General features: G+C 64.8%; 35 protein-coding genes, 4 tRNA genes, 2 rRNA genes and 1 riboswitch (2 of these 42 only partly in view). Of the genes, 29 read left to right on the top strand and 12 right to left on the bottom strand.

What is annotated here, in order from left to right; translation table 11 throughout:
* The 5 genes from AC1MH0_RS10565 to AC1MH0_RS10545 form a co-directional block, all read left to right on the top strand.
* Positions 1 to 32 (top strand) — tRNA-Ile (locus AC1MH0_RS10565); it begins 45 nt to the left of the window's first position.
* Positions 33 to 47: 15 nt separating this feature from the next.
* Positions 48 to 123 (top strand) — tRNA-Ala (locus tag AC1MH0_RS10560).
* A 460-nt stretch (positions 124 to 583) separates the two neighbouring features.
* Positions 584 to 3,379: ribosomal RNA gene (locus AC1MH0_RS10555) — 23S ribosomal RNA — on the top strand.
* A gap of 224 nt (positions 3,380 to 3,603) precedes the next feature.
* Positions 3,604 to 3,718 (top strand): 5S ribosomal RNA (rrf, locus tag AC1MH0_RS10550).
* Positions 3,719 to 3,841: 123 nt separating this feature from the next.
* Positions 3,842 to 3,918 (top strand) — tRNA-Met (locus AC1MH0_RS10545).
* A gap of 535 nt (positions 3,919 to 4,453) precedes the next feature.
* On the opposite strand, the gene AC1MH0_RS10540 is transcribed toward AC1MH0_RS10545, so the two are convergent.
* Complete coding sequence (locus AC1MH0_RS10540; protein ID WP_480962742.1) at positions 4,454 to 5,071, bottom strand: TetR/AcrR family transcriptional regulator; 618 nt, start codon at positions 5,069 to 5,071, stop codon at positions 4,454 to 4,456.
* A gap of 105 nt (positions 5,072 to 5,176) precedes the next feature.
* Between AC1MH0_RS10540 and AC1MH0_RS10535 the strand changes: the two genes are divergently transcribed.
* Complete coding sequence (locus AC1MH0_RS10535; protein ID WP_480962741.1) at positions 5,177 to 6,379, top strand: MFS transporter; 1,203 nt, start codon at positions 5,177 to 5,179, stop codon at positions 6,377 to 6,379.
* 38 nt (positions 6,380 to 6,417) lie between these two features.
* Positions 6,418 to 7,431 carry a zinc-dependent alcohol dehydrogenase family protein gene (locus tag AC1MH0_RS10530; RefSeq protein ID WP_480962740.1) on the top strand — a complete coding sequence of 338 codons (1,014 nt, stop codon included), beginning with the start codon at positions 6,418 to 6,420 and terminating at the stop codon, positions 7,429 to 7,431.
* Positions 7,432 to 7,786: 355 nt separating this feature from the next.
* Here AC1MH0_RS10530 and AC1MH0_RS10525 read toward each other — a convergent pair whose 3' ends face one another.
* The 3 genes from AC1MH0_RS10525 to AC1MH0_RS10515 form a co-directional block, all read right to left on the bottom strand.
* Positions 7,787 to 9,826, bottom strand: coding sequence for a TonB-dependent receptor (locus tag AC1MH0_RS10525; protein WP_480962739.1), 2,040 nt, complete (start codon positions 9,824 to 9,826; stop codon positions 7,787 to 7,789).
* 169 nt (positions 9,827 to 9,995) lie between these two features.
* Positions 9,996 to 10,232, bottom strand: a riboswitch (cobalamin riboswitch).
* Positions 10,233 to 10,357: 125 nt separating this feature from the next.
* Positions 10,358 to 10,750 (bottom strand): Arm DNA-binding domain-containing protein, encoded by a 393-nt coding sequence (locus AC1MH0_RS10520; RefSeq protein ID WP_480962738.1) that lies wholly within the window; start codon positions 10,748 to 10,750, stop codon positions 10,358 to 10,360.
* Positions 10,751 to 10,923: 173 nt separating this feature from the next.
* Positions 10,924 to 11,010 (bottom strand) — tRNA-Leu (locus AC1MH0_RS10515).
* 112 nt (positions 11,011 to 11,122) lie between these two features.
* Here AC1MH0_RS10515 and AC1MH0_RS10510 point away from each other — a divergent pair.
* From AC1MH0_RS10510 to AC1MH0_RS10485, 6 genes are all read left to right on the top strand, one after another.
* Positions 11,123 to 12,076, top strand: a complete 954-nt coding sequence (locus tag AC1MH0_RS10510) for a complex I NDUFA9 subunit family protein (RefSeq protein WP_480962737.1) — start codon at positions 11,123 to 11,125, stop codon at positions 12,074 to 12,076.
* Between the two features lie 58 nt (positions 12,077 to 12,134).
* A complete protein-coding gene (locus AC1MH0_RS10505; protein ID WP_133020223.1) occupies positions 12,135 to 12,944 on the top strand; it encodes an undecaprenyl-diphosphate phosphatase in 810 nt (269 codons plus the stop codon).
* Positions 12,945 to 13,095: 151 nt separating this feature from the next.
* The gene (locus AC1MH0_RS10500; protein ID WP_480962736.1) at positions 13,096 to 14,538 is read left to right on the top strand and encodes an NAD(P)-dependent oxidoreductase; all 1,443 of its coding nucleotides are present in this window, start codon (positions 13,096 to 13,098) and stop codon (positions 14,536 to 14,538) included.
* Positions 14,539 to 14,558: 20 nt separating this feature from the next.
* Entirely contained in the window at positions 14,559 to 19,061 is a 4,503-nt protein-coding gene (gene gltB, locus AC1MH0_RS10495; RefSeq protein WP_480965724.1) for a glutamate synthase large subunit, read from the top strand.
* 247 nt (positions 19,062 to 19,308) lie between these two features.
* Positions 19,309 to 19,983 (top strand): glutathione S-transferase family protein, encoded by a 675-nt coding sequence (locus tag AC1MH0_RS10490; protein ID WP_056054264.1) that lies wholly within the window; start codon positions 19,309 to 19,311, stop codon positions 19,981 to 19,983.
* A complete protein-coding gene (locus tag AC1MH0_RS10485) occupies positions 19,970 to 20,317 on the top strand; it encodes a tRNA-binding protein (protein ID WP_480962735.1) in 348 nt (115 codons plus the stop codon). Before AC1MH0_RS10490 ends, AC1MH0_RS10485 begins: the two co-directional genes overlap by 14 nt.
* Positions 20,318 to 20,465: 148 nt before the next feature.
* On the opposite strand, the gene AC1MH0_RS10480 is transcribed toward AC1MH0_RS10485, so the two are convergent.
* Complete coding sequence (locus tag AC1MH0_RS10480; protein WP_333923732.1) at positions 20,466 to 21,140, bottom strand: YiaD family glycine zipper/OmpA-like lipoprotein; 675 nt, start codon at positions 21,138 to 21,140, stop codon at positions 20,466 to 20,468.
* A gap of 195 nt (positions 21,141 to 21,335) precedes the next feature.
* Here AC1MH0_RS10480 and AC1MH0_RS10475 point away from each other — a divergent pair, with 195 nt between their 5' ends.
* On the top strand, positions 21,336 to 22,637 hold the full coding sequence (locus AC1MH0_RS10475) for a hemolysin family protein (RefSeq protein ID WP_056063992.1): 1,302 nt from the start codon (positions 21,336 to 21,338) through the stop codon (positions 22,635 to 22,637).
* 395 nt (positions 22,638 to 23,032) lie between these two features.
* On the opposite strand, the gene AC1MH0_RS10470 is transcribed toward AC1MH0_RS10475, so the two are convergent.
* From AC1MH0_RS10470 to purD, 3 genes are all read right to left on the bottom strand, one after another.
* Positions 23,033 to 24,136: an MlaA family lipoprotein gene (locus AC1MH0_RS10470; protein WP_480962734.1), complete on the bottom strand. Its 1,104-nt coding sequence runs from the start codon at positions 24,134 to 24,136 to the stop codon at positions 23,033 to 23,035.
* 169 nt (positions 24,137 to 24,305) lie between these two features.
* Positions 24,306 to 25,130, bottom strand: a complete 825-nt coding sequence (locus AC1MH0_RS10465; protein ID WP_480962733.1) for a hypothetical protein — start codon at positions 25,128 to 25,130, stop codon at positions 24,306 to 24,308.
* A 196-nt stretch (positions 25,131 to 25,326) separates the two neighbouring features.
* The gene (gene purD, locus AC1MH0_RS10460; RefSeq protein ID WP_480962732.1) at positions 25,327 to 26,589 is read right to left on the bottom strand and encodes a phosphoribosylamine--glycine ligase; all 1,263 of its coding nucleotides are present in this window, start codon (positions 26,587 to 26,589) and stop codon (positions 25,327 to 25,329) included.
* Here purD and xseA point away from each other — a divergent pair.
* From xseA to AC1MH0_RS10445, 3 genes are read left to right on the top strand one after another with little or no spacing between them, the layout of a single operon-like run.
* Complete coding sequence (xseA, locus tag AC1MH0_RS10455) at positions 26,588 to 28,024, top strand: exodeoxyribonuclease VII large subunit (protein ID WP_480962731.1); 1,437 nt, start codon at positions 26,588 to 26,590, stop codon at positions 28,022 to 28,024. The genes purD and xseA overlap by 2 nt on opposite strands.
* 12 nt (positions 28,025 to 28,036) lie before the next feature.
* The gene (locus AC1MH0_RS10450; RefSeq protein ID WP_055881745.1) at positions 28,037 to 28,237 is read left to right on the top strand and encodes a DUF2093 domain-containing protein; all 201 of its coding nucleotides are present in this window, start codon (positions 28,037 to 28,039) and stop codon (positions 28,235 to 28,237) included.
* Positions 28,234 to 29,121, top strand: a complete 888-nt coding sequence (locus tag AC1MH0_RS10445; protein ID WP_480962730.1) for a M23 family metallopeptidase — start codon at positions 28,234 to 28,236, stop codon at positions 29,119 to 29,121. The genes AC1MH0_RS10450 and AC1MH0_RS10445 overlap by 4 nt, the downstream gene beginning before the upstream one ends.
* A 21-nt stretch (positions 29,122 to 29,142) precedes the next feature.
* On the opposite strand, the gene AC1MH0_RS10440 is transcribed toward AC1MH0_RS10445, so the two are convergent.
* Positions 29,143 to 29,841 (bottom strand): hypothetical protein, encoded by a 699-nt coding sequence (locus AC1MH0_RS10440; RefSeq protein ID WP_480962729.1) that lies wholly within the window; start codon positions 29,839 to 29,841, stop codon positions 29,143 to 29,145.
* A 136-nt stretch (positions 29,842 to 29,977) separates the two neighbouring features.
* On the opposite strand from AC1MH0_RS10440, the gene AC1MH0_RS10435 reads away from it, so the two are divergent.
* A complete protein-coding gene (locus AC1MH0_RS10435) occupies positions 29,978 to 33,061 on the top strand; it encodes a TonB-dependent receptor domain-containing protein (RefSeq protein WP_480962728.1) in 3,084 nt (1,027 codons plus the stop codon).
* 72 nt (positions 33,062 to 33,133) lie between these two features.
* On the opposite strand, the gene clpB is transcribed toward AC1MH0_RS10435, so the two are convergent.
* On the bottom strand, positions 33,134 to 35,713 hold the full coding sequence (clpB, locus tag AC1MH0_RS10430; RefSeq protein WP_480962727.1) for an ATP-dependent chaperone ClpB: 2,580 nt from the start codon (positions 35,711 to 35,713) through the stop codon (positions 33,134 to 33,136).
* Positions 35,714 to 35,894: 181 nt separating this feature from the next.
* Here clpB and AC1MH0_RS10425 point away from each other — a divergent pair, with 181 nt between their 5' ends.
* Positions 35,895 to 36,308 (top strand): acyl-CoA thioesterase, encoded by a 414-nt coding sequence (locus tag AC1MH0_RS10425; RefSeq protein WP_107955557.1) that lies wholly within the window; start codon positions 35,895 to 35,897, stop codon positions 36,306 to 36,308.
* 21 nt (positions 36,309 to 36,329) lie between these two features.
* Here AC1MH0_RS10425 and AC1MH0_RS10420 read toward each other — a convergent pair whose 3' ends face one another.
* A complete protein-coding gene (locus tag AC1MH0_RS10420) occupies positions 36,330 to 36,488 on the bottom strand; it encodes a DUF1674 domain-containing protein (RefSeq protein WP_107963485.1) in 159 nt (52 codons plus the stop codon).
* Positions 36,489 to 36,594: 106 nt separating this feature from the next.
* On the opposite strand from AC1MH0_RS10420, the gene AC1MH0_RS10415 reads away from it, so the two are divergent.
* From AC1MH0_RS10415 to AC1MH0_RS10390, 6 genes are all read left to right on the top strand, one after another.
* A complete protein-coding gene (locus AC1MH0_RS10415; protein ID WP_480962726.1) occupies positions 36,595 to 37,872 on the top strand; it encodes an RsmB/NOP family class I SAM-dependent RNA methyltransferase in 1,278 nt (425 codons plus the stop codon).
* 144 nt (positions 37,873 to 38,016) lie between these two features.
* Complete coding sequence (gene rpe / locus AC1MH0_RS10410) at positions 38,017 to 38,673, top strand: ribulose-phosphate 3-epimerase (RefSeq protein WP_480962725.1); 657 nt, start codon at positions 38,017 to 38,019, stop codon at positions 38,671 to 38,673.
* Positions 38,670 to 40,406 (top strand): heparinase II/III family protein, encoded by a 1,737-nt coding sequence (locus tag AC1MH0_RS10405; protein WP_480962724.1) that lies wholly within the window; start codon positions 38,670 to 38,672, stop codon positions 40,404 to 40,406. Before rpe ends, AC1MH0_RS10405 begins: the two co-directional genes overlap by 4 nt.
* A gap of 204 nt (positions 40,407 to 40,610) precedes the next feature.
* The gene (purH, locus tag AC1MH0_RS10400; protein WP_480962723.1) at positions 40,611 to 42,173 is read left to right on the top strand and encodes a bifunctional phosphoribosylaminoimidazolecarboxamide formyltransferase/IMP cyclohydrolase; all 1,563 of its coding nucleotides are present in this window, start codon (positions 40,611 to 40,613) and stop codon (positions 42,171 to 42,173) included.
* A gap of 274 nt (positions 42,174 to 42,447) precedes the next feature.
* Positions 42,448 to 42,786: a P-II family nitrogen regulator gene (locus tag AC1MH0_RS10395; protein ID WP_056053652.1), complete on the top strand. Its 339-nt coding sequence runs from the start codon at positions 42,448 to 42,450 to the stop codon at positions 42,784 to 42,786.
* A gap of 11 nt (positions 42,787 to 42,797) precedes the next feature.
* Positions 42,798 to 44,162, top strand: a complete 1,365-nt coding sequence (locus AC1MH0_RS10390; RefSeq protein ID WP_480962722.1) for an ammonium transporter — start codon at positions 42,798 to 42,800, stop codon at positions 44,160 to 44,162.
* Between the two features lie 141 nt (positions 44,163 to 44,303).
* On the opposite strand, the gene AC1MH0_RS10385 is transcribed toward AC1MH0_RS10390, so the two are convergent.
* Positions 44,304 to 45,698 (bottom strand): helix-turn-helix domain-containing protein, encoded by a 1,395-nt coding sequence (locus AC1MH0_RS10385; protein WP_480962721.1) that lies wholly within the window; start codon positions 45,696 to 45,698, stop codon positions 44,304 to 44,306.
* A gap of 100 nt (positions 45,699 to 45,798) precedes the next feature.
* Between AC1MH0_RS10385 and AC1MH0_RS10380 the strand changes: the two genes are divergently transcribed.
* The 4 genes in view from AC1MH0_RS10380 to AC1MH0_RS10365 are tightly spaced (at most 57 nt apart) and all read left to right on the top strand, a layout consistent with a single transcriptional unit that may run on beyond the window.
* The gene (locus AC1MH0_RS10380; RefSeq protein WP_480962720.1) at positions 45,799 to 47,325 is read left to right on the top strand and encodes an acyl-CoA carboxylase subunit beta; all 1,527 of its coding nucleotides are present in this window, start codon (positions 45,799 to 45,801) and stop codon (positions 47,323 to 47,325) included.
* A 57-nt stretch (positions 47,326 to 47,382) separates the two neighbouring features.
* Positions 47,383 to 47,667: a hypothetical protein gene (locus tag AC1MH0_RS10375; RefSeq protein ID WP_093400483.1), complete on the top strand. Its 285-nt coding sequence runs from the start codon at positions 47,383 to 47,385 to the stop codon at positions 47,665 to 47,667.
* Positions 47,664 to 47,879 (top strand): hypothetical protein, encoded by a 216-nt coding sequence (locus AC1MH0_RS10370; RefSeq protein WP_056063944.1) that lies wholly within the window; start codon positions 47,664 to 47,666, stop codon positions 47,877 to 47,879. The genes AC1MH0_RS10375 and AC1MH0_RS10370 overlap by 4 nt, the downstream gene beginning before the upstream one ends.
* Positions 47,876 to 48,353, top strand: the 5' portion of a protein-coding gene (locus tag AC1MH0_RS10365; protein ID WP_480962719.1) for a hypothetical protein. 29 nt of this gene lie beyond the right edge of the window; the window shows 478 of its 507 coding nt (coding positions 1–478); its start codon is at positions 47,876 to 47,878; its stop codon lies off the right edge, out of view. The genes AC1MH0_RS10370 and AC1MH0_RS10365 overlap by 4 nt, the downstream gene beginning before the upstream one ends.

The following is a 48,353-nucleotide window of genomic DNA, read 5'->3' as shown; positions in this document are numbered from 1 at the left end:
GGTCGGTGGTTCGAATCCACCTAGGCCCACCACACACAAGTGCGTTTGGGGCCTTAGCTCAGCTGGGAGAGCGGTTGCTTTGCAAGCATCAGGTCATCGGTTCGATCCCGATAGGCTCCACCATTTCGCAGTCGAAGAGACGAGGCAGCAAAGCTGCCGCGCACTACGACAAGAACGGCCAGCGCCGCAAAGCGCGCCCACAGGGCGCGGCTTCGCCGCGACTGACGGGCTCGCGAGATACGCACCATCAGCCACAACCTAGAGATGAAGAGAAACGGTTCGCCGTGCGAGAGCACGGTGATTGGGTCGAGACGACCCGTATTTGACATTGTGAATGGGTTTTTTAAAATCGATGCCGTGAGGTGCTCGATTTTGGAGACGAGGATTGCTTCGGCGGTTCGCAAGGCACTTTTGTGCAAGGCGATCTGGACGAGCGGTTCGAGGCTCCAGATATCGACATCATCATACTAATAATCTGGCTGAGATTATAATCATCCGCACCTGACAAAGGCCAACGCGCACTGCTCTGCCGAGTTGGTGATCCGAAAGGACACCCAGTGATGTCGTTGGTGGTGTGGACTCTCAAGCGTGAGGTAAGGGCAATTCGTGGATGCCTTGGCACATACAGGCGATGAAGGACGTGGCACGCTGCGATAAGCGTCGGTGAGCTGTGAGCAAGCTTTGACCCGACGATTTCCGAATGGGGAAACCCACCTATCCCGATTAATTCTACCTGCGCGGTAACGCACAGGTCGAGTTAATTAGGTTAGGTATCACTTAGCTGAATACATAGGCTTCGTGAAGCGAACCCGGCGAACTGAAACATCTCAGTAGCTGGAGGAAAAGACATCAACCGAGATTCCGTTAGTAGTGGCGAGCGAACGCGGACCAGGCCAGTGCCTGAATTTCAACTAGTAGAAGCTTCTGGAAAGTAGCGCCATAGCGGGTGACAGCCCCGTATACGAAAGTGAGAATTCAGGACTCGAGTAGGGCGGAACACGTGAAATTCTGTCTGAACATGGGGGGACCACCCTCCAAGCCTAAATACTCGTATGTGACCGATAGCGAACTAGTACCGTGAGGGAAAGGTGAAAAGCACCCCGATGAGGGGAGTGAAACAGTACCTGAAACGGATTGCCTACAAGCAGTTGGAGGGCTTTTATGGCCTGACAGCGTACCTCTTGCATAATGGGTCTGTGACTTAATGTATCAAGCAAGCTTAAGCCGATAGGTGTAGGCGCAGCGAAAGCGAGTCTGAATAGGGCGCCAGAGTTTGATGTATTAGACCCGAAACCCGGCGATCTAGGCATGACCAGGATGAAGGTGCAGTAACATGCACTGGAGGTCCGAACCGATTAACGTTGAAAAGTTACCGGATGAGTTGTGTTTAGGGGTGAAAGGCCAATCAAGCCGGGAAATAGCTGGTTCTCCGCGAAAACTATTGAGGTAGTGCCTCGCACGAACACCTTAGGGGGTAGAGCACTGGATGGGCTAGGGGGTCGCGAGATCTACCAAACCTAACCAAACTCCGAATACCTAAGAGTGATATGCGGGAGACAGACGGCGGGTGCTAAGGTCCGTCGTCAAAAGGGAAACAGCCCTGACCTACAGCTAAGGCCCCCAAATCGTATCTAAGTGGGAAAGCATGTGGGACTTCCAAAACAACCAGGAGGTTGGCTTAGAAGCAGCCATCCTTTAAAGAAAGCGTAACAGCTCACTGGTCTAAGCAAGAGGTCCTGCGGCGAAGATGTAACGGGGCTCAAGATACGTGCCGAAGCTTAGGGTGTGCCACTGATGTGGTACGCGGTAGCGGAGCGTTCCGTAAGCCTGTGAAGCGATCTGGTAATGGGTCGTGGAGGTATCGGAAGTGCGAATGCAGACATGAGTAGCGATAAAGAGGGTGAGATGCCCTCTCGCCGAAAGACCAAGGGTTCCTGCGCAAGGCTAATCCGCGCAGGGTGAGCCGGCCCCTAAGACGAGCCCGAAGGGGGTAGTCGATGGGAACCACGTTAATATTCGTGGGCCTGGTGGTGTGTGACGGATCATGTGTGTTGTCATCCCTTATCGGATTGGGATGGCTTCGAAATGGTTCCAGGAAATAGCCCCACCGTATAGACCGTACCCGAAACCGACACAGGTGGTCAGGTAGAGTATACCAAGGCGCTTGAGAGAAGTGTCCTGAAGGAACTCGGCAAATTGCCTCCGTACCTTCGGAAGAAGGAGGCCCTCACTATGCGCAAGCACTTTGAGGGGGCACAGGCCAGGGGGTAGCGACTGTTTAGCAAAAACACAGGGCTCTGCTAAGTCGGCTTCAAGACGACGTATAGGGCCTGACGCCTGCCCGGTGCCTGAAGGTTAAGTGGAGGGGTGCAAGCTCTGAAATGAAGCCCAGGTAAACGGCGGCCGTAACTATAACGGTCCTAAGGTAGCGAAATTCCTTGTCGGGTAAGTTCCGACCTGCACGAATGGCGTAACGACTTCCCCACTGTCTCCAGGACATGCTCAGCGAAATTGAATTCTCCGTGAAGATGCGGAGTACCCGCGGTTAGACGGAAAGACCCCGTGCACCTTTACTGCAGCTTCAGAGTGGCATTAGGAAGAAACTGTGTAGCATAGGTGGGAGGCTTTGAAGCATCGGCGCCAGCTGATGTGGAGCCATAGGTGAAATACCACCCTGTTTGTTTCTGATGTCTAACCTCGTTCCGTAAGCCGGAACAGGGACCCTCTGTGGCGGGTAGTTTGACTGGGGCGGTCGCCTCCTAAAGAGTAACGGAGGCGCGCAATGGTGGGCTCAGGACGGTCGGAAACCGTCTGTTAGAGTGCAATGGCATAAGCCCGCCTGACTGCGAGACTGACAAGTCGAGCAGAGACGAAAGTCGGTCATAGTGATCCGGTGGTCCCTCGTGGAAGGGCCATCGCTCAACGGATAAAAGGTACGCCGGGGATAACAGGCTGATAACCCCCAAGAGCTCATATCGACGGGGTTGTTTGGCACCTCGATGTCGGCTCATCACATCCTGGGGCTGGAGCAGGTCCCAAGGGTTTGGCTGTTCGCCAATTAAAGTGGTACGTGAGCTGGGTTCAGAACGTCGCGAGACAGTTTGGTCCCTATCTGCCGTGGGCGTCGAAATTTGAGAGGAGTTGACCCTAGTACGAGAGGACCGGGTTGAACATACCTCTGGTGTACCAGTCGTTCCGCCAGGAGCGCAGCTGGGTAGCTATGTATGGACGGGATAACCGCTGAAAGCATCTAAGCGGGAAGCCTCCCTCGAGATAAGATTTCATAGAGCCGTCGGAGACCACGACGTTGATAGATCGGATGTAGAAGTGCGGTAACGCATGGAGCTAACCGATACTAATTGCTCTATTCGCGCTTGAGAGTCTCACACCATCAATGACAACACTGGGCAACCAGCTAGCCATTCGATAGTGCGGATGATTAAGACGACGCCAGATTGCCAATCCCCTCGCCGTCGAGGGATTGGTCACAAATATACCACTAACCTTGCACGGTATCGATTTTAAAACCCTCAGGCTTCGCCGCAAGGCGAAACCCGAGGGACCCAGATATGAACGCAAACGCATGTCGCACCGGCTCCATTGCCTGGTGGCTATAGCGTCGGTGTCCCACCCGATCCCATTCCGAACTCGGCCGTGAAACCCGACTGCGCCAATGGTACTATCGCTCAAGCGATGGAAGAGTAGGTCGTCGCCAGGCATTGAAGCTCGTGCAACATGCATTCACACCATATCACAAACCCATTCACAAACGTCTCATACACTCAGTTCCGCACATGCGGACACTCGGGCCCCATCAAAGCACAGCTTGATGGGATCTTGGCGCGGGGTGGAGCAGCCCGGTAGCTCGTCAGGCTCATAACCTGAAGGTCACAGGTTCAAATCCTGTCCCCGCAACCAATACTATAGAACCTCGACACCACGCCGCCCTTACGGGCGGCGTCGTCGTTTTTACCGAGCTATGGTGCGTTCGAGTTGCTTCGCATCCGAGATGGCGGCGATTCAACAATCTCTGCTGAAAGATCTATATTTCTACTCGCCGCATGGATTTGCAGAGCATCACGAACAACTTCGCTTGCGCGATCGTAATATCCCAAAGCCACCTGACTACGCACGTAGTCACATATTGTCTTCGTTAAAGACACATGCAGAGTATGAAGTGCAGCCATATCGCAGACTTAGCTGCTTGCGCTAGGGGTGTCACCCGAAATCGGGCAGTAGGCTGAGCCGTTCTCTCAGCGATCGCGACCAGACCTTCACTCCATGATGCGTCGCCGGATAAGCCTACGCCAAGGATCTTCGCGTCCGGTGGTAAATACCGGTAATCAAACCACTGCGGCGAAAATGAACTGACGGCCGAAGTTGGAGAGCTGGGAAGAGTTCGCGAGTGTCTGCTTGGGGGCCAAGCGGAAAGGCCATGATGGAAGAAGCCAAGTCAGGTGCACGAACTGCGGATGCTGTCGTCCCACGCGGCCATTGCGTGCTTGACCCCTGATCGTATGGCGTTTGCGGGTACCGCGTCTCGCGCTTGTATCGAAATACCCAGCACGAGTCCGTCGTACAGCGCGACCAACCCCGTGACATCTGTGGCGGAGTCGAGATCGCCCGCGTTCACGCCGGCAGTGATACATCGGTGTAGCGCCTTCCGGGTGACGTCGCGCTCGGATCGGGTCAGCGCCCGGACCGGCTCGCTTGCCTCGGATGAGATCATTCCGGACAACGTGACCATGCAACCGGTGGGATGCGCAAGGTCGGTCTGTACCGCGACCGACGCCATCAATGCCTGTTCCAGCCGTGCGCGCGGCGGCAATCGTTCGTCGTCGAGCGCGTCGACGATGCGGCCATGCAGGTCCAGATACCGCGCCAGCGTTTCCCGATACAGCGCCTCCTTCGAGCCGAATGCGGCATAGAAACTCGCTGACGAAATGTCGCCCATCGCGTGACGCAGCGTGAGGAGCGATGTGCCCTCATACCCGTGCTCCCAGAACAGGTGCATCGCGCTGTCCAGCGCCGCATCCCGGTCAAAGCCACGCGGTCGTCCGCTCAGTGCCATAATTCTCCGCTCCTGGCGTTGTGGATTAGTCGATCCATTATTCGTTGACAAGCGGCCTTCGGTCCTTGAATGCCTTGGATCAGTCGATCCAGAAGTGAGTGTTCCGTGCCTCCAAAATCGAGTCCGACCGAAGCCGGCGCGAGCGAGACGCTGCCGATCTCAGCACTGCTGGCGCTGGCGATGACCGGCTTCACCGCAATCCTGACCGAGACGCTTCCTGCCGGGCTGTTGCCGCACATGGCAGCGGGGCTGGACGTATCGGAGTCGCTCGCCGGGCAAACGATCACGGTCTATGCCGTCGGCTCCTTGCTCGCGGCGATCCCGCTGACGCTGTACACGCAAGGGTGGCGCCGCAAACCGACGTTGCTGGTCGCGATTTTCGGCTTCCTGATCTTCAACTGTGTGACCGCCATATCCACCTCCTACGCGCTGACACTGGTGGCGCGGTTCATGGGCGGGGTCGCCGCGGGCCTCGGTTGGGGGATCATCGCGGGATATGCACGGCGGATGGTCGTCGCGCCGCTGCGGGGCAAGGCGCTCGCGATCGCGATGGTCGGTACGCCGCTGGCGCTGTCGATAGGCGTGCCCCTCGGGGCGATGCTGGGCACGACGCTTGGCTGGCGCATGGCGTTCGGGCTCATGCCGATCACCACGCTCGGCCTGATCGGTTGGGTGGTGTGGCAGGTGCCGGATTTCCCCGGACAGCCTACTGAGCAGCGATTGTCGATCGCGCGCGTGTTCGGCACACCCGGCGTACGGACCGTCTTGGTCACGCTGTTCGCGTGGATTACGGCGCACAACATCCTCTATACCTATATCTCCCCGATCGCTGCGCTATCGGGCGCGCAAGGCAGGCTCGACCTCGTCCTGCTCGAGTTCGGACTTGCCGCGCTAGTCGGAATCTGGGTCACGGGCGTGCTGATCGATCGGGCGTTGCGGCCGCTCGTGCTCGTCAGCCTTGCGGTGTTCGCTGTCGTTTCCCTAGCGTTCGGGCTGTTTGCCGCAACCCCCGAGGTGATGAGCGTTGCGACGATTCTGTGGGGGCTGTCGTTCGGCGGCGCGGCGACCCAGCTTCAGACCGCGCTTGCCGATGCCGCGGGGGAGGGCATCGATCTGGCGAATGCGATGCTGACGACAGTATGGAACAGCGCGATCGCCACGGGCGGGATCGTCGGCGGCGTGCTGCTCGATCATCTGGGTGCAGGGGCGCTTGCTTGGGCCGTCCTTGCGCCGACGCTGTTCGCCCTGTTGCTCGCATCCCGCGCAAGCCGTCACGCCTTCAAGTCCGGTCCGAGGGCATTCGATTGAAGCACAGGTCGCGGAATCAATTGACGCAGGAGACTTTGATGAAAGCCTATCATATCGGCGTCCAGAACGGCATCGACGCCCTCGTCGCGGCGACCCGCCCCGAACCCGTCGCGGGCCCCGGCGAAGCGCTGGTCGCGCCGCGCCTCGTCGGCTTGATCAGCCGTGACGTTCAGTTGCTACGTGGCACCTACGGTCCTCGCCAGTCGGAGACCCGTATTCCGATGTCCGAAGGCGTCGGCGAGGTCGTCGCGATCGGAGAGGGCGTGACCGAGATTGCTGTCGGCGACCGTGTCGTCTGCGGCCATTTCGCGAACTGGCTGGACGGTGCGTTCCGCGCGGACGTGTTTGCACACGATATCGGCATCACGCACGACGGCTGGCTGGCCGAGCGCATCGTCCTGCCCGCCGCGGCCTTGATCCGCGTGCCGGACGCGCTGGCCGACGCGGATGTCGCAGGGCTCGCCTCAGCAGCGTTGACGGCCTGGAACGCGCTGATCGAGATCTGCGACGTCAAGCCTGGCGACACCGTCCTGTGCCTCGGTACCGGCAGCGTCTCGCTGGCGGCGCTGAAGATCGCCACGGCGCGTGGCGCGCGGGTCGCGATCACCTCGTCGCACGATGCGAAACTCGAGATGGCGCGCGCGCTCGGTGCGGACATCGCGATCAACTACCGCACGTCCCCCGATTGGGCGGCCGAAGTGATTGCGAAGACGGACGGCAAGGGGGCCGACATCGTGATCGAAACTGGCGGCGTCGATACGCTGGGACGGTCTATCGCAGCGGCCGCGGTCAATGCGCGGATCATCGTCATCGGTGTGTCGCCAGGCGAGGGGCCGGCGATCCCCGATTACCTGTCCCTCGTCCTCAAGAACGTGACGATCCGCGGAATCGCCAACGGCAGTCGCGCGATGTTCGTCGACCTGCTCGACTCGACGGTCGTGAACGGGATGACGACCGTCGTCGACCGGACGTTCGCCTTTGACGATGCGCCGGCCGCCATCCGCTACTTTGCCGCCGCCGGACACCTCGGCAAAGTAATGATCGCGTTCTGACCACGTTCTCTGGTGCCAGCCGCCGAGGCGGGCTCAAAAGGCCGGTTTCATCCATTTTACAGCTCTTGTGAGCGTAAAAAGCGAAATGAACGAAAGTCCGACGTCGGTAGGCGGGGAAAGTCGCGGGAATGACCGTAACTAGGTCTTTGCCGGCCCCGCGCTGCGGGGCAGTTCCGCCCACACCCGGACGTTCCGATGGGCCACTCGCAGTCTCCAAAGCGGACATCCGTTCATCGCTGTGACGAGCAGCGATTTCGCGGGGTCAGCCACATGCGTTGGCACGGGAACGTAGAAACGGCATCCCGATCAAGATGATCGCCAGCTTCATTCGAGACTAGCGATCATCTGGCGCTGCTTAGAAATTCACCCGGGCACCCAGGCGCAAGGTGCGTGGCTCAACTACGCGGCTCAACCGACCGTCGGCCGGTCCCGCGGTATCGAACGAGGGAATATAGGACTCGTAGAAATAGGCGATGTCCTTGTCGCGGCCGTCGAGGATGTTGAGCACCTCGCCGTAAACCTCGAACCGTCCGATCTTGCGAGCCGCCCGGACGTTGATGACGGTGCTTCCTGGATCCCGGACGCTGTTGTCTTCGATCAGCGGATAAGGCCCGAGGTGACGGACGCGAACGCTTGCCTCCCACGGATTGAGCACCAGCGCGATCCCGGCGGATGCGGCGTTCTCGAAGGCGTTGGGAATGCGGTCGCCATTGTCGTAGCGCGATCGGCTTGCCGTATAGTTGCCGTCGATCGCAAGCCACGGCCTGGGCCGCCAGAACGCCACCAGTTCATAGCCACGACGCTCGCTCGCGCCGGTCGGCTCGACCGCGTTGGAATCTCCGACGAAGCGCAGTTCGCTGTCGACGTCGAGCCACCAATAGGTCGCGGTCAGCGTAATGCCGGGTAACTGCCACCGGGCGCCGACTTCACGGCCGGTGCCGCGGACCAGCACAGGCACCGGCGTTTCGACGTTTACCGCGCCGCGGACGTCGTTAGAGTGGAACCCACGTCCCCAGTTGCCGTAGAACTCCAGCCGGTCGGTCGGCGAGTACGCGATCGACGCCTTGGGCGATAGGATCGTGTCGTCGCCGCTGCCTTCGCCGGCCAAGACCGCCGCCTGATCGCGCGCGCGAACGACGTAATGATAATAGTCCCCGCGAACCCCACCGATCAGGCGGAGACCCGCAGCCGGCGTCCACGTCGCCTCGCCGTACACTGCTGCCGACGCTTCCTCGACATGGTAGCGGCCGAGCGACGACAGGAACGATCGCGCGCTGGTGCGGTACACACCGACGCTGCCGATATGGTCGTAGCGCTCTTCGGTACCGAGCGAGACGGCGAGGGTCGGTGCTAGCGTCCAGCGCCTTTCGCCCGTCGCGCCGACGATCCAGCGTTTGTCGAACTGGCGGATCTGCGCGCTGGTCCCGTCCGGATCGGTGTAGGTCGGGTTCGAGTACATCGACCAGTTGTAGAACTGACCATAAACATTGGCGTGCCAGTCAGGCTGGCGCACCGCGACGTTGCCAACGAGCCGTGTCGTTTCGCCGCGTGCAGTCGGATCGGGTGAGCAGAACACGTCCTTGCAGAGCGCGGTACCGATGATGCGCTCGGGAATCTGTTCGGTCGGACGCCAGGTCGCGCGGTAGGCGTTGAGCGACGCTTCGATCTGGCCTGCACCAGCTGGAGCGGTATATTTCGCGAAGCCAGATGCATGTTTTAGATGCTCGGGCTCCTCCCAAGGTCCGTCATAGACCTTGGTCTGCGCAACGAGCGTCAGCTTCCCCGCACCAATCCCATCAATCGTCCCGCCCGCGGCGATCCGACCATAGCCATAAGAGCCGCCCTCGACCGAAAGCCACGGCCGGGCAAAGCTGTCGATCGTGGTCATGTAGGCAGCCCCCGCGAGCGCGAAGTCGCCGCCATCGGCACGGTATGGCCCTTTGCGAAAATCCTCGCGCGCGACGATCTCCGGGATCAGTCCGTTGAGATCGAGATAGCCCTGGCCATGACCGTGGGTGCGCAGGTTCATTTGCACCCCGTCGATATAGGTCGTGAAGTCCGATCCATGATCGAGATTGAAGCCACGCAGGAAATACTGGTTGGCCTTGCCGCTTCCCGAATGCTGCGCAGCGACCATGCCAGGTATCGCTTCTAGCAGTTCGGCAACGCGTAGCAGCGGGCGAACCAGAAGGTCGGCACCGGCGACGGTGCCCTCACTCGCTGCATGCGCAACACCGATCTTTGCTTCGCCTCGGCCGAACACGACTATGTCGTTCGGTACCTGTGTAGGCACAGCCTCGGTGGCGTGCACCTGAGCCCATGCGGGTGTGGTGCTACATGCCGAGGCGATAGCCACGCATTCGAGCCATTTTGTTCGTAATCTTAGATTCTTCATGTCCGTCCCCCGTGCGCCAAGCGACTTCGGACGGGGGCGTCCGCTTTGAACGGTCGGCACGCGTCGGCAGGCGGACGCAAGCGCTCGCGACACGAACCGATGCGACCCCCGCCGCTCGTTCGTCGCTCAGACGGAAGAACCGTGCCCCGACCATCCCCTGGACCAAAGCAAGAGCGACCAGACGCTGGCAGGTCTCCTGGCTCACGGGTCGTCGCTCGACATACGGCCTTCCCGGATCTCGGCCGTTACGGCGTTGGTCCAGTGGCTGCACCCTCCGAAAGAGGACGCGATGTACGTCTCACTCGCCGCTTACAGTTGCAGGGACAGCCTCGGCTTCGGGAGAGTATCTCCCACACCGTGTTCCCTATTAAGTCCCTCTCGGGACACCAGCGCGATCATTGCCCGACCAACAATATCAGCCGGGCCTTTGGCGTACCTGTGACGGTACCAATCCGCAAGGTTCGTGAGCGGTCATATAAAGATTCCTTTATATGACGCTTGCCTCTGCCGTAAATTAATACCTGTGGAGGGTTAGTCTGCGCCGTGCAGGCGGGCACGGCGAATTCTGAAACAGCGCTCTCGCCAGCCAGGGGGTTCCCGCTCCGATTTTGTAATATATTCCTCAGCGACGATCGCGAACGTGTTCGCCGCCTTCAAGGTCGCCTCGATACGATCGGACCGCTTCTTCTCGGATGGATCGACGCCGACGGCGATCGGCTTACGCGCCTCACCGGCGCGTTCACGCGCCTCCTTTAACGACACATCCGGATAGCGGCCTAAAGACAGCTTCTTTTCCTTTCCGCCGATCCGGTACTTTAGTCGCCACAGCTTGCCGCCGGACGGCTGGATCGAGGAAGAGCCCTCGTTCGTCCGAGAGCTTGAGGGGCTTTGCAGCAGGCTTGGCAGCGCGGATTGCAACGTCACTCAGAGGCATTGGGGGCCACTCCAGAAGCTCATTCGCCGTGGCCCCCACCTTGCCCCCCAAAACTGTCCGACTATGCGCGGACAGGGGCGAACAGCAGCGACCAGATCGCGCCGCCTTATCGCAGATTTCCGTTGATTTCTCAACTGTCCGCGGATCACCGCGAACAGGAAAATGGTGCCCGGAAGAGGACTCGAACCTCCACGACCTTGCGATCGCCAGCACCTGAAGCTGGTGCGTCTACCAATTCCGCCATCCGGGCACGGGGTAGGAGGGCGCCTCTAGGGGAGGGTCGCGATGCTTGTCAACACGCCTCTTGCTGGGGCAAGGGGTTATTCGTGATTGGCAGGCAAAACAAAGTGGACGGACGCGCGATGAACGACAAACTGGTGACGCTGATCGGGGGTGGCGGTTTCGTCGGCCGCTATGTCGCACAGGCGCTGCTGGCGACGGGCGCGCGCGTCCGTATCGCGCAGCGCGATCCGCGGCAGGCGTTCTTCCTGAAGCCGCTCGGGGGGCTCGGCCAGACGCAGTTCGTCGGTGCCGACGTTACCAAGCCCGAGACGATCGCACACGCCGTGCACGGCTCGGACGTGGTGGTGAACCTGGTCGGCGTGCTCGCGGGCGATTTCCAGCGCGTCCAGGCACTCGGCGCGCAGACAGTGGCGCAGGCGGCGGCGAAGGCCGGCGTCGGTGCGCTCGTGCACGTATCGGCGATCGGCGCTGATCCCGCGTCCGCTTCGGCCTACGGCAAGTCCAAGGGACAGGGCGAGGCAGCGGTGCTCGAGGCGTTCCCGAACGCGACGATCCTGCGACCATCGATTGTGTTCGGCCAGGAAGACCAGTTCGTGAACCGCTTTGCCGGGATGATCGCAAAGGCGCCGGTGGTTCCGGTGCTGCGCGCCGGCGCCAAGTTCCAGCCGGTGTTTGTCGGCAACGTTGCCGACGCAGTGGTCGCAGCGGCGTCCGATCCCGAGACGTTCGGCGGCAAGACCTTCGAACTCGGCGGGCCTGACATCATCACGATGGGCAATCTCATCCGCTGGATCGCCAAGACGATCGGCCGTAATCCTTCAATCGTCGAGTTGCCGGACTTTGCCGGAGCGCTGATCGCCAAGGGCGGCTTCCTACCGGGCGCGCCGATCACAAAGGACCAGTGGACGATGCTGCAGACCGACAATGTCGTCACCGGCACCGATGGCCTCGCCGCGTTCGGGATCGAAGCAACGCCGTTGTCGACGGTCGCACCGGGCTGGCTGGTGCGTTTTCGCAAGGCCGGGCGGTTCGGTCGTCGCGCCGAGACGCATGCGGAAGTCCATGTCGCCTGATCCTGCGCGTGCTACCTACCGCTGACACTGCCCTGACCTACCGCGCCGGAGCTCCCGCTTGACCGAACTTCTCACCGTCATCCTCCTCGGCATCGTCGAGGGGATCACCGAATTCCTGCCCGTCTCCTCGACCGGGCATCTGATCCTCGCGACGCGGCTGCTCGGCTATGACGCGGGGCGCTGGGAGGTGTTCAACGTCGTCATCCAGCTCGGCGCGATCCTCGCGATCGTCGTGCTGTACTGGCGGACGTTCTGGGCGGTCGGCATGGGGCTGTTGAAGCGCGAGCCGAAGTCGTGGCTGTTCCTGCGCAACTTGGTAGTCGCGTTCATCCCGGCGGCGGTGATCGGCCTCGCGCTGCACAAGCATATCGAGGCGCTGCTCGGGAACGCCGAGGTCGTCGCGATCGCGCTGATCGTCGGCGGCTTCGCGATCCTCGCGGTCGAGCGGTTCGCGCCGCGCAGCGACATCAGCGGCGTTGCGGACATCCCGCTGAAAACAGTGATCGGCATCGGCTTTCTCCAGTGCCTTGCGATGGTCCCTGGCGTCAGCCGCTCCGGTGCGACGATTCTCGGTGCGTTGGCGCTGGGCGTCGAGCGGCGCACGGCGGCCGAGTTCAGCTTCTTTCTCGCGATCCCGACGATGCTGGGGGCCAGCGCGCTCGAACTGCTGAAGAACCGCGACGCGATCGCGAGCGGCGGCGGTGTCGGGCTTGGCGCGATCGCGATCGGCGCTGCGGTGTCGTTCGTCGTCGCGCTGCTGGTGGTGAAGTGGTTCGTGGGAATCGTTACCAAGCATGGGTTCGTGCCGTTCGCCTGGTACCGGGTAGCTGCCGGCTCGGCCGCGCTGGTCTGGTTGCTCAGCAAGTAGGTCCGTTTCGGAATGAATAAGCCTTGTTGATAATTGTTCTTAGATAATTTGGTTGATTTGATGGTTTAATACGGCATTAATGCTGACATACTGGTCGATTTCACGGTGACAAGCTTCTGATGGCGCAATAACGCGGCTGTCGGAGGCATGTATGGCGAACGATTCGATGCTAAAGTTTGTCGGGCGGGAGCAATCCTATCCAGCAAAGCGCACCGCGGATGAGCGGCAGGAGGATTTCCGCGAGATCGCGCAGCGATACGCGGTTCAACCCGCCGAGGAGCAGGCCGGGCGCTGTTCGCAGTGCGGCGTGCCCTATTGTTCGGTCCACTGCCCGCTGCACAACCATATCCCCGACTGGCTCAGGCTGACCGCGGAAGGTCGGCTGCGCGAGGCGTACGAGCTGAGCAACGCGACCTCGACGATGCCCGAAATCTGCGGCCGCATCTGCCCGCAGGACCGGCTGTGCGAAGGCAATTGCGTCATCGAATTCACCGGGCACGGCGCGGTCACGATCGGCTCGGTCGAGAAGTTCATCACGGATACCGCCTGGGAGAATGGCTGGGTCGAACCGCTGGTCCCCGGCAAGTCTCGTGGGCAGTCGGTCGGCGTGATCGGTGCGGGACCCGCAGGACTTACGGCCGCGGAATATCTGCGCGGGCACGGCTATGACGTCCACGTCTACGACCGCTACGATCGCGCGGGCGGGTTGCTCACCTATGGCATCCCTGGCTTCAAGCTCGAAAAGCCTATCGTGATGCGACGGGTTGAGCGCCTCAAGGCTGCCGGGATCGTCTTCCACGAAGGCTTCGCGGTCGGCGAGGACGCCAGCCTCGACGATCTGCGCCAGCGCCACGACTCGATCCTGATCGCGACCGGCGTCTACAAGGCACGTGCGATGGACCTGCCCGGTGGCGGATCGAACGGCGTGGTCGCCGCGCTCGACTTTCTCGTCGCCTCGAACCGCAAGGGCTTCGGCGACGCCGTCCCCGCGTTCGACGACGGCAGCCTCAACGCAGAGGGCAAGGACGTCGTCGTGATCGGCGGCGGCGACACCGCGATGGACTGCGTCCGCACCGCGATCCGCCAGGGCGCCAAGTCGGTGAAGTGCCTCTACCGCCGCGACCGCGCCAACATGCCCGGCTCGCAGCGCGAAGTCGCCAATGCCGAAGAGGAGGGCGTCGAGTTCGTCTGGCTTTCGGGGCCGCAGAGCTTCGACGGCGGCGATGTGGTGTCGAGCGTGAAGGTTCGGAAGATGCGTCTCGGCGCCCCCGACGCAAGCGGCCGGCGTGCCCCGGAACCCGATCCCGCCGGCGATTATTCGGTCGACGCCGATCTCGTCATCAAGGCGCTGGGCTTCGACGCCGAGGACCTGCCCACCTTGTTCGCGACGCCGGAGTTGGGCGTAAGCCGGTGGGGCACCGTACTGGTCGATGGCAAGACGCTGATGACCTCGCTCGACGGCGTGTTCGCAGCGGGCGACATCGTCCGCGGTGCGAGCCTCGTCGTCTGGGCGATCCGCGACGGTCGTGATGTCGCGGCGACGATGCACAAATGGCTGAAGACCAAGGCGGCCAACGCGAAGGTGGCGGCATGAGCAACGAACAGGGTTTTCCGATGATCGATCAACGCGCCCGTCTTGCCGAGCATGGCATGTATCGCCCCGAGTTCGAGGGCGACGCCTGCGGTGTAGGTCTCGTCGCCGCCACCGATGGCCGTGCGTCGCGCCGCGTCGTGCAGTCCGCGGTCGATGCGCTGAAGGCCGTATGGCACCGTGGTGCTGTCGATGCGGACGGCAAGACCGGCGACGGCGCAGGCTTGCACATCGATCTGCCGCTGCGCTTCTTCGACGACGCGGTCGCCGCCTCGGGCCACAAGGTCCGCCCGAACCGGCTCGCGGTCGGCATGATCTTCCTCCCGCGCACCGATCTCGGCGCGCAGGAGGATTGCCGGACGATCGTCGAGAGCGCGATCATCGAGGCGGGTTACACCATCTATGGCTGGCGGCAGGTGCCGGTCGACGTGTCGGTGATCGGCCAGAAGGCGCAAGCCACGCGCCCCGAGATCGAGCAGATCATGATCGCCGGCCCACTGCCCGAGGAGCAGGACGCCGCCGAGTTCGAGAAGACGCTGTATCTCGTCCGCCGCCGGATCGAGAAGCGCGTGATCGCGGCGCAGATCCAGGGTTTCTACATCTGCTCGCTGTCGTGCCGCTCGATCATCTACAAGGGGCTGTTCCTCGCCGAATCGCTGTCTGTCTTCTACCCGGACCTGTGCGACCAGCGCTTCGAGAGCCGCGTCGCGATCTTCCATCAGCGCTATTCGACCAACACTTTCCCGCAATGGTGGCTGGCGCAACCGTTCCGCTGCCTCGCGCACAACGGCGAGATCAACACGATTCGCGGCAACAAGAACTGGATGTTGTCACACGAAATCCGCATGGCGAGCCTCGCATTCGGCGACAATTCGGAGGACATCAAGCCGGTGATCCCCGCCGGCGCGTCCGACACTGCGGCGCTCGACGCCGTGTTCGAGGCGATCTGCCGCTCGGGCCGCGACGCGCCGACCGCCAAGCTGATGCTCGTGCCCGAAGCCGCCAGCCCGGACATGCCGCCCGAGCATACCGCGATGTACCAGTATCTCGCGAGCGTGATGGAGCCATGGGATGGCCCCGCCGCGCTGGCGATGACCGATGGCCGCTGGGCGGTCGCGGGCATGGACCGCAACGCGCTGCGTCCGCTCCGCTACACGCTGACGTCGGACGGCCTGCTGATCGTCGGGTCGGAAAGCGGCATGGTCGTCGTTCCCGAATCGACGATCGTCGCCAAGGGCCGCTTGGGACCGGGCGAGATGATCGCGGTCGACCTCGACGAAGGTCGCCTGCTCCAGGATCGCGAAGTGAAGGATCGCATCTCGGGCGAAGCGGACTACGCCGCGATGATCGGCGAATTCCACACGCTCGCTGACCTGCCGTCGGTTGAGGACGCGATCGTCCGCTACGACCGTGCCGAACTCGCCCGTCGCCAGGTCGCGGCGGGCCAGACGATGGAGGACATGGAACTGATCCTGTCGCCGATGGTCGAATCCGCGAAGGAAGCGATCGGATCGATGGGCGACGACACGCCGCTCGCGGTCATCTCGGACAAGCCGCGGCTGATCAGCCAGTTCTTCCGCCAGAACTTCTCGCAGGTCACCAACCCGCCGATCGACCCGCTGCGCGAGCGCCATGTGATGTCGCTCAAGACGCGGTTCGGCAATCTCGCCAACATCCTCGACGTGCGTGATCAGCGCGAGCGCGTGCTGGTGCTCGATTCGCCGGTGCTGACGGGCGAGCATTGGTCGCGGTTGAAGGCGCATTTCGGTAACGCGGTCGCAGAGATCGACTGCACGTTCGACGTCGGCGGTGGCCCGGAAAAGCTCCGCGCGGCGATCCAGCGGATCCGCAACGAGGCGGAGCAAGCCGTTCGCCAGGGCAAGAGCGAGATCTTCCTCACCGACGAGGCGATCAGCGAGGACCGCGTCGGCATCGCCGGCGTGCTCGCCGTTGCCGCGGTGCACACGCACCTCGTTCGCCGCGGCCTGCGCTCCTACGCGTCGATCAACGTCCGCTCGGCCGAGTGCCTCGACACGCATTATTACGCGGTGCTGATCGGCGTCGGTGCGACCACCGTGAACGCCTATCTCGCCGAGGCCGCGATCGTCGATCGCCAGTCGCGCGGGCTGTTCGGCGATCTGGATCTGGCCGAATGCCTCCGCCGTCACCGCGTCGCGGTAGAGGAGGGGTTGCTCAAGATCATGTCGAAGATGGGCATCGCGGTCATCTCGTCGTACCGCGGCGGCTATAATTTCGAGGCGGTCGGCCTCTCGCGGAGCCTGGTCAACGACCTGTTCCCCGGCATGCCCGCCAAGATCAGCGGCGAGGGCTATGCCTCGCTCCACGTCAACGCGACCGATCGCCACGAAGCCGCGTTCGATCCGGCCGTGGCGACGCTGCCGATCGGCGGCTTCTATCGCCAGCGCCACACCGGCGAGACGCACGCCTATTCCGCGCAGCTGATGCACCTGCTCCAGACCGCGGTCGCGACCGACAGCTATACGAGCTACCTGCAATTCTCGCGCGGCGTGTCCGATCTGCCGCCGGTGTATCTGCGCGATCTGCTCCAGTTCAACTTCCCTGCGGAGGGCGTGCCGGTCGACCAGGTCGAGGCGATCACCGAAATCCGCAAGCGCTTCGTCACCCCCGGCATGTCGCTCGGCGCGCTTAGCCCTGAGGCGCACGAGACGCTGGCGATCGCAATGAACCGGATCGGCGCGAAGGCCGTCTCGGGCGAAGGCGGAGAAGACAAGTCGCGCTTCGTGCCGTACGCGAACGGCGACAACGCGAACTCGTCGATCAAGCAGGTCGCGAGCGGCCGGTTCGGCGTCACCGCGGAATATCTGAACGCGTGCGAGGAGATCGAGGTCAAGGTCGCCCAGGGCGCCAAGCCCGGTGAGGGTGGCCAGCTACCCGGCTTCAAGGTCACCGAGTTCATCGCCAAGCTGCGCCATGCGACACCCGGCGTGACGCTGATCTCGCCGCCGCCGCACCACGACATCTACTCGATCGAGGATCTCGCGCAGCTCATCTACGACCTGAAACAGATCAACCCGCGCGCGCGCGTGTGTGTGAAGCTGGTCTCGTCGGCGGGCATCGGCACCGTGGCGGCGGGCGTTGCGAAGGCACATGCCGACGTGATCCTGATCGCCGGCCATGTCGGCGGCACCGGCGCGTCGCCGCAGACCTCGATCAAATATGCCGGCACGCCGTGGGAAATGGGGCTGTCGGAGGTCAACCAGGTGCTGACGCTCAACGGCCTGCGCGGTCGCGTGCGGTTGCGCACCGACGGTGGGCTGAAGACCGGGCGCGACATCGTGATCGCGGCGATTCTTGGTGCCGAGGAATACGGCATCGGCACGCTGAGCCTCGTCGCGATGGGCTGCATCATGGTCCGCCAGTGCCATTCGAACACTTGCCCGGTCGGGATCTGCACGCAGAACGACGCGCTCCGGCAGAAGTTCGTCGGCACGCCCGAGAAGGTAATCAACCTGATGACCTTCATCGCCGAGGAAGTCCGCGACATCCTCGCGCGGCTTGGCGTGAAGAGCCTCGACGACGTAATCGGCCGCACCGAATTGCTGCGGCAGGTCAGCCGCGGGGCGGAGCATCTCGACGATCTCGACCTCAACCCGATCCTGGCCAAGGTCGATGCCGACGATTCGCAGCGCCGGTTCAGCCTGTCGACCTTCCGCAACGAAGTGCCCGACAGCCTCGACGCGCAGATCATCAAGGACGCGTCCGCGGTGTTCTCGCGCGGCGAGAAGATGCAGTTGACCTATTCGGTGCGCAACACGCATCGCGCGGTCGGTACGCGGCTGTCGAGCGAGATCACGCGGAAGTTCGGGATGTCGACGCTGGCGGACAACCACGTCACGATCCGGCTGCGCGGGTCGGCGGGCCAGTCGCTCGGCGCGTTCCTGTGCAAGGGGATCACGCTCGAAGTGTTCGGCGATTCGAACGACTATGTTGGCAAGGGACTCTCCGGCGGGACGATCATCGTCCGCCCGGCGGTCAGTTCTCCGCTGGCGTCGCAGGACAACACGATCATCGGCAACACCGTGCTCTACGGCGCGACGTCGGGCCGGCTGTTCGCGGCAGGGCAGGCGGGCGAGCGCTTCGCGGTCCGCAACTCGGGCGCGATCGTCGTCGTCGAAGGCTGTGGCGCGAATGGCTGCGAGTACATGACCAACGGCATCGCCGTGGTGCTCGGCGCGGTCGGCGCGAACTTCGGCGCGGGGATGACCGGCGGGATGGCGTTCGTCTACGATCCCGACGGCGTCTTCGCGAAGAGCGCCAATTCGGAGAACATCACCTGGGACCGCGTGAAGTCGCTCCACTGGGCCGACGTGTTGCTCGACTTGGTGCGAGATCATGCCGACCACACCGACAGCAAATGGTCGAAGGGCCTGCTGGAAGATTGGGACCGCGTGGCTCCGCATTTCTGGCAGATCGTGCCGAAGGAGATGCTGACGCGCTTGTCGCACCCACTGGACGACAGCGCGGAACTGGTCGCGGCGGAATAAGCCCAAGCCCTCACACCATCCTGGCGCACGCCGGGGTGGTGCAAGTTAGAGGGTTTCACGCGGAGACGCGGAGACGCGGAGCTAAATTCCCTCTGCATTTCTCTTATTGCGATCGGTGGTGAAGGAGCTTCGCTCGCTGCGAACGCAACACCTCCGCGTCTCCGCGCCTCCGCGTGAACCAAATCTTCTTACGCGACGCCAACCCGCGCTAGTGACACAGCCGCCCCCCACCGCCTAAACGGATGGCATGTGGCAGCTTTATCAATTCCCCCTGTGTCCCTTCTCGCGAAAGGTGCGCCTGCTGCTGGGCGAGAAGGGGGTCGGCTACGAGCTGGTGCGCGAATCGCCCTGGGATCGCCGCGACGAGTTCATGGACATGAACCCCGCCGGCCAGACCCCGGTGATGGTCGACGCGTCGCGCGGCGTCGCCCCGCTGATCGATTCGATGGCGATCTGCGAATTCTTCGAGGAAACCGTCGAGAAGGCGGCGATGATCAACGGCACCGCGACCAACCGTGCCGAGATCCGCCGCTTGGTCACATGGTTCGACACGCATTTCTACCGCGACGTCACCGGGCCCTTGCTCCACGAGCGCATGGTCAAGCGCCTCGCCCACCGCACCGCGCCCGACGCGAAGGGCTTGCGTGAGGCGATGAAGGCCGCGGTCGGGCATCTCGATTATATGGACTACCTGCTCGATCACCGGAACTGGCTCGGCGGCGCGACGATGAGCCTCGCCGATCTCGCGGCGGCGGCGCAGATCTCGGTAACCGATTATCTCGGCGGGATCGACTGGAAGGGCCACGACCAGACCGCGCGCTGGTATCGCGGCTTCAAGAGCCGCCCGAGCTTCCGCCCGCTGCTGTCCGAACGGATGGAACTGATCTCACCCCCGGCGCACTACGACAATGTCGATTTCTGACGTCATCGTGTTCCCGGACTTCGAGAAGGTCGACATCCGCGTCGGCACTATCGTCGCGGCCGAGCCCTTCCCGGAGGCGCGGAAACCCGCGATCAAGCTCCGGATCGATTTTGGTGCGGAGATCGGCGTGAAGCGCTCGTCCGCGCAGATCACCGAGCATTATACGCCGGAGACTCTGGTCGGCCGTCAGGTCGCCGCGGTGGTCAACTTCCCGCCGCGCCAGATCGGCCCGATGATGTCCGAAGTCCTGACGCTCGGCTTCCCCGATGCGGACGGGAAGGTCGTGCTGATTTCGCCGACCGGACCAGTCCCGAACGGCGGGCGGCTGTTCTAGAGTTTAATCCTCCCCCGCCAGGGGGAGGTGGCTGGCCCTTGCCAGACGGAGGGGGAGGACAGGGCAACGTTCGTTGCGTGTTCCTCCCCCTCCGTCACCTTCGGTGCCACCTCCCCCTTGCGGGGGAGGATCCGCAGAACGCCAGCGCTTACTGACGCAGGTCGTTCTGCGTGATCGGCACGATCTTCACCTCGACGCGACGGTTCGCAGCGCGCCCGGCATCGGTATCGTTCGACGCGATCGGCTGCGTTTCGCCGTAGCCGCGCGTGCCGATACGCGCAGTCTGGACGCCGTGACCTGCCAGATAATCCGCGACCGAGCGCGCACGGCGCTCCGACAGCGTCTGGTTGTAAGCATCGCTGCCGGTCGAATCGGTATGGCCGTACACGTCGATATACGTCTGGTTGTACTGCGACAGCGTATCCGCGACCTGGTCGAGCGTGCGCTGGAACTGCGGCTGCACGTTGGCGCTGTCATACGCGAAGGTGATGCCCGACGGGATGTTGAGCACCAGGTCGTCGCCCTGGCGGATCACCTGCACGTCGGTGCCGGCAGTGCGCGCGCGCAGGTCGCGCTCCTGCTTGTCCATGTACGCGCCGATGCCCGCACCCGCGAGACCACCAATGCCCGCGCCGAGCAGCTTCTCGGTCCGGTCATGCCGTCCGCCGACCACGTCGCCGAGCAGATAGCCGCCCAGCGCGCCGCCGATGCCGCCCAGCGCGGTCTTGGAAATCGTCTGGCGACCGGTCTCCGGATCGGTGGTGCAGCCGCTGGTGGCGATCAGTGCCGCGAGTGCAGCGCCTGCGAACATCTTGGTTTTCATAGATAATCTCCCTGAGACATGATGGGTGACGGCTTTGTGCCCGATACCGCCGATAACCCGGTGTTACGATGATTGTTCCGCCTGCGCACTGAACCGAGCCTGACCATCTTCGCGGCGTAATGTCGAGTATGCTGCCCCCCACGCGCAAGGACGGTTGTGCGACGGGCCGTTGTCCTGCAAAGAGCGCCTGAGCCAATGGCACCGCTTCCCCCCTTCCCCTGGATCGACGTCGCGATCATCCTCGCGCTCGTCGCGTTGAACGGCGTGTTCGCGATGAGCGAACTCGCGATCGTCTCCGCGCGGAAAGCGCGGCTCGAGGCGATGGCGCGCTCGGGCAAGAAGGGCGCGCGTGCCGCGCTCGTACTCGCCGCCGACCCCGGCAAGTTCCTCTCGACCGTCCAGATCGGCATCACGCTGATCGGCATCCTCGCAGGTGCCTATTCGGGCTCGAGCCTGGGCATGCCGACCGCCGCGCGGTTGCAGGCGTGGGGCCTGTCCGCCTCGACCGCGGAGACCGCCGGGTTCGCGATCGTCATCGGCTTGACCACCTACGCGTCGCTGATCATCGGCGAGCTCGTCCCCAAGCAGTTCGCGCTGCGTGCGCCCGAGGCGATCGCCTCGTTCATGGCGCCCGTCATGCGCTGGCTCGCGATCGGCACCGCACCGATCGTCTGGGTGCTCGATTCGACCAGCGCGTTGATCTTCCGCGCGCTCCGCCTGAACCGCGAATCGGAAGAGCACGTCACCGCCGAAGAACTCCACATGATCGTCGCCGAGGCGTCGAAGTCGGGGATCATCGAGGAGCATGAGCGCTCGATCATCTCGGGCGTCGTCCGCCTCGCGGATCGCCCGGTGCGCGAAGTAATGACGCCGCGTACCGAGATCGACTGGCTCGACTGCGACTGGGGCCCCGACGAGATCCGCGAGACGCTGCTCGCATCGCAGCACACCCGCCTGCCGGTCGGCGAAGGCTCGATCGATACGGTCAAGGGCGTCGTTCAGGCGCGCGACATCGCCGCGGCGCTGTTCCGCGGCGAACCGATCGACCTGCGCGCGCTGATGCGCAAAGCCCCCGTCGTGATCGACCAGATCGACGCGATGGACGCCTTGCTGGCGCTGCGCGAGGCCGAAGTGCCGATGGCGCTGATCCACGACGAGTACGGCCATTTCGAAGGCATCGTCACGCCGGCCGATCTGCTCGCGGCGATCGCCGGCGAGTTCAAGTCGGACTCCGATCCCGACGATGCGCCTTCGGTCGTGGTGCGCGACGACGGCTCGCTGCTGGTGGCAGGCACGATGGCAGCGGACTCGCTTGCCGATCGCCTTGGCATCGACCTGCCCGAGGACCGCGACTACGCGACCGTCGCGGGCCTCGCGCTGTCGGTGTTCCGTCACCTTCCCGGCGAGGGCGAGAGCTTCGTCGAACAGGGCTGGAAGTTCGAGATCGTCGATCTTGACGGACGGCGGATCGACAAGCTGTTGGTGAGCGAAGTCTGACGTCTTGGCGTGGCGCTCAGAAGTTTAGATCGAACCCGACGTTTCTACGTATGCGCCACCCCGGCGAAGGCCGGGGCCCAATTGGCAAGGCCGCAGTAACGAAGCGCTACCCTAGTTTACGACGTCCCCCAATTGGGCCCCGGCCTCCGCCGGGGTGGTACTCGGGGTTAAGTTGCTTGCTTGCCTCGCTTGCGGAAAGCGCGCTGACCGGCACAATCCGTTCGTACTGAGTAGCCGCTGAGCTTGTCGAAGCGGCGTATCAAAGGACAGGTTGGCGCGCGGACCTCGTGCTTCGATACGAGCTCTCGATATGCTCCTGACGGAGCTACTCGGTCTTTACTCAGCACGAACGGGGAGGGGAGGACGGCGGGAGACCGTTAGGCTACATCCCCTTTTTACTGACCGGTTTCGGCCGCCGGCTTCGTATCAAACGCCGGCGTCTCGACCCCCGGAGCCTCCATCGGCACCTCCGAAACCGGCCTAGCCCCAGGCTCCAGGTCGCTCGGCACGAACGGCACCACACTCGGCGGCGGCCCCGACATCCCCGCCGGATCGCCCTCGACCCGCCCATGGAGATGGTCGATCTCCGCCTGCCGCCGGTTCAGATAGAACGACCGCGTCGCCGCGTACGGATCGGGCGAATTGTCGTGCAGGTCCTTCAGCGTCTGGTCGAATTCCGACCGGTGATCGAGCGCGCCCAGGATACCCGCGGGGATCGCGTACGCCGTGCTGGTGAACGGCTTGCCGATGGCGACCGGCAGGATCAGGCGATCGATCGCACCGCCGAGCAGATCGCGGATCGTCGTCGGTCCGACCAGCGGCAGGAACAGGAACGGGCCGTTCTTGACACCGTAATAGCCGAGCGTGTTGGCGAACCCGTTCGACCGCCGTGGCAGGTGGAACGGCTTCTTCTTGGCGACATCTAGCACGCCAGCGACGCCGATCGTCGTGTTGATCGCGAACCGTCCGACCGTCTCCGCCGCCTTGCCCGGCTTGAACTGCAGCAGGAAGTTCAGGAAGACGATCGGCTCGCGCAGGTTGTAGAGGAAATTGTGGATGCCGCGTCGAATGGGGCTCGGCACGGTCTTCTTATAGGTCCGCGCGACCGGGCCGATCACCGCGTCGTCGACCTTCTGCGTCACCGCGAACGACTCGGCGTTGACCGCGCGCAGCGGATCGCCCGCGGTTTCCTTGCGGCCGGTGACGATGATGTCGTTCGGCGTCCGCTGAGCGGGCGGAGTCCCCAGTGGAGCGGGACCGACCGGCGGAATTTCCTGCGTCGGCAGCCCCTGGGCGAAAATCTCGATCGCCGGAAGCGACGCGGCCAGAGCAAGCGGCGAAACCGCCATCGCCGCGACGGGCTCGAAGTCACCCGCGAACGGCGACGATACCGCGCCCGGCAGCGCCACGCTCGCACCGACGCCGGGCAACGCTATCGGCGCGGCCGTCACGTGAACGGGGGCAGCCGTCAACAGCATTGCGCTCATCGTTACCAGCATGTGCACTCATCGCCCTGTTATCGGCCGCTCTCCTACATCGAGATGCGACGCGCCTGACATGCCCGTCGGCGCGCGTGCAGCATAGAGCCAATCGTCATCCGCGCGCGCGGATCGCGGTTAACCGATCGCGCGATGCCCCGTCCCGACCCGTCTGGAGCGAAGGCGTAGCTCAGAGCTTGCCGAACACCGCCTCGAAGCCGGCCTTGTCGCCGGCCGCCAGCAATCGCGCCTGCTCGATCCAGCGATCGCGACCCATCCGACCAGTGAAATTGCCAAGCTGCGCGTCGATGCGCTGCGCCTCGCTCTCCGACAGCGCCGCCATCTCGCCGACCGTCGAAACGCCGAGCGCGCCGAGCTGTGCGGCAACTTTCGGCCCGAGCCCTTTCAACTGCGTGACGGGCCCGTCCGCATAGGACAGCGCCGGTACTGCCGGTGCAATTGGAGCCTCTGCGGCCGGCGCTACGGGTGCGGGAGCGGCAGTTTCGGTTGCCGGACTCGCCCCCAGTGGCGACGCAGCGGCGATCGGTTCGTCGGTCAGACGATCGGGCGTTTCCACCACGTCGTCGTCACGCGAAACCGACGCCTGCTCGGGGGCGCCGCCTACGGGTGATAAAGGCCGGGCCGGTTCCGGTTTGGTCGGCTCGGGCCGTGGCGGGGCAGGCTGAGTCGGCTCAGGCTGGGGCGAAGCGGCGGGCGGCGCAACGGGAACGGGCGCGCTTTGCGTTTGCGTCTGCGTCTGCGCCTGCTCCGCCTTGCGCTCCTGAACAGGCTTGGCCGAGACCGGCTCGGGCGGAACGCCGGCCTCCTCGGCGTTGGCGATCACGTCGTGCGCGGCCTTCACGCGGCTGCGCTTGGCGCGGATGCCCCAGATCAAGCCGATCACGACGAGGATCGCGACGACGGCGATGATCGTGAAGTGGATTGCGGTCAGCGTGGCGATGCCGTCGGGCAGCAGGCTGAGGCCCGAGGCGGAGGTCGCGGAAGTTTCGTTCATTGCCATACCGTAGCGTCACGCGCGAAGGGCGGCGAGACCTAATCGGCTGGCTCGTACCTGACGATCCTCCCCCGCAAGGGGGAGGTGTCGCCGAAGGTGACGGAGGGGGAGGAAACGGAACAGGGGTTTTGCCTACCTCCCCCTCCGTCTGGCAAGAGCCAGCCACCTCCCCCTGGCGGGGGAGGATCGAGACGCATCACCCGCGCGCGATCTCGCGCCAGCCGATGTCGCGGCGGTAGAAGCCTTCCGCGAAATCGATCGCCTCGACCGCGCGGTAGGCGTTGGCCTGCGCCGTCGCGACGTCGTCGCCTGTCGCGGTCACCGCCAACACGCGCCCGCCCGATGCGACCAGCCCACCGTCCTCCAGCCGCGTACCAGCATGAAATACCGTGCCCCCTGCGGCCCGCGCGGAATCCAGTCCGACGATTGATCCGCCGGCCTTGGGCGTGCCCGGATACCCCTCCGCCGCCATCACCACCGTCAACGCGGTCTCGTCGCTGAACTGCGCCGCGGGCATCTCGCCGAGCCGCCCCTCTGCGGTCGCCAGCATCGTCGCGAGCAGGTCGCCTTGGAACCGCATCATCAGCACCTGCGTCTCGGGATCGCCGAACCGGGCGTTGTATTCGATCAGTTTGGGCCCCTGCGGCGTCAGCATCAGCCCAGCGTACAGCACGCCCGAGAACGGCATGCCCTCCGCCGCCATCGCCGCCACCGTCGGCGCGACGATCTCGTCGATCGCGCGCTTCTCCAGCGCCGGCGTCAGCACGAGCGCAGGGCTGTACGCGCCCATCCCGCCGGTGTTCGGGCCGGTATCGCCTTCGCCGACGCGCTTGTGGTCCTGCGCGGAGCCGAACGGCATCAGCGACACGCCATCGGTCAGCACGAACAGGCTCGCCTCCTCGCCCTCCAAAAATTCCTCGATCACCGCCTCGGCTTCCCCGTCGGCGAACAGCGCGTCGAGCGCGGCGTCGGCGTCGGCTGCGCTGAACGCGATCACCACGCCCTTGCCCGCGGCAAGCCCGTCCGCCTTGATGACCACCGGCAACGAGAAGGTGCGGGCGAGTGCGATATCCGCCTCTTCGCGGGTCTTGACGCGGACATAGCCCGCGGTCGGAATGCCGGCGCGCAGGCACAGGTCCTTGGTGAAGCCCTTCGACCCCTCCAACTGCGCCGCCGCCTTCGAAGGCCCGAACACCGGAACGTCCGCCGTGCGCAGCGAGTCCGCCAGCCCGTCGACCAACGGCGCCTCGGGTCCGATCACCACCAGCCCGACCGCATGCTCGCGCACGAACGCGACGACGGCGGCGTGATCCGTCGCATCGAGCGGCACGAGCGTCGCAACGCGCGCGATCCCGGGGTTGCCCGGCGCGGCATACAGCGTATCGAGTCCGCGAGATTGCACCAGCTTCCACGCGAGCGCATGTTCGCGCCCCCCCGAGCCCAGCAGCAGGACGTTCATGCCCGATCCCTTTTCCGATGATGTGTCCAGCGACATGCTGGCAAACATGGGGCGGCTGGTAGCCGAGCCGGTCGTCGGCGACAACGCACTGGCGATGTCGGTCGGCGAACTCGCCTTCAAGCTGAAGCGGATGGTCGAGGGCGAGTTCGGCCATGTCCGCCTGCGCGGCGAGATCTCGGGCTGGAAGCGCGTCGCCTCCGGGCATTGCTACATGTCGTTGAAAGACGACCAGGCGGTGATCGACGGCGTGATCTGGAAGGGCAATGCGTCGAGCCTCGCCTTCGTCCCACAGGACGGGATCGAGGTGATCGCGACCGGCAAGCTCACCACCTATCCCGGCCGCTCGAAATACCAGATCGTCATCGAACGGATGGAGCTGGCCGGCGCCGGCGCGCTAATGGCGCTGCTGGAGAAACTGAAGGCTAAGCTGGCGGGCGAGGGGCTCTTCGACGGCACGCGGAAAAAGCGCCTGCCGTTCATGCCGAAGGTGATCGGCGTCGTCACCTCGGGCACCGGCGCGGTGATCCGCGACATCCTGCACCGCCTGGAGGATCGCTGCCCGACGCACGTGATCGTCTGGCCGGTGAAGGTGCAGGGCGAGGGCTCGGCGGCCGAGATCGCCGCCGCGGTGCGCGGGTTCGACGCGATTCAGCCGGGCGGCCCGGTGCCGCGCCCAGACCTCGTGATCGTCGCGCGCGGCGGTGGCTCGGTCGAGGATCTGTGGTCGTTCAACGAGGAGGTCGTCGTCCGCGCGGTCGCGGCCTGCACGATCCCGATCATCTCCGCCGTCGGCCACGAGACCGACACCACCTTGTGCGATTTCGCCGCCGATCTGCGCGCGCCGACGCCGACCGCCGCGGCCGAGATTGCGGTGCCGGTGCTCGCGGACCTGCGCCTGACGATCGACAGCCACCGCAACCGTACCGAGCGATGTGCGCGCCGCCATGTCGAGCGTGGCCGGGAGCGGCTAGACGCGCTCGCCCGCCTGCTGCCGAAGCGCGACCAGTTGCTCGGGCCGCAGCGCCAGCGTGCCGACGACTTTGGCCAGCGTCTGGATCGCGGGCTGGAGCGTAGGCTTACCCTCGCACGCGGTAGCCTGGACCGCTCGGGAGCAGCGCTCCGTCCCGCCACGTTGGAGCGTAAACTCGAAGCGAAACGCGCGCAGCTCGACGCGACGTGGCGTCTGGTCCAGTCGCTCAACCCCGACGCCATCCTCGACCGCGGTTATGCCCGTGTCACCGCTCGCCCCGGCGGCGAAACGCTCGCGTCTGCCGGGTCGGCGCGCGAGGCAGGCACGCTCACCCTCCACTTCCGCGACGGCGTGGTCGACGCGGTGACGGACGCCGGCCTTGAGCGCCCGGTCGCCAAAACCTATGCTGCTCCCAAGGCAAAGGCCGCGCCCGATCCGGCACCGCGCCAGCCGACCCTGCTGTAGAGAAGACCCGCAATGCTGATGTCCAACTCCGACCGCGCCGCGCGCTTGCATTATATGGCTAACGGTTTCCGCGTGCTCAGCCCCGGCGACCACGTCGCCTGCGCCGCCACCGGCCACCGCATCGCGCTCGAAGACCTCCGCTACTGGAGCGTCGCGCGCCAGGAAGCCTATGCCACCGCCGCCGCCGCCAGCGAAGCGATGGCGCCGCGATGAAGTCTGGGGGCGCACCGACGCGGGCGGCGGCCCTCACGCTACTAGCCGCAACGACCGCCACCGCGCAGATCGCGCCCCCGCCGACCGCTACGCAAGACGCGCCCCTACAGACCGCGGCCAGCGCTTCCGGCTTCCGCTGGACCGGCACGCTCAGCCAGGGCGGCCTGATCCTCGGTACGGCACCGGCCGGAACGCGCGTGCTCACGCTCGACGGCAAACCGGTGGCGCTCGCTCCGGACGGCCGCTTCATCGCCGGTTTCGACCGCGACGCCGGCCCGCAAGCATCGCTCGTCGCAACCCTGGCGGAAGGGCGCACCGTCACCCAGTCGCTGGCGATCGCACCCCGCGCATGGCGAATCGAGCGGCTCGACACGCTCCCCAAATTCCCTGCACCGGACCCCGTGTTCGCCAGGCTCCGCCCACCCGAACTCGCACAGATCGTCGCCGCCCGCGCCCGCACCACCGACGCGCAAGGTTGGCGGCAGGCGTTCGCGTGGCCCGCGACCGGCCGCATCTCCGGGCTGTTCGGGTCGCAGCGGGTCTACAAGGGCGAACCCGGCAGCTATCACTCGGGCACCGACATCGCCAAGCCGACCGGCGCGATCGTCACTGCGCCCGCCGATGGCGTCGTGATCCTCGCGGCGGACCACCCCTTCACGCTGGAAGGCAACCTGCTCATGCTCGACCACGGCATGGGCCTCAACAGCGCGTTCCTGCATCTGTCGCGCATCGACGTGAAGCCCGGCGACCATGTCCGCCAAGGCCAGCCGATCGGCGCCGTCGGCATGACCGGCCGCGCCACCGGCCCGCACCTGCACTGGGCACTACGCTGGAACAGCGCCAAGCTGGACCCGATGCTGGTGACCGGGGCGATGCGATCGTAGTATGGTATCTTCGCTGCGGACCTAGTTCTGGCGCTTTGCCTTGACGCCCGGCTGGCCGCCGACGCTTAGACGAAAGCTGCCAAGTGCGGCACGCTTGATGACGATCTTGTCGTTTGGTCGCGGACGGCGCGCGATCACATTATCGTCAGTCTGCATCCAGCGCGCACCGTCGGCCATCACGAAGCTCCACCGGCCCGCGTCGTCGACCGATGCGCTCGCTACCGTTGTCTCGATCTGGGGAATATCGCTACCGCTGCCAAACAAGCCAGTGTCGGGAAGCGTTATGCCGAACAGCACGCGGCGGGTTTCGCGAACCTGCTGCTGATCGATGACTACCAGCGTTTGAGTACTTTCCGCCGTATCGAGCGCGGCGACCGATCGATCGAAACAGGCAAGGCGCGCGGCGGAGTCAGTAAGCGTGCGGCATTGCGTCACGGCGACCAGCAACGGCGCCCGTTCCGCCTTGCGCGGTTTCGCCCCAATCGCGGAACCCGTCATAAGACCGACCAGCCCGAACGCCGCCAAAATCGCTGTGATCCGCATGTGCGCCCCCGCTTGTATTGGGGAAAGCGATAGGCTGTCACCGGTGGATCCACAAGATAGATGACGGCGATCGAATAATGTCCCGCAATGCGGGTGATGTTGCAATTGGGTGACAATGCTGCCGTAATGCGACGAGTTACCGACTTTTTGATACTTTCTTTTGGACAAGATACCCAAGTCTTGCGAAATCGGGCGCAACGGCGGTCAAACGATCGCTGAAGCATCGTGTCGGATGGAAAAGTTCGCCGATACTCAAAGGGGCTTTAAGTATATGCAAAAGCACATCTTTCGAGATTGTCTGCTCGCATCGACGATGATCGCGGGTGCAGTCGTTTCGCTGCCGGGTTACGCGCAGACCGCGCCGGCTCCGGCTCCACAGGGGACGACGAGCGACGACGGCGCCGCGGCGACCACGCCGGCGATCTCCAATACGCCCAGCCAGGATCCCGCCGCAGCGGGTACGGCAGGCGGCGGTGACATCGTCGTCACTGGTTCGCGTATCTCGAACCCGAACCTGACGTCGGCGAGCCCTGTAACGGTCGTCAACGCAGCAGAAATCAAGTTGCGCGGCGCCACGCGTATCGAGGACGTTCTCAACAGCCTGCCATCGTCGTTCGCGACGCAGACGTCGTCGGTGTCTAACGGTTCGACCGGAACCGCGACCATCAACCTGCGTAACCTGGGTGAATCGCGCACGCTCGTGCTGGTCAACGGTCGTCGCCTGATGCCGGGCAATCCGTCGTCTAGCAGCACCGCCAGCGCCGCTGCCGACGTCAACATGATCCCGGCCTCGCTGCTGAAGCGAGTGGATGTTCTGACCGGCGGCGCAGGAACGGTCTATGGGTCGGATGCCATCGCCGGCGTTGTCAACTTCGTACTCGACACGGATTATGAAGGTTTCAGCATTGATACCTCAGGCGGCATCTATAACCACAATAACCGTAGCGATCGCTTCAAGGCTCTGAATACCGCGCGTAACTATCCGGCTCCAACCGGCCAGTCGTTTGACGGGACCCAGTTCGACATCAATTTCAAGGTCGGCGCCGGTACCAGCGACGGTCGTGGACACGTTGTCGGTTACGGCGGTTACCGGAAGATCGGTGCGATCCTGCAGGGTTCGCGCGACTATAGCTCGTGCGGCCTGAACGCTCCGGCGGGCAACGTCGGCAACGACTATGTCTGCGGTGGCTCGACCACGGCATTCCCAGCGAACTTTACGCTTGGCGACGCGGTCGTCAACGGCGCAGCAAGCGGCCTGCAGCAGCAGTATACGCTGAACGGTGCCGGAGCGCTGACCACGGGGCGGACGCTTTATAACGCGAACCCACTCAATTATTACCAGCGTCCGGACAAGCGTTACACCGCGGGCTTCCTCGCGAACTACGAAGTCAGCGAGGCGTTCAAGCCTTATGCTGAGTTCATGTTCATGGACGATCGTTCGGTCGCGCAGATCGCGCCGTCGGGCGATTTCAGCAACACGTCGGTCCTCAACTGCAACAACCCGCTGCTTTCGGCGGCACAGGTCGCGACCTTCTGTCGTGTGACCAATCAGGTCCGCAATGCCAATGGCCAGGTCATCAACTTGACCAATCCGGACGGCACCCAGTATCAGCAGGCGAACGTGACGATCGGTCGTCGCAACGTCGAGGGGGGCGGTCGTCAGGCCGATCTTCGCCACACCCAGTATCGCTTCGTCGCAGGCGCACGCGGTGACATCGCCAAGGGTGTCTCGTACGAGGCATATGGCCAGTTCGGCAGCACTGTCTTCAACCAGATCTATCGCAACGAATTCTCGATCGCGCGCACGACGCGCGCGCTGGATGCGATCACCGACACGCGTCCTGGTTCGGCAACGCTCGGGCAGGCAGTATGCCGCTCGGTCGTCGACGGTACCGATCCGAGCTGCGTCCCGCTCAACATCTTCGGGGCAGCAGGCATCACGCCGGCGGCACTAGGCTATGTCCAGACGCCGGGCTTCCAGTCGGGAGAGAACAAGGAAACGGTCCTCAACGGCTCGTTCACCTTTAAGGGCGGTGAATATGGTGTTCAGTCGCCGTTCGCCAGCGAAGGCATCGCGATCAACGTCGGTGGCGAGTACCGTAAGGAATCGCTCAATCTCGAAGTCGACAACGGTTTCCTCAGCGGTGATCTAGCCGGCCAGGGTGGTGCGACCTTGCCGATCCGGGGTAGTTACAACGTGAAGGAAGCGTTCGGCGAGCTGCAGATGCCGCTCGTCAGCGATCGTCCGTTCTTCAACGAGCTGACCGTGAACGGCGGCTACCGGTATGCGAGCTACAGCACTGCCGGTTCAGCGCACTCGTACAAAGGTGAGCTGGTCTGGGCGCCGATCTCGGACATTCGGTTCCGCGGCGGCTACAACCGTGCGGTCCGCGCTCCGAATACACAGGAATTGTTCGCACAGCAGTCGGTGCAGATCGATGGTGCGACGGATCCCTGCGCAGGATTGGCCGTCGGCGGTCTCGTGAACGGAAACACAGCTGCACAGTGTGCCCTGACCGGCGTGCCGGCGAGCCGCTTCGGCTTGGTCCAGGATAACCCCTCCGAGCAGTATAATGGCTTGGTCGGCGGCAACCCGAACCTGAAGCCCGAAAAGGCTGATACCTTCACCGCCGGCGTGATCTTGCGTCCGTCGTTCTTGCCGGGCTTCAACCTGTCGGTCGATGCTTTCCGCATCAAACTGAAGGATCGGATCGGTATCATCGGTGCCGACACGATCATCGCGCAGTGCCTTGCTACGGGCAATCAGCAATTCTGCAGCGCTATCAACCGGGACGCCAACGGGACCCTCTGGCAGGGTAACAACGGCTTTATCGTCGATACCAACGTCAACGCAGGAACGCTGACGACGCAGGGCATCGAGACGTCGGGCGGCTACACCTTCCGCTCGGATAGCATCGGCACGATCGGCCTTTCGTTCAACGGTACGTATGTCGACAAGCTCACGTCCAACAAGGCTGGCGCGAAGTTCGATTGCGCGGGTCTCTACGGCGCACAGTGCGGCTATCCGATGTCCAAGTGGCGTCATCAGGCGCGTATCTCGCTGACGACGCCGAACGGCATCGGCCTGTCGGGTAACTGGCGGTATTTGTCGGCAACGAAGTTCGAGCGCACCAGCAGCGATGCTGATCTCGCCGCTCCGTTCTACGCCCGTGATGCACGCGTGAAGGCGCAGAACTATTTCGACCTCGCGGGCACCGTGCGCGTAGAAGACAAGTTCACTTTCCGTCTTGGCGTGAACAACATCCTCGATAAGACACCGCCGATCCTGAGCGCGACGGCATCGCCGATCGGCTCCTTCGGCAACGGCAACACCTATCCTGGCATCTACGAAGCGATCGGTCGCTACATGTTCGTTGGTCTGACCATCGATATGTAATCTATCCATCGGGACTTAAATCAGGGCGGCGGATCATCGATCCGCCGCCCTTTCTCGTTCAAAGATAGATGGTTAGGCGACCTGAAGCACCAGCTTGCCGTCGCCTTCGTCGATCTTGACGGTCGCGCCGTCCTTCACCTCGCCGCGCAGGATCATGTCGGCGAGCGGGTCCTGCAGATACCGCTGGACCGCACGCTTCAGCGGCCGCGCGCCGTACACGGGATCATAGCCGACCCGCCCCAGCCATGCGCGTGCGGCGTCCGTCAGGTCGAGGACGATCTTGCGGTCGGCGAGCAGCTTGTCGACGCGCGACACCTGGATGTCGACGATCGGCGCCATGTGCGACTGGCCGAGACGGTGGAACAGGATCACCTCGTCGAGCCGGTTAAGGAACTCCGGCCGGAAGTGCGACCGGACGATCTCCATCACCTGCGGCTCGACCGACGAGACGTCGTCGCCCTCCGCCATGTTGGCCAGATACTGGCTGCCAAGGTTCGACGTCAGGATGATCAGCGTGTTGCTGAAATCCACCGTGCGCCCCTGGCCATCGGTCAGCCGCCCGTCGTCGAGCACCTGCAACAGCACGTTGAACACGTCGCCATGTGCCTTCTCGACCTCGTCGAACAGGATCACCTGATACGGCCGCCGGCGCACCGCCTCGGTCAGCACGCCGCCCTCCTCGTAGCCGACATAGCCCGGAGGCGCGCCGATCAGCCGCGCGACCGCGTGCTTCTCCATGAACTCGCTCATGTCGATGCGGACCATCGCCGACGGATCGTCGAACAGGAATTCGGCCAGCGCCTTGGTCAGCTCGGTCTTGCCGACGCCGGTCGGTCCCAGGAACAGGAACGACCCGAGCGGCCGGTTGGGATCCTGCAACCCCGCCCGCGCACGCCGGACTGCGGTCGAGACAGCCTTCACCGCATGCGCCTGGCCAATCACGCGCTTGCCGATCGTCGCCTCCATCGCGAGCAATTTATCGCGCTCGCCCTGGAGCATCCGCTCGACCGGAATACCGGTCCAGCGGCTGACGACGCCGGCGATGTCGTCCGCGGTCACTTCCTCGCGCAGCATCGCGCCCTTTGTCGCCCCCGCCGCCTCGTCGAGCTGGCGCTGCAACCCCGGAATCGTCCCATAGGAAAGCTCGCCCGCCTTGGCGAGATCACCCGAGCGCTGCGCCTGCTCCAGCTCGAGCCGGGCGGCATCGAGCTGTTCCTTCACCCGCGCCTCGGCATTGATCTTGTCCTTCTCGCCCTTCCAGCGCGTCGTCAGTTCGGCGGATTGCTCCTCCAGATTGACGAGTTCGCCCTCCAGCGTGTCGAGCCGGTCGACCGACGCATCGTCGGTCTCGCGCTTCAACGCCTCGCGCTCGATCTTGAGCTGGATGATCCGCCGGTCGAGATTCTCGATCGCCTCGGGCTTCGACTCCACCTCCATGCGGATCCGCGACGCGGCTTCGTCCATCAGGTCGATCGCCTTGTCGGGGAGGAAGCGGTCGGTGATGTAGCGGTTCGACAGCGTCGAGGCGGCGACGATCGCGCCGTCGGTGATCCGCACGCCGTGGTGCAGCTCGTACTTCTCCTTCAGCCCGCGCAGGATCGAGATCGTGTCCTCGACGGTCGGTTCGCCGACCATGACGGGCTGGAACCGCCGCTGCAACGCCGGGTCCTTCTCGACGTACTTGCGGTACTCGTCGAGCGTGGTCGCGCCGACACAGTGCAGTTCGCCGCGCGCGAGGGCGGGCTTAAGCAGGTTGCCCGCGTCCATCGCGCCTTCGGATTTGCCCGCGCCGATCAGCTGGTGCATCTCGTCGATGAACAGGATGATGTCGCCCTCGGCGGCCTTCACCTCGTCGAGCACGCCCTTCAGCCGCTCCTCGAACTCGCCGCGATACTTCGCACCCGCGATCAGCGAGCCGAGGTCGAGCGACATCAGTCGGCGATCCTTCAGCGTATCGGGCACGTCGCCATTGGCGATCCGCAGCGCCAGCCCCTCGGCGATCGCGGTCTTGCCGACGCCGGGCTCGCCGATCAGCGCAGGGTTGTTCTTGGTCCGCCGCGCCAGGATCTGGATCGTGCGCCGGATCTCCTCGTCGCGACCGATGACGGGATCGAGCTTGCCGTCGCGCGCCGCCTGAGTGAGGTCGCGCGCGAACTTCTTCAGCGCATCATAGCGGTCCTCGGCACCCGCGGTGTCGGCGGTACGGCCCTGGCGCAAACCATTGATCGCGGTGTTCAGGCCCTCGGGTGTCACGCCGCCGGTCTTCAAGGCTTTGCCCGCCGCGGTGTTCAGCGACAGCGCGAGCGCGACCAGCAGCCGCTCCACGGTAACGAAGCTGTCGCCAGCCTTGTTCGCGATCTGCTCGGCCTGATCAATCACGCGCACCGCGTCGTTGTCGATCCCCGGCGTGGTCTGCGCGCCCGAGCCCGACACGACCGGGATCTTCGCGAGCGCGAGATCGGTCTCGGACGTCACGCGCTTGGCGTCGCCACCCGCTGCCGCGATCAGCCCGGCGGCCATGCCTTGCTCGTCTTCCAGCAGCGCCTTCAACAGATGCTCGGGGGCGATCCGCTGGTGGTTCATGCGGATCGCGACGGTCTGCGCGGATTGCAGGAAGCCCTTCGCGCGGTCGGTGAATTTGTCGATGTTCATGACGAATTCCTGTGGGAGTGTTTCGGTGTTGGCCGAAAGATGGTGTTGTATTTGGGCAACACAAGAGGCGGGCGCAGGTCGGATGCTAGGGCGAGCGCGAGGCATCCGGAATAGCGTTTATTGTCGGTATCGAAGCGCCGCCGTCATCGCTATGTTCAGGTTCGCATGCTATATGGATGGCGTGTCTACAGCGCTCCCCCATACCTACGCCATCGGCATCGAGCCGGCCGACATCGACTTCATGGGTCACGTCAACAACGCGAACTATCTGAAGTGGGTACAGGCCGCAGTGATCGACCACTGGCAGCGCTTGGCGCCCGCCGAGGCGGTGGCCGGGCACCTGTGGGTCGCGCTGAAACACGAGATCACGTACCGCAAGCCCGCGTTTCTCGACGACGATGTCATCGCGACCGTCCTGCTCGAGAAGGTCCAGGGCGCGCGCGCCTTCTACGAGACGATCATCAAGCGCGGCGAGGACGTGCTCGCTGAGGTTAAGTCGAGCTGGTGTTGCCTGGATGCGGAGACGCTGCGGCCATCGCGGTTGGCGAACAGCGTCGTCGAGCATTTCTTCCCGAAGACCGACCTTAAAGACTGACGTCTCTCGGGCGATCGACCCTCAGAAATCGATCGCCATGCCCTTGAGCTCCCAGTCGCCATAGCGCGTAGGATCGCGCGGCTCGGGGTCCTTGTCCGGCACGATCGCCTCGGGCTTCGGCACCGGCGTATTCTTCGCCAGATACTCGGGTGGCTTAACGTGATCGGGGCGCTGGCCCATCGCGGCTCTCCGGATTTGCGTGTTGGCGTCGTAACCGCCACATGGGCCCTGTCGCGCCGCTTTGCCATAACAGCCGCGCGACAAACCGAACGCGAAGGACCTTGATATGCCCGACTATACCCACGCCCCCGAGCCGCTCGGCGTCCCGACCCGACGCGCCGCACTCCGCCTGCTCGACGCCGTCCTGCGTCGCGGCGAGTCGCTCGAATCCGCATTGCCGGCAGCCACCCGCGCGATCCACGGTCCCGACCGCGGTCTCGCGCATGCGATCGCCGCCGAGACGCTGCGCCGCCTTCCCGATCTCGACGCGATGATCGATTCGGTGACCAAGACCAACCTGCCCGACGATGCCAAGGCGCGGATGGCGCTGCGGATCGCCCTCGTCCAGGTGCTGATCCTCGGCACGCCCTCGCATGCTGCGATCTCGACCGTGTTGCCGCTGGTCGACGGCGGCCCGCGCAAACTCGTCCACGGCGTGTTCGGCACGCTGTTCCGCGCCAACATGCTCCTCCCCGAGGTGCCGACGCTGCCGGCCCCCGTCGAACTGCGCTGGGAAGCCGCGTGGGGCGAGGAGATGGTCGACGCCGCCGGCCGCGCGATCGCGCAGGTGCCGCCGCTCGACCTGACGATCGCCGACCCGTCCGAGACCGAAGGCTGGCGCGAGAAACTCGGGGGCGAGAGTTTCATGCCCGGGCACCTGCGTCTGGGCGACCATGATTCGGTCCCCGACATGGTCGGCTTCGGCGACGGCGCCTGGTGGGTGCAGGACATTGCCGCCTCGCTCCCCGCGCGATTGCTGGGGAAAGGGGAGGGGCATGTCCTAGATCTCTGTGCAGCCCCCGGCGGCAAGACGCTGCAGCTCGCGAGCGCCGGCTGGACCGTCACCTCGGTCGACAATTCGCAGAGCCGGATCAAGCGCCTGCGCGAAAACCTCTACCGCACGCATCTGAAGGCAGAGGTCGTCAACGCCGACATCCTCGACTGGGCCCCCGCCGAGCCCGCCGACGCGATCCTGATCGATGCGCCGTGCAGTGCTACGGGTATCTTCCGCCGCCACCCCGACGTCCTCCACCGCGTCCGCCCCTCGATCATCGCCGAGACCGCGGCGTTGCAGGCGCGCATCTTCGCCAGGGCGGCGGACTGGGTGAAGCCAGGCGGTACGCTCGTCTACGCCACCTGCTCGCTCGAACCGTCGGAAGGCGAAGCGCAACTCGACGCGTTCCTCGCGGCGCGCAGCGATTACACGATCGCCCCGGTAGACCAGTCCGAACTCCCCGCCGGCATCACGCCCACGGAAGCGGGCACGATCCGCACACTCCCCGGCATGCTCGCCGACCAGGGCGGCTGCGACGGCTTCTTCATCACCCGATTGAAGCGCAGCTAAGCAAGAGCACGCAGTCACTTGTTCCCCCGCGAAGGCGGGGGCCCAGGATTACTCAGCGGGCCGTTCGTAACCCTGGTTTCCTGCCTGCGCAGGAAAACATGAGGGGCTGGTACAGCGTACCGGTCCCGCGCTAGGACAATTTCCATGCAACCCGTCCGCATCGCCCCCTCGATCCTCTCCGCCGACTTCTCCAAACTCGGCGAGGAAGTCCGCGCCATCGACGCAGCCGGCGCCGACTGGATCCACATCGACGTGATGGACGGCCATTTCGTCCCCAACATCTCGTTCGGCCCCGCGGTCATGAAGTCGGTCCGCGGCGTCACGACCAAGCCGTTCGACGTCCATTTGATGATCTCGCCCGTCGACGCGTATCTCGACGCGTTCGCGGAGGCCGGCGCCGACTGCATCACCGTGCATTACGAAGCCGGCCCGCACATCCACCGCTCGCTCCAGCATATCAAGGGCCTCGGCAAGCGCGCGGGCGTGGTCATCTGCCCCGGCACCCCGGCGAAGATGCTCGACTATCTGCTGGACATGGTCGACCTCGTCCTCGTGATGAGCGTCAACCCCGGCTTCGGCGGCCAGAGCTTCATCCCCAGCCAGCTCAAGAAGATCTCGGCGATCCGCACGATGATCGAAAAGAGCGGCCGCGCGATTGATCTCGAAGTCGATGGCGGTGTCGACGCGGAATGGGCCAAGCGCTGCATCGAGGCCGGCGCCGACGCGCTGGTGGCGGGCACCTCGGTCTTTCGCGGCGGCCCCGATCACTACGCCGCCAACATCGCCGCGTTGCGGGGGTGAACGAGCCGCGTGATCCTGTAACCGATCCCGCCCCCGACGGGATCGACGAAGGCCGCCGCCTGATCCGTCTCGGCGGCGACAAGGGGCTGTCGCTCGCCGACCGGCTGGCCGAGCGCTTCCACCGCCTGACGTGGCGCACCCCGCTCCACACGCTGCGGCTCAAGGGCCGCTACCCGCTCAAGCTGATTGCGGTCCCCGACGACCCCATCCTCGGCGACATTCCGCGCGGCACGATGCTGCTGGAGGGCGTCCTCTCGTTCCGCGGCGAGGCGCGCGATATCGAGACGCTCGACCTTTCGAAGCCGCTGCCCAAACCGTTCGCCGAATATCTCCACAGTTTCGGGTGGCTACGCGACCTGTCGACCGTCGCGACGCGGGCGCGGGGTGCGCCGATCGCCGAATATCTTATGGGCCTCTGGCTGACCGCGCACGCCGACACGCAGGGCGGGATCGCATGGCGTCCCGACATGTGGGGCCGCCGCATCCTCGCCTGGACCGCGCACGCGCCGCTGATCCTGTCGTCGTCCGATCAGATCTACCGGTCGAAGGTGTTGAACGCTCTCGCCAAGGGCGCACTCCACCTCGATCGCACCGCCGACAAGGCCCCGGCGGGTGCGTCACGCATTGCCGCGTGGTGCGGAGTGGTCGCGGCCGGGCTGCTGATTCCTGGTGGCGAGCCGCGCCAGGCGTTTGGTGAAGCCGGCCTGCTCCGCGCGCTCGGCACCGGCCTGTTCGACGATGGCGGATCGGTGTCGCGCAGCCCGGCGATGCTGCTCGACTCGATCCAGCTGCTCACGCTGCTCCAGGAAAGCTACGCCGCGCGCAGCGCCGAACTCCCCGAGACGGTCGCGGTCACGCTCACCCGGATGGTCGCGGCGCTGCTCGGTGTTGCGCACGCCGATCGCGGCCTGTCGAGCTGGCAGGGCGGCGGTCCGGCCAGCGAAACGCAGGTCGCCGCGGTCATCGAAGCCAGCGGCGTCCGCACCCGTCCGCTCCGCCAGGCGCGCGACTGGGGCTATCAACGCCTCGCCGCCGGTACCGCCGTGCTCATTGTAGACGCCGCCCCGCCGCCGATCGCGCGCCTCGTCGAAGGCGGTTGCGCGTCGACGCTGGCGTTCGAATTCTCCGACGGCCCCGCGCGCATCGTCGTCAACTGCGGCGGCGCACGCGCGGGCATCGCGCAACTCCCGCCCGCGATGGTCGAGGGTTTGCGCTCGACTGCCGCGCATTCGACGCTGACGATCGCCGACAGCAACTCGACCGCGATCCTAGCCGACGGCACGCTCGGCCGCGGCGTCGGCGAAGTCGAGCTCAGCCGCCAGGAATCGGATGCCGCCAGCCGGATCGAGGCGAGCCACGACGGCTATGTCCGCCGCTGGGGCTTCCTCCACCGCCGCCAGCTGATGCTCACCGGCGACGGCCGCGAACTCCGCGGCGAGGACGCGCTGTTGCCGCAAGGCCGCAAGCGCCGCGCAGGGCTTTCGTTGTTCGCGATCCGCTTCCACTTGGGCGAAGGCGTGCAGGTCTCCCCGACCGCCGACGGCCTAGGCGCGATCCTCCGCCTCCCCGGCGGCCCGCTCTGGCAATTCCGCTGCCGCGGCGGCGCGCTGGTGGTCGAGGACAGCGTCTGGATCGACGCCGACGGTCGCCCGGTCGCGACGCAGCAGCTGATGATCACCGGCGAAGCCGCGGCCGGCGGCGCGAGCGTGAGCTGGGCGCTGAAGAAGGCCTGAGTTCTTCCCCCCTCCCTGAAAGGGAGGGGCCGGGGGTGGGTCGGGTTCCACGTGTCCGGACAGTCGCGGCTCGAGCGGGCCTACCTACCCCCAACCCCTCCCTTTCAGGGAGGGGAGCAGCGTCCCCCCCGCACGCCCCCCTGTTCCCCAACGTCAACCAACGCTAAGGCACCGCCGCACGGCGACCCCCGACGAAAGACCCTCATGACCAGCATCCCGATCAAGCGCGCGCTCCTGTCCGTCTCCGACAAGACCGGGATCGTCGATCTCGGCAAGGCGCTGGCCAGCCACGGCGTAGAACTCGTCTCCACCGGCGGCACCGCCACCGCGCTCCGCGCCGCCGGGCTCGAAGTCCGCGACGTCAGCGAACTCACCGGCTTCCCCGAAATGATGGACGGCCGCGTCAAGACGCTCCACCCGATGGTCCATGGCGGCCTCCTCGCGGTCCGCGACGACGCCGGTCACGCCGCCTCGATGGCCGAGCACAAGATCGGCGCGATCGACCTCGTCATCGTCAACCTCTACCCGTTCGAGGCTACGGTCGCAAAAGGGGCAGATCGAGAAACCGTGATCGAGAACATCGACATCGGCGGCCCCAGCATGGTGCGCTCGGCCGCCAAGAACCACGCCTATGTCGCGATCGTCACCGACCCCGCCGACTACGCGCTCGTCTCCGGCGGCACCACCACGCTCGACGACCGCAAGAAGCTCGCAGCCAAGGCCTTCGCCACCACCGCCGCGTACGACTCGGCGATCGCAACGTGGTTCGGCACGGTCGACCAGGCCGAGGAATTCCCCGCCACCCTGCCGATCACGCTCAAGCGCGGCGACACGCTCCGCTACGGCGAGAACCCGCACCAGTCAGCCGCGTTCTACACCGCAACCGGCACCGTCCGCGGCATCGGCCAGGCCCGCCAGCTCCAGGGCAAGGCGCTCAGCTACAACAACCTCAACGACGCCGACGCCGCGCTCGAACTGATCGCCGAATTCCGCGACGCGGCGCCCTCGGTGGTGATCGTCAAGCACGCCAACCCCTGCGGCGTCGCCACCGGCGCCTCGCTCGCCGACGCCTATGCCGCAGCGTTCGCCTGCGACACGGTGTCGGCATTCGGCGGCATCATCGCCGTCAACCGCACGCTCGACGCCGAAACCGCGCGCCAGATAACCGGCATCTTCACCGAAGTCGTCGTTGCCCCCGATGCCGACGAGGAAGCGATCGCGCTGTTCGCCGCGAAGAAGAACCTCCGCCTGTTGCTCACCGGCGACCTCCCCGATCCCGGGCGCGCCGGCTTGACGGCCAAGTCGATCGCCGGCGGCTGGCTCGTCCAGGGTCGCGACAACGGCACGCCCGGCGAGTTGAAGGTCGTCACCAAGCGCCAGCCGACGCCGCAGGAACTCCTCGACTGCCGCTTCGCCTGGACCGTCGCCAAGCACACTAAGTCCAACGCGATCGTCTACGCGAAGGACGGCAGCACCGCGGGCATCGGCGCCGGCCAGATGAACCGCCTCGAATCCGCGCGCATTGCCGCGTGGAAGGCGAAGGACGCCGCGGAGAAGGCTGGCTGGGCTACCCCGCGCACGATCGGCTCGGCGGTCGCCTCCGACGCGTTCTTCCCCTTCGCCGACGGGTTGCTGGCAGCGGTCGAGGCCGGCGCGACGGCAGTGATCCAGCCGGGCGGCTCGATCCGCGACGCCGACGTCATCGCAGCAGCAGACGAAGCTGGCCTCGCCATGGTCTTCACCGGCATGCGCCACTTCCGCCACTGAGTTCGACCCTCACCACTACCGTCATCCCCGCGAAGGCGGGGACCCATATTGGCGAACCTCTGCGATTATCGCCAAAGAGAGCCAGTATGGGTTCCCGCCTCCGCGGGAATGACGAAGGTGTAGCGGCTGCCCATAAAACAGGCACCCGCACCGCACTGCACAAGTTTTAACCCCAAAACCTCCGCTGCTCGGCCGCCGAGCACACCTCACCCCTTCGCATACCAACTGGCACGCACATTGCAAGGCACCTCCCGTAACAAGGGGAAGGGGCGCGATGAAACTCGTCATTGCCATCATCAAGCCGTTCAAGCTCGACGAGGTGCGCGAAGCGCTCACCACGATCGGCGTGGCGGGCATGACGGTCACCGAGGTCAAGGGGTTCGGCCGTCAGAAGGGCCAGACCGAGATCTATCGGGGGGCCGAGTACAGCACCAACATGGTGCCGAAGATCAAGATCGAGGTGGTCTGCGCCGCCAGCCTGTCCGACCGCGTGGTCGAGGCGATCCAGGCATCGGCGAACACCGGCGCGATCGGCGATGGCAAGATCTTCGTGCTCGACGTCGGCCAGGCAGTGCGGATCCGCACCGGCGAAACCGACGATTCAGCGCTCTGAGGGGGGACGAGATGAAGCATGATTTGAAGAAGGCCGCCGTCGCGGCTCTAGGGTTCGGCGCGACGATGATCGCCGCCGCACCCGCCTGGTCACAGGCTGCCGTCGCACCGGTGGTCGCGCCCGTCGTCGCGACCGTGAACAAGGGCGACACCGCCTGGATGATGACCTCGACGATCCTCGTCCTGATGATGATCCTCCCAGGCCTCGCGCTGTTCTACGGTGGCCTCACGCGGTCGAAGAACATGCTGTCGACCATGACTCAGATAGGTGCCGTCGCAGCGCTCGCGATGCTCGTCTGGGTGATGTGGGGCTATTCGCTGGCACTCGGCAGCGACAACGGCAGCGCGCTGCTCAGCAACTTCATCGGCGGCTTCGGCAAGCTGTTCCTGGCCGGCGTCACGCCCGCATCACAGGCAGCGACCTTCACGGCCGGTGTCGAGATCCCCGAATATGTCTTCATCTGCTTCCAGATGACCTTCGCCGCGATCACCATCGCGCTGGTCTTGGGCTCGGTCGTCGAGCGCATGAAGTTTTCGGCGGTGATGGTGTTCGGCCTGGTCTGGCTGACGATCGTCTACTTGCCCGTCGCGCACATGGTGTGGGCATCGAGCGGCTATTTCTTCAAGGCAGGCGCACTCGATTTCGCCGGCGGCACCGTGGTCCACATCAACGCCGGCGTCTCGGCGCTGGTCGCGGCGCTGATCCTCGGCAAGCGTATCGGCTACCCGAAGGAGCCGATGGCACCGCACTCGCTGGTCATGACCGGCATCGGCACTGGCCTGCTCTGGGTTGGCTGGTTCGGCTTCAACGCCGGCTCGGCGCTCGAGGCGAACGGCTCTGCCGCCCTCGCGATGCTCAACACCTTCGTCGCCACCGCGTCGGCTGCACTGTTCTGGATGCTTGCCGAGAAGCTCTCGGGTCATAAGGGTTCCGCACTCGGCTTCTGCTCGGGCATCGTCGCCGGCCTCGTCGCCGTCACGCCGGCCGCGGGCAACTCCGGCCCGTTCGGCGCCATCGTCCTCGGCGCGATCGCGTCGCTCGTCTGCTTCATGGCAGTGTCGAAGCTCAAGCCGATGCTCGGCTACGACGACTCTTTGGACGCCTTCGGGATCCACGGCATCGGCGGCATGATCGGCGCGATCGGCACCGCGGTCGTCTACGCGCCGTCGCTCGGCGGGCCGGGTGCCGCGGACTATGCGATGGGCGCCAAGCTTTTCGTGCAGCTCCAGGCGGTGATCGTCACGATCATCTGGGCCACGATCGGCACCACGATCGCGATCTATATCGCCAAGGCCGTCACCGGCCTGCGGGTCTCGCCGGAAGTCGAGCACGAGGGTCTCGACATCGGCGAACACGGCGAGCGCGCTTACAACTGATCGCCAACACGAATCGGTAGCGGGCCAGTCGAGCCCGCACCCACGACGTTCCTCCTGCGGACAACCTTAGCCCGGTGTGGAAACACACCGGGCCTTTTTTATGTCGATCGAAGTGGTACTTCGATCGAGTTTGGAGGGGGGCTAAACCACTTCGTACGGCACGGCGCCGCGGCGGTCGGGGTCGACGCGTATCTCGCTGGCGGCCGGCGGAAACGCGCGCTGGTCGCAGTCGGTACGCAGGCAGATACGGCATGACGACCCGATCGGCGTCGCAATGCCCCCGGTCCCCAGCGCATCCGCATAGATGAACTCCGACGCGTTCGCCTCCTCGCACCCCAGCGCCACCGCATAGCGCCGCGCCGGCCGCGTGTACGTCTCGGAAGGCTTCACCAGACCCTTCGCCATCGAGACGTAGCGGATGCCGTCGGTCGTCTCGATCAGTTGCGTCAGGATCCGGTCGGGGATCGCGACCGCCTCGTGGACGATCCACAACGGGCACGCCCCCCCGAACCGCGCGAACTGCAACCGTGTTGCGGAGTGCCGCTTGGTGATGTTCCCCGCCATGTCGACGCGGCAGAAGAAGAACGGGATCCCAAGCGCGCCCGGTCGCTGCAACGTCGAGAGCCGGTGGCATGTCTGCTCGAAACTCGTCCCGAAGATCCGTCGCAGCCGGTCGATATCGTGGCGGACACTCCGCGCCTCCGTCCGGAAGCGGGTATAGGGCATGACGATCGCCCCCGCCGCGTAATTGGTCAGCCCCGCAGTCAGCAGCGCGCGCGCCGTTTCCGACGCCATTTCCGACGCCGCGACGATCCCGCCAATGACGTCGCCGAACTCGTGCCGCGCAACCTGGTGCGCGAGCGAGAACAGGGTGGTCTCGCCGGGCTGCGATCCATCGAGCCTCAGGGTCGCGCCGTCATAATCGCGAAGCGGCGCGGCAAGCGCTCCCGAGATCGCAACCGACACGCCGCGCGCCGCCAGCCGAGCCTCCAGCGCCGCAACCCGGTCCGGCCCCAAAGTCTCGCCGATCTCCTCCGCCCGCCGGTCGAGCGCATCGACATAATTGCCTGCCGCATGAAACCAGTCGCGCACGTCCTCCCACGGCAGCAATCCCGGCGCACCGGACCCCGCCACCAACCGGTCGTCGAGCGCGCGCAACTGCTCCTGCGCCCGCCGATACGCGTCGTGCATCGCGACGAGCCGCTGCGCCAGCAACGGCTGGTGCTTCAACGCACGCCGCACCGCCGTCTCGTCGAGCGCGGGCGCCTCGACGCTCGTATCCGACACCGCCTCGAGCGTCGCGATCAGCAACGCGGTATCGTCCGCCGCATCGATGCTCCCCCAGTCCGCCGGAAATTCGCGCGCCAGCGTGATCAGCACGCCCTCCGTCACCGGGCGATCGCCGTTCTCGATCTGCGAGAGATAGCTGACGGACAACCCGATCCGCACGGCCATCGCGGCCTGGCTGATTCCAAGCACCCGGCGCAGGTCGCGCAGGCGGTGTCCGACGAATAGGCGACGAGCGGGCAAAGTCATATCCCCGCCTAGTTTGCAAACGTGCCTCGGACAAGTTTGCAACATTGCATTTGCGCATCGCATCACGCTCTGTGAAGGCAGTCAGCAGGACGGAGAGACGATGTCATCCACGATCGAAGAGCTTGAACGCCGCCGCGAAGCCGCCAGAGTCGGCGGGGGCCTCAAGCGGATCGCAGCGCAGCACGCCAAGGGAAAGCTCACCGCAAGGGAGCGCCTTGACGTGCTGCTGGACGAGGGATCGTTCGAGGAGCTCGACATGTACGTCGAGCACAATTGCGTCGATTTCGGCATGCAGGACCAGGTGATCCCGGGCGACGGCGTGGTCACCGGATCTGGGACGATCAACGGCCGCCTCGTCTTCGTCTTCAGCCAGGATTTCACCGTGTTCGGTGGATCTTTGAGCGAACGCCACGCGCAGAAGATCTGCAAGGTGATGGACAGCGCGATGAAGGTCGGCGCACCGATCATCGGCCTCAACGACAGCGGCGGCGCACGCATCCAGGAGGGGGTTGCCTCGCTCGGTGGCTATGCCGAGGTGTTCCAGCGCAACGCGCTCGCGTCCGGCGTCGTGCCGCAGCTCTCGCTGATCATGGGCCCGTGCGCAGGCGGCGCGGTCTACTCCCCCGCGATGACCGACTTCATCTTCATGGTGAAGGATTCGAGCTACATGTTCGTCACGGGCCCCGACGTGGTGAAGACGGTGACCAACGAGGTCGTGACGCAGGAGGCGCTCGGCGGCGCGGTGACTCACACCACCAAGACCTCGGTCGCCGACAACGCGTTCGAGAACGACATCGAGGCGCTGCTCGCGGCGCGCGACTTCTTCGATTTCCTGCCTGCGTCGAACCGTGAAGGTGTGCCCGAGCGCCCGACCGCGGACGAATGGGACCGGATCGAGGAGAGCCTCGACACGCTGATCCCGGCGTCGGCGAACCAGCCCTACGACATGCACGAGCTGATCCGGAAGACTGTCGATGAAGGCGATTTCTTCGAGATGCAGCCGGCGCATGCGGCCAACATCATCACCGGCTTCGGCCGGATCGAAGGCCGCACGGTCGGCTTCGTCGCGAACCAGCCGATGGTGCTCGCGGGCGTGCTCGACATCAACAGCTCGAAGAAGGCGGCTCGGTTCGTGCGCTTCTGCGACGCGTTCGAGATCCCGATCGTGACCTTCGTCGACGTCCCCGGCTTCCTGCCCGGCACCGCCCAAGAGCATAACGGCATCATCAAACACGGCGCGAAGCTGCTGTTCGCCTATGCCGAAGCGACCGTGCCCAAGATCACCGTCATCACGCGCAAAGCTTACGGAGGCGCGTACGACGTGATGGCGTCGAAGCACCTGCGCGGCGACCTCAACTATGCATGGCCGACCGCCGAGATCGCGGTGATGGGCGCGAAGGGCGCGGTCGAGATCATCTTCCGCGGCAAGACGCCCGAAGAGATCGCCGAGCGCACCGCGGAATATGAAGCGCGGTTCGCCAACCCATTCGTGGCGGCGAGCAAGGGGTTCATTGACGAGGTCATCCAACCGCACTCGACCCGCCGCCGCATAGCGCTCGGCCTACGGAAGCTCCGCGGCAAGGCGCTGGAGAATCCGTGGAAAAAGCATGACAACATCCCGTTGTGAGCCATGCTTGTTCGGTGATGATAAGCACATTATCATGTCATGCGAAGGAGTCGTGACATGCAGACCGAACGCGTGACGTTTCTGACTACGCCCGATCACAAGGCAGCGCTCGATGCGTTCGCGGCGAACAGCGGCATGTCCGTCGGCCGCGTCGTGCGTGAGGCGACAACGCGGTATATTGCCGCACCGGCGTCGCACGACGAGGAAGCGGCTTTGGCGTTTCTCGCACCGGAGATCGAGGCGGCTGTCGACGACATGAAGATGTCCATCCAGTCGATGCGGGAGAATATCGCGCGCACCTGCGCTGTGGTCGATGCGGTGCTGGCGGGCGAAAGACCGTGAGTGCGGGTGAGAAAGCATTCGGCGTTTTCAAGACGATCCTGACGCTGAAGGATCAGCTTGACGGCCTCGATCGAGACGTCGCTCAGCTTGGCGGGCGGCTCGCGGGTCTTGCCGGCGCGCATGGTGACCTGCGCGATCGGGTGTCTCGCTTGGAAGGGGTGATCGAAGGCGCTGCAATGGCGGCGGCCCAGCAGCGGAGGATCGAGCAATGATTGCGTTTCTTCTGCTTCAAGCCGCAGCCGTGGCGGCACCTGCACAAACCTGGAAGCTCGCAGATCGCACCAATCAGGCGGGCGTGCGCAGCATCTCCGCATCGGTCACCGGCAATGACGGTCTGTCGCGCTTCGTCGTAAAATGCGACGTGGCGTCCGAGCCGATCGTGTCGATCCAGTTCATCCAGCCGCAGCCGCTCGGGCAGGGGCCGGACAAGCTCGTCGCGGTGCGGTTCGATGGCGGGCCTGCGTTCAATTACAACTGGCAGTTTCCGGGCACGGGCACCTACGTCACCGATCCAGAGGCGATCACCAAGCTGACGACGTTCCTAGTGAAGTCGAAGACGGTGCGCGTCGAGACCACCAACGCCGCGAACTTCGCAGTGCAGGCGAACTTCGTCGCGCCGACCGGCGATGCGATGATCCGGCAGGTGCTCGGTGTGTGCGGTTACACGCTGGGTGTCGTTCCCACGC

This window comes from Sphingomonas sp. AP28 (assembly GCF_056680455.1).
This window is presented reverse-complemented; position numbering and strand designations above follow the sequence as displayed.

Bases quoted from the DNA above. Each gene is read 5' to 3' on its own strand.
- purD (WP_480962732.1), bottom strand. From the start codon at position 26,589: ATGAACGTCCTGCTGCTGGGCTCGGGGGGGCGCGAACATGCGCTCGCG.
- AC1MH0_RS10375 (WP_093400483.1), top strand. From the start codon at position 47,383: ATGCAGACCGAACGCGTGACGTTTCTGACTACGCCCGATCACAAGGCA.
- AC1MH0_RS10435 (WP_480962728.1), top strand. From the start codon at position 29,978: ATGATCGCGGGTGCAGTCGTTTCGCTGCCGGGTTACGCGCAGACCGCG.
- AC1MH0_RS10390 (WP_480962722.1), top strand. From the start codon at position 42,798: ATGAAGCATGATTTGAAGAAGGCCGCCGTCGCGGCTCTAGGGTTCGGC.
- AC1MH0_RS10470 (WP_480962734.1), bottom strand. From the start codon at position 24,136: ATGCTGGTAACGATGAGCGCAATGCTGTTGACGGCTGCCCCCGTTCAC.
- AC1MH0_RS10395 (WP_056053652.1), top strand. From the start codon at position 42,448: ATGAAACTCGTCATTGCCATCATCAAGCCGTTCAAGCTCGACGAGGTG.
- AC1MH0_RS10480 (WP_333923732.1), bottom strand. From the start codon at position 21,140: ATGAAAACCAAGATGTTCGCAGGCGCTGCACTCGCGGCACTGATCGCC.
- AC1MH0_RS10530 (WP_480962740.1), top strand. From the start codon at position 6,418: ATGAAAGCCTATCATATCGGCGTCCAGAACGGCATCGACGCCCTCGTC.
- AC1MH0_RS10475 (WP_056063992.1), top strand. From the start codon at position 21,336: ATGGCACCGCTTCCCCCCTTCCCCTGGATCGACGTCGCGATCATCCTC.
- AC1MH0_RS10500 (WP_480962736.1), top strand. From the start codon at position 13,096: ATGGCGAACGATTCGATGCTAAAGTTTGTCGGGCGGGAGCAATCCTAT.
- AC1MH0_RS10485 (WP_480962735.1), top strand. From the start codon at position 19,970: ATGTCGATTTCTGACGTCATCGTGTTCCCGGACTTCGAGAAGGTCGAC.
- clpB (WP_480962727.1), bottom strand. From the start codon at position 35,713: ATGAACATCGACAAATTCACCGACCGCGCGAAGGGCTTCCTGCAATCC.
- AC1MH0_RS10525 (WP_480962739.1), bottom strand. From the start codon at position 9,826: ATGAAGAATCTAAGATTACGAACAAAATGGCTCGAATGCGTGGCTATC.
- AC1MH0_RS10490 (WP_056054264.1), top strand. From the start codon at position 19,309: ATGTGGCAGCTTTATCAATTCCCCCTGTGTCCCTTCTCGCGAAAGGTG.
- xseA (WP_480962731.1), top strand. From the start codon at position 26,588: ATGCCCGATCCCTTTTCCGATGATGTGTCCAGCGACATGCTGGCAAAC.
- rpe (WP_480962725.1), top strand. From the start codon at position 38,017: ATGCAACCCGTCCGCATCGCCCCCTCGATCCTCTCCGCCGACTTCTCC.
- AC1MH0_RS10380 (WP_480962720.1), top strand. From the start codon at position 45,799: ATGTCATCCACGATCGAAGAGCTTGAACGCCGCCGCGAAGCCGCCAGA.
- gltB (WP_480965724.1), top strand. From the start codon at position 14,559: ATGATCGATCAACGCGCCCGTCTTGCCGAGCATGGCATGTATCGCCCC.
- AC1MH0_RS10450 (WP_055881745.1), top strand. From the start codon at position 28,037: ATGCTGATGTCCAACTCCGACCGCGCCGCGCGCTTGCATTATATGGCT.
- purH (WP_480962723.1), top strand. From the start codon at position 40,611: ATGACCAGCATCCCGATCAAGCGCGCGCTCCTGTCCGTCTCCGACAAG.
- AC1MH0_RS10465 (WP_480962733.1), bottom strand. From the start codon at position 25,130: ATGAACGAAACTTCCGCGACCTCCGCCTCGGGCCTCAGCCTGCTGCCC.
- AC1MH0_RS10510 (WP_480962737.1), top strand. From the start codon at position 11,123: ATGAACGACAAACTGGTGACGCTGATCGGGGGTGGCGGTTTCGTCGGC.
- AC1MH0_RS10415 (WP_480962726.1), top strand. From the start codon at position 36,595: ATGCCCGACTATACCCACGCCCCCGAGCCGCTCGGCGTCCCGACCCGA.
- AC1MH0_RS10420 (WP_107963485.1), bottom strand. From the start codon at position 36,488: ATGGGCCAGCGCCCCGATCACGTTAAGCCACCCGAGTATCTGGCGAAG.
- AC1MH0_RS10445 (WP_480962730.1), top strand. From the start codon at position 28,234: ATGAAGTCTGGGGGCGCACCGACGCGGGCGGCGGCCCTCACGCTACTA.
- AC1MH0_RS10540 (WP_480962742.1), bottom strand. From the start codon at position 5,071: ATGGCACTGAGCGGACGACCGCGTGGCTTTGACCGGGATGCGGCGCTG.
- AC1MH0_RS10385 (WP_480962721.1), bottom strand. From the start codon at position 45,698: ATGACTTTGCCCGCTCGTCGCCTATTCGTCGGACACCGCCTGCGCGAC.